We start from the raw sequence: 57671 nt of genomic DNA, 5'->3' as shown, positions 1-57671 counted from the left end.
CAAAATGATATACAGAAGATAAGCACGGAAGTTGATCCGTTCGGCTACCGCTCCTGAAACGATGGAAATAACGGCAATAGTGAAGGCCGCCTGGAACAACCAGAATGTCTCCAGAGATACCGGCACGTCCAGATGAGACAAATCCCCATTCAGGAAAAATCCTGTTACACCCATAAAACCACCAACGTCTGAACCATACATGAGTCCAAAACCGATAGCGTAAAATAACAACGTTCCAATCGTAATGTCTGCAAAAACCTTCATAATAATGTTCACACTATTTTTATAACGCACAAAGCCAGCCTCGAGCAGAGCGAATCCACCCTCCATCAATAAAATCATCGCTGCACTCAGTACGACCCAGACCGTATCAATCCCGGTGCTTAACGTCTCCAAAGTCATGCTTGTACATCCTCCGTTTCACTAAGCTGTCTGAGCTCACGGATTGTATCAGGCGCAAGCTCAATCTCGTCACGCTCAATGCTGTCCGGATGTTTAATTCGTTCTGCGATCTGATCCAATTCACGTATACGTCTGCGAATCTGTTCCATCTTGCGAAAACGTTCCTTCACCTGAACCATATATTCCACTGCCTGATGATGGGATGCAGGGCGTCCCGCAAACCATTTGCGTACGGTCGACAACGATTGATAAGCGATCTCTTCCGCTCGACGCTTTTGTTCGAACTGTTCGATCTTCTGTTTGAGCGTTTGAATCTCTTTTTCTTTTTTGACCTTCAGCCGTTCGATAAGGTACAATAAATCGGACGATGATATTTGCAATGCTGTATGGTGATACACCTCGTCGATTACTAACATATCATGTCAGGACTCCTTACATCTAAAGTTACTTGTTACCGATTATAGTTTGCCGGGGTCTGCCCGTCAATCTTTTTTTGGAGTTGGTACTTATTGAAATGAACCGTTCATCAAGAATGGCTTTTTTTATTTCATTTTGAATTCATCTAACAAAGTTAATTAGTGCTACATTTTACATTCACTTATTCCAATCTCTATGCTTATAGAGTAAGCATCCACATTTGGGGTAATGGACATACACAGCGAACATCATGATAGAAACCATCTATAGGGAGAGGATTTTACAATGTTTACTCGTAATGACGATATACGCAATCAAATTTGGGATACCATCTCCGGATTAGACGAAGAGCAATTGAACCAAAAACCTTCACCCGAGCAATGGAGTATTATGCAAGTACTACGACATCTGAATCTGATGGAAAATGTCATTGGAAAACAAGCCCGCCTGGCCCTCGAGAAGGAACAGACGGTGTCTGTGGACAAAAAACCATATGAATTATCGTTGGACTGTAGCCGCTCCATTGAGGCACCGCCCCACCTTCAGCCTCCAGCAGCGCCTGAGGCACTCGCACATGTACGCAATGATCTGGACGAATCCCACCAAGCGTTAAATAACTTTGCATTAGATCATGACCCTGACCTGCTGCGCAGCAAGTCCTTTCCTCATCCCGTATTCGGTGAGATGGATCTTATCCAATGGATTGACTTTGCAAGTTATCATGAGGAGCGTCACCTGGGACAGATTCAAGGGATTAAACATCAGCTTGGTGTATGAATAGCACCTCCATTTCTCATAGAGAGCACAATATTGGAACGACAAAAAAACCTCCAATCCTATTACTTTAGGTTGGAGGTTTTCCGTGTTCTTATTTCAGGAATAAGAACGACACTTATATTTTTTTGCCCAAAATCGCCAGATCTCTATTCATGCCATCCAGCACAGCCACTTCGGGATAATATCCCCACTGTTCAAAACCATGCTTGCGCAATAATCCCAGACTCGGTTCGTTATGCCCAAAGACAAATCCAAGAATGGTCGTAATGCCCAGTGCAGGACACGCCGCAAATACGGTTTCGAGCAAACGTCCGCCGGCCCCAATTCCGCGACATTGCTGATCCACGTATACACTAACTTCCACCGTTCCATTATACGCAGGTCGTCCATAGAACGAGCTGAGACTTGCCCAAGCCACCACATGACCTGCCTGCTTCATCACCCAAAGCGGACGATAATCCGGTGAATGCTCCTCGAACCACGGAACACGTTGCTCCACTGTCAACGGTTCCAAATCCGCTGTTGCCATACGGCCCTCAATGGTAGAATTATAAATTTCCACAATCCTTGGCAAGTCCTCCAGGCGCGCATATTCAATCTGCACATCTTCCAGTTTCATCGCTATTCCTCCATCATTTCAGATCGCTCTATTATCATAGAGGATATTATAACGGAGAAGAGAAGTTTTCGTCATCCCTAACATGCTGACAGAGAGTTACTCAATCATCACTCTGGGAGTCCCTGTATTGTGTTTCCACGCGTTAACTGCTGACTCTGGTCAGCCCAACGAATGTTAATTGAGCGAGATGTGAACAGATCCGGTCCGTCAGATACCTGGAAATGCAGATGAGCTTCACTGGAGTTACCCGAATTACCCAGCTCACCGATGAGGTCTCCCTGCTTGAGTTTATCTCCTTTTTGGACCGTAACACTGCCTTTCTTGATGTGTCCTGTGATGCTGTATTCCCCATTCCCATGGTCGATCACGACATAATTACCCGCTGGCTCCTCCGGATTCATAACACCCGGTACGTTGTCCGGAAGATCATTCTTGATTTCGACGACAGTACCATCGGCAGCTGCATAGAGCGGTTCACCAAAAGCATAGTAGTTTTCATTAACCGCCGCATCCCCGTGATAACTTGAATGATCCTTCATCCGAACAATATCCAGCGCATAGCGCTGTGTCTCATGCTCGTAATGATAGTTGGACAGTACATTATGACCTCCCCAGAATACATACCACTCCCCCTTCATCGGGAATTGAAACTCTGTTTTGGTGAATGTGTTATCCGTGGATTCGTGTGCTTCCAACGGTTGAATAGTTAGACCACCGATCTGATTATCTTCTGTAAAATAAACTCGAAGCCCCTTGGTACCTGTTTCGTCTTGCCATGCATGCTCCCTTAGATGATTCACTTCGGCGTCTACCACTTGCTCCCACGATTTAACGCCCTCAAAAAAATTATCGGCGGAAGTTTTGAACTGTTCAAGTGTTAACGCCTCCTTCAATTCCGGAGAAAACTGACTATAGATTGCATCTTTCGAACCATTCATCAACGTATCGATGAAATTGTCTGGTGTAATAGCCACGCTCGCCTCCGAACTTGAGTTCTGCTCCTGTTTCGAATTCTCGCTCGCTTCATTATTCGACGTCTGTTCGACTGACTGCTGCTCCGCCTGTTCGGATGTAATCTTGTTACTGTTGCCGCAAGCTGACAAAATCACGCAGGCTCCAAGGGCAATCGCAAGCACCTTCCAATTCTTTCTTTGCATCATTTTCAACATCCCTTCTGTTAATGCTAATCGTTATACTTTCCAGTTAAGTGTACAGAATGAGTCTTATCCTTCGTCTAACCCTAACTTACCAGTAGATAAACTCGTCTGGCCCTTTAACGATGCATAATTAAGATTCCGTTAAGATAGCTTGTACGCAATACTGCCCTCTTGGATGGTATGATTAGCAATAAACACGAAGCATCAGGAGGTCATTTTCAAACTATGGATAACGTCTCAATACTGCTTGTGGATGATGAGCAAGCTATCCTGCATATGCTCAAAACCGTTCTCCTCAAAGAACAGTTTCTCGATATTGATACCGTTACAACAGGCGAAGCTGCCATTGAGGCCTGCAACAACAAAACGTACCATTGTATCGTGCTCGACATCATGCTTCCCGGCAAAAGCGGACTGGAAATCTGTCCTTTTCTACGGCAGGTCACCGATGCGCCCATCCTGTTTCTGACGGCCAAAACAACTGACTATGACAAATTAACGGGATTCGCCGTTGGTGGCGACGATTATGTCTCTAAACCCTTTAACCCTCTGGAAGTCGTTGCTCGGATTAAATCCTTACTGAAGCGTTATTTACCTTCAAAAACAGCTGCGATCTCGGATCACATCCCATCCAGCGTAAATACGTCATCTTCCAGTATCCCGGAGGGTGTCTACGATTTTGGACGGTTTCAGGTATGGGAATGGGCTGGTGAACTTCGAGTCGAAGGACAAGCCGTAGCCTGTCCTGCACTTGTATTTCAACTGCTGCTCTTTTTCTGCAAGCATCCCAATCGTATTTTCACCAAATCAGATCTATATGAGCGGGTCTGGGGCTCAGAGGCCATCAGTGATGATAATACCGTGATGGTTCATATTCACCGCATTCGGGAGCGCATTGAAGCCGACCCTTCCAATCCTGTGTTTCTCGTTAACGTCCGAGGTCTGGGATACAAGCTCATTCAGCCGGAACATGTGTCACGCCCATGAGTATTCGTCGCAAATTAATGACCCGGTTTATCGGAATGCTTGCGGGAGCCGTCATTTTGATCATTCTGCTTGGGTCTGTAGCCACTTACTGGGTTGTGCAAAAGGTGAATGAAGTGAATTTGGTGGATGATTTTGCAGTTAACGGTCTGGACCAATTAATTAACACAGCAGAATTCATGCCAGATAATACCATTAAATATGACCCCGAATTGCTAAAGCAAGTGGATAAATATCAAGGCTGGCTCCAGGTGTTGGATGAACAAGGCAACGTAATTGATGATTATCACGCTCCCGCCGATGTTCCTACTCACTATAAGCCGGGGGAATTGATTGCATACTGGGAAAATCAAAAGCCTTTCCCTTATCAGATTGTCATGCTCATTCGGGAGAAGAACGGGAAGAACTTCACTTTGTTGTATGGCGAGAGTAACCCGGCCAAGTCGCTCATGGATAACATTCGTTCGAATCTCACTCTCACCAACGGGAAGTTTGATCTTCAACCGGGCCAACAAGAAGCTCTTCGTGCTGCTAATGCCTATCTTCAAGTATTGGATGAGTCGGGACGCGAGCTCTCCTCCTTTAACAAACCAGCTGTGGGTGTACCAAGCGAATACACCATTCAGGAATTGATTCTGCAGATTCGTTATCCAAGTCGATCAGGCAAATCCATTGCCACATGGTACGATGAGAAGAATGAAACTACCTGGTTGATTAGCATCCCCGGCGATCCAAATGTTACAGGGAATCAGAATCCCTACCGTTTTATTCTGGAGCCGGCATTGGTTGTATTGATTGTGTCCATCATCATTCTGCTCATCTTGCTTGCCTTCTGGTATGCCAACCGTTTCGGCTCGCCCATGCTGCATATGCTCCAATGGTTACAGCGTCTGGAACGAGGACATTACGAGGAACCTACCGGAGCCTTTGGAGTGCCTCGCAGTCAGCGTCGTAACGGTAAGTGGAAGCGAAAATACAACGTGTATGCGGAAGTGCTTCGCTCCATGCAGGCCCTGTCTCACACCTTGAAGCAAGATGAAGAACTCCGCAAACAGACCGATTCCCTACGGGAGGAATGGATCGCTGGCATAACACATGATCTGAAGACGCCTCTATCCTCCATCCAGGGTTATGCTCATATGCTTGAGGCGGATAAGTATAGCTGGAGCACGGAGGAAGTCAGGGAATTCGCTGGCATCATGCTCGATAAATCCATGTATATGGACAGGCTTGTCAACGATCTTGCCATGACCTACCGATTGCGTAGTGGCGGATATCAACCTGTGGTGGAAGAGACTGACGTAAATACGTTACTTCGTGATCTGATCCAGCGTGCTGAACGAAACCCGGCATATGGGAAAGGTCGCATCCTATTCCAACCTTCTGAAGTACCTGTATATGGACTCGTCCATATTCCATCGTTCGAACGAATTGTGGATAATCTGACTGCTAATGCCCTTCTTCATAACCCGCCCGAGTCCATCCTGGTTGTCAGTGTGCATTCTGGTAAACACGCAGATGCATTCAGCATTCAGTTCGCAGATAATGGACGAGGTATGGACGCCGAGACGGTATGGAAGTTATTCGAACGCTACTATCGCGGTACGGATACAGGTACATCGGACGTTGGATCAGGGCTGGGTATGGCCGTAACCAAAGGGTTGATTGAAGCGATGAAAGGGCATATCGAGGTACAGTCCACCCCTGGTGAAGGAACGATCATTCGCTTAATATGGGATGGGCCGTCCGAAACGAATTAAAATGTTCCGCTTGACCTTTCCATTTTCAGTCTATATAATCGACACTCAATAACACCTGTTCCAATATATTGATAATGAACACAACACATTTCAGGATCATCTGATGAGTTGATCTAACATATTTGGCGATGACCAGAGACATGATTTCGTTTGCGTGCTGCCCAGAGAGAGAGGGGATTGGTGAAACCTTCTTCAGCGAACGGACCGGAATTACCCCTCTGCAGCCGTGACCTCGAACCTCAGCATATCGGACCTCCTCGATGTTCGGCTTGTTGCCAGTAGAGTTCACCGCCTGATCCTCGATAGCGGATTCCAATGAGGGTTATGATGTTTTCAGTTCCGGCGGCTGGCCGAGAGCAGGGTGCACCATAACCAAATTAGGGTGGAACCACGAGCCAAGCGCACTCGTCCCTTTTCCGGGACGGGTGTTTTTTGCGCTTTCATTTGATGAAATGGAGAGTGGTTCACATGAGCAAACAAGAAAACAGTAACTCAGCAAGCAACAAATCAGGTAACGAAATAAACAACCAAGCAAATGATCTTCAACAATCCAGTCATTCCATTGAGGTCCGTCTGCAAGGTGGCGCGGTACGTTCTTACGAAGCAGGCATCACTGTAGGGGCGGTCGCCTCATCCATCAGCACAAGTCTTGGAAAACAGGCCATTGGCGGTATTGTAGATGGTCAGAATGTCGATCTTGATTGGGTGCTTGAGCAAAATTGCGAACTCGTCATCGTTACTTTGGATAGCGCGGAAGGTCTGTATCGTTATCGTCACAGCGCAGCACATGTGCTGGCACAGGCGCTCAAACGCATCTACGGTGCGGAACAAGTGAAACTGGGCATTGGACCCGTAATCGAAGACGGTTTTTATTACGATGTTGATCTGGAGCATGCCTTGTCCATCAGTGATTTGGCTGCCATCGAGCGGGAAATGAACAAGATCATTCAGGAGAATCATAAAATCAGTCGGCGGGTCGTTAGCCAGGAGGAAGCCCTCCGCATCTTTGGAGAAATCCAGGACCCGTACAAGCTTGAACTTATTCGGGATTTGCCAGAGGACGCCGAGCTTTCGATCTATGATCAAGGAGAGTTCTTCGATCTGTGTCGCGGTCCCCATCTTCCATCCACTGGTCGGATCAAAGCGTTTAAGCTGTTGAATGTGGCTGGTGCGTACTGGCGGGGTAACTCGGATAATAAGATGCTACAACGTATCTACGGCACTGCTTTCCCGAACAAAGCCCAGCTGGACGAACATCTGCACATGCTCGAAGAAGCGAAAAAACGGGATCACCGTAAACTCGGTAAAGAGCTTGAACTATTCATGTTCTCCGAAGAAGCGCCCGGCATGCCCTTCTATTTGCCTAAAGGCATGACTGTTCGTACTGAACTGGAACAATTCTCGCGTGAAATGCAATTACAGGAAGGTTATCAGGAAGTTCGGACTCCACTCATGATGAACAACCGGCTGTGGGAGCAATCCGGCCATTGGGAGCATTACAAGGACAACATGTATTTCTCGGAAGTAGACGATTCCACTTTCGCATTGAAACCAATGAACTGTCCCGGACATATGCTGATCTTCAAAAATACACTTCATTCCTATCGCGAATTGCCGATTCGCATGATGGAATTCGGTCAGGTGCACCGTCATGAATTCTCTGGTGCCCTGAACGGCATGATGCGCGTGCGGACATTCTGCCAGGATGATGCGCATCTCTACGTCATGCCAGAGCAGATCGAGGACGAGATTAATCAGGCGATCTCGCTGATCGGACGTATGTACGACATCTTTGGATTCGAATATAAGATTGAGTTGTCCACTCGACCGGAAGATTCCATGGGATCGGAAGAACTGTGGGATCAAGCGGAGCGTGCATTGCAAAATGTACTGGATCGCCGGGGCGTGGAGTATCGCATTAACGAAGGCGACGGTGCCTTTTATGGACCGAAAATTGACTTTCATATCCTCGATGCGCTGAAGCGCAGCTGGCAGTGCGGAACAATCCAGCTTGATTTTCAAATGCCGGAGAAGTTCGACCTCACTTACATTGGCGAGGATAGCCTGAAACACCGTCCGGTCGTGATTCATCGTGCCATCTACGGTTCCATTGATCGTTTCTTCGGCATTCTGACTGAGCACTATGCAGGAGCGTTCCCACTCTGGCTTGCACCTGTGCAAGTGAAGCTGCTGCCTGTATCCGATCATTACGCAGATTATGCGCTCCAAGTACAGAGCCAGCTCCGGGCTGCGGGCATTCGGGTCGAAACAGATCTGCGAAGTGAGAAACTTGGATACAAAATCCGTGAAGCCCAGATGGAAAAAGTGCCTTATTCACTCGTGCTTGGTGAGAATGAGAAAAATGCCTCATCCGCCTCTGTCCGTGCACACGGTCAGGGAGATCAAGGCATTCAACGTATTGAAGCTGTTATTGAAATGATCCAGCAAGCTGTAAAGGCAAAAGTATAAAAAGATGGAACGACTCTATTCATGGGTCACTCATCAGCATGTGCTGCATTACAACTTCTCGTCAGGTTTTAGCTCAACTTGTTCTTCGCTCCACGTCCAGAAACGCTCAGCTGAAGCATCATCAACAGCATGTGCCTTCAGCTGCTGCTCTTTCTGTTGATAGAAGTAACGGCCAGTGATGCCGACAACTTCAGGGCTTGTCGCCAGATAGATAGCCGTTCGCGCCCCTTCTTCAGGAGACAGAAAGAACGGCAGCTTGCCTGCAAACGCCATAATACGTGTGCCGAATCCGGTATTGCGATCTACGCCAATGCTCGTGCCCACCGCACCAGGGTGTAGACAGTTCACCGTGACAGATGTCCCTGACAATTTGTGGGCCAGTGCACGAGTGAACAACACGTTAGCCAATTTGGATTGGGCATAGCTTTTGATTGGGTTATAACCTTTGTGCAGATGTGGATCTTCAAAGTGGATTTTGCCGGCCTTATATGCACCTGACGAAACGTTCACAATCCGGCCCTGCTTCGCAGCTTTCAGAGGTTCGATCAAAAGTAAGGTCAGCAGGAAATGCCCCAGATGGTTAATCCCGATACTCTGTTCGAACCCATCTGAGGTTTCCTTTCGTTTGACCATCACCACCCCCGCATTATTAACCAGAACGTCAAGGCGATCATGACGCTCGCGGAATGTGCGGGCAAACTGGCGTATACTTTCGAGTGAACCGAGGTCACATAACATCAATTCAATCGCAGAAGATCCGGACTGACGCACCGCCTCCCGAAGAGCATCCTGTCCGCGCTTCTCACTGCGGCATGCCATAATTACGCGATATCCTTGCCTTGCAAGTTCAATGGTGGTTGCCAAACCCATCCCTGAGTTGGCCCCTGTTACAATTGCTGTCTGAATGGACATGAGGTACTTCCCTTCTGAACCAAAGGTTCCGAAATTAGAGGCGCGACGACGGACAATATGAGATAATGATAGGATCACATCTCGGTTTCCATGGGAGGACAAGTATGCTGACCAAAGAGGACTTTAAAAAAATTAAAAAACAAGCCAAACTTGAAATCGCACAACTCGAACAGGAATATCAGGAGATCTTGCAAAACGTTGATTCAACGCTGTATGAAAAATACGGTATTTTGGACAAAGAAGAAACGCGTGAGCTTACCCGAAAACGCAAAAACCGAAGATATGCTTCACTGGTCATCGAACTATGCGCCATCATTGAACAAATGTTACATCAACTGTACAAGCACGTATATCAGAAAAAGTTTAATTCGACCCAGCTGATGAAAACTCCTGCCTACCGTGCGCGCTCCAACATGGAGATAATCCAAGCCGAACTGAGTAAAGAGTTTATCGCTCTGAAATCCGAGAAAGAACACTTCGCTGAAGCCCTTAGCCTGGTGTTTCAGATGAGGAACAAACTTGTTCATGATAACTTCTCGTTTGTCTCCATCGTTAAGGATGGCAGTAATGAGGAAGAAACGTTCGAAGCATTACTCCATACGGTCAAAAAATATAGAAAACACTTACAATATAATCGCCCTGAATAACAACAATCATCGCTAAAAAAGAAAAGGAGGTGTACCGGACTACGGTCCGGATAACCATGAGCCAACCAACCACTTCGATTACTGTGCTAAATCTCCAGATTCCCACACCTTCCGGGAATAGCCCCATATTCCCCGTCATGCTTCGTGATGAAGATGGGGTTACCTTGGTGGATACCGGCATGATTGGACAATTTGCTGAACTTCAATCCGCATTGGAACAAGAGGGCGTACAGCTCTCGGACGTTAAACGGGTGATTATTACTCATCAGGACATCGATCATATCGGTAACTTGGGTGCTCTTTTGGATGCCATCCCTGATCTGGAAATCTGGGCACATGCCGATGAAATTCCGTATCTAACCGGTGAGAAGCCTTTGATCAAGTTCACGCCTGAACGTCGTGCTCTGCTGCCTGCGCCCGTTTTGGCACTGGCAGACCAACTGCTTATGCAGCTGCCGGAAGTGAACATCAGCAGAACTTTGGCAGACGGAGACCTTTTACCTCTGCAAGGAGGCACACAAGTCATTCATACACCAGGACATACCCCAGGTCATATCTGCTTGTATTTCGGAGAGCAGCAGTTCCTGCTCGCTGCCGATGAACTTCGTGTGGTTGATGATGAGCTGGTTGGCCCTGCACCACCCGCGACACCGGACATGCCTGAAGCACTCCGAAGCCTGAAGAAACTAACAGACCTTAAACTCGATAAGGTTCTCTGTTATCACGGCGGTGAGTATACGAATGATCCGGCCCAGCGTATTGCCACACTTGCGGAGAGCGCAGAATAAGTAAAGAACGCGGAGCTGTGAAAGTTTTAGTGACGATAACGGATCCTTTTAAATCTTGTAGATTGGTGTGACACAACTACGTTGTACCATCTTCAGGATTATGATGACACATCTATTACAATCAAGGAGCTGTCCCGTAAATCATGAATTTGACGGGACAGCTCCTTTTAATTAATTCACCGATCATCTACTATTGCACAGGTGCTAACCGTATGAGCAGCTCCTGTTGTGCACGGAATGTGTGCGGTGTCTTATATGGAACTACGGCATGTACACAGCACCCTGTAACGAATCTCAGACACGCTATACGCAGTATTTTGAGCATTGAGATTTTCTAACGAACTCCAGACACCTTATTTACTCATTTCGTTGGTTTTCAGCAGGTTTCGGGTGAATTTTGGCAATATAACGTGGCTGAGGTTCGTTACATTCTAAGAACGCCATTAAACCTCTATTTAAGGTGTGTCAGGTTCGTTAGAGTAAATTAACTCTCCGGAGTAAGTACAATCAGCTTGTCATCCCCATCACGTGGCGATCCTCGTCCATCCCGATTGTTCGTAAGCACGTACAACTTTCCATCCTCGCCAGCACTCACATTGCGAATCCGGCCCCATTCATCTTCAAAGATGGGTTCCACCTTCTCCACCTGTGTACCGTCTTCCGAAAGAGTAATCTTCAGCAACTGCTCTCCACGCAGATTCGCGGCAATCAGTGATCCGGCCCACGGTCCTTCCTCAACATAAGCTACACCGGACGGCGCCCATGTATCGTTTCCACTATGTGCGAGCGGAGCCTGATACGCCCCATTGTCATCGTCGTCTCCCTCCACCTCAGGCCAGCCATAATTCTCACCAGCTACAATCCGGTTAATCTCATCATGATTACGCTGACCATGCTCAGTGGCATAGAGATAACCGTTGTCCGGGTTCCATGCGAGCCCCTGTGCGTTGCGGTGTCCCATACTGTACACAGGCGAATTCGGCCATGGATTGTCTGCAGGGATCGACCCGTCAAGACCTATCCGCAATATTTTACCCCCAAGGCTATCTTCGTTCTGTGAAAGTTCCGGTTCATAGCGCTCACCTGTTGTTATATAGAGCAATTGGTCCGGGCCGATCTTGATCCGCCCACCGTTATGATTCGTTCCGCCAGGAATGTTACCAAGCAGTTCTTTGTCTATGACCGCTTTCCCGTCATTCACCTTGAGGCGTAACACTCGATTGGCAATGTCGTCATCTTCCAGATAGGAGTGATACGCATACAAGTAACCGTTCTCCTCAAAGTCCGGATCAGCTGCAAGACCCAACAGCCCTCCTTCACCTTCTTCATTAAACGGAGCTGAGAATTCAATCAGTGGTTCAGGCGCCAGTTTTCCATCCTCAATAATTCGAATTGCACCAGGGCGTTCCGTTACAAACATCCGACCATCAGGCACACTTACAATCTCCCATGGCGCATTCAATCCTTCAACCAGAACGGAAGCCTGATACGGAATAACCGCATCTCCCTGCGCTCCACTGTCGTTTTCATTTGCACCGATATTACCTCCGTTGGCAGTCTGTCCTTGACCCGTTCCCTGCCCTTGAGACGACTGCTCTGTTCCTCCCGTAGAGGGTTCGCCTGAAGAACATGACGCTGTTAACAGTGCCACACTTAATAATGAAGCATATAGAGGAACGGTTACCCGATTATTCATGATGACATCTCCCTTCGCATATCGTTCTTTGGTATATAATAACTAAGCCAAGCTTCAACGTAATTGTTAATGTGTTGTTCTCTGTAGTTGTGACGCTATCACATGTATAGCGGTTTCGCCCTGTATTACCCTTCAAACCAGCCACTCAAACCGAGAATGTAAGGGATTCCGAGGACATGAAATCACTGCAGTTTGGAATTCCATCATATTCTTTTATAATAGAAAGATAGTATGAATGGAAAGGTGGACAACTACACTTATGAATCAAAACCCTTTATCTCGTCTTGAAGCCGATCTGTCCGGGCAAGGATTGGACGCCATGCTGATCACAGATCCGAAACATATCTACTATTTAACTGGATTTGCGAGCAATCCGCATGAACGCTTCCTTGGTCTGGTTCTCGCACGCGGCGAAGAGCCCCTGCTGATTGTACCCGCACTGGACGCTGAAGCAGCCGCAGCCGCTTCCTCGGTCTCCAACATTGCGACTCACACGGATACGGATAATCCGTATGCTTTGTTTGATCGTTATCAAGGGCGCTTGGGCCGGGTCGGTCTCGAAAAAGAATACGTGACGGTCGCACGTTATGAGCAGCTTACTGCCGCTCTTGGTGCTGCTAGCTTTGAAGATGTAGGCCCGTTGCTTCGCACATTACGTGTGAAAAAAACTCCGGATGAGGTAGCCCGCATTCGCCACGCCATTCACCTGATCGAAGAAACATTGCGTCAAGGCCTCTCTCATGTTCGCACAGGCGTAACCGAGATTGAACTTGTTGCCGAGATGGAATATCAGATGAAAAAACTGGGTGCCGATGGCCCTTCCTTTGATACCATGGTACTCACCGGACCCAAAACAGGTCTGCCACACGGTACACCGGGTGAACGGAGCTTGCAACATGGTGACCTGTTGATGTTTGATATGGGTGTGTATGCTGGCGGATATGCCTCGGATATCACGCGTACATTCGCCTTTGGTGACATCTCACCTGAACTCAAAACCATCTATAACACGGTACTCGCAGCCAACGAAGCGGCTATCCAAATCGTAAAACCAGGCATCACCTGCGCTGAAGTGGATCGTGCAGCACGCCAAGTCACGGAAGAAGCCGGATACGGCGAACGTTTTATGCATAGAGTAGGTCATGGACTGGGTATTGACGTACATGAGTATCCTTCTCTCCATGGAGAGAATATGGACATCCTTAATGAAGGTACCGTATTCACGATTGAACCGGGCATCTATACCGCAGCAGGCGGCGTTCGTATCGAGGATGATGTCATCGTGACCGAGACAGGTGTCGAAGTTCTGACAACATATCCAAAAGAACTGCAAATCCTTACCGACTAGTCCAATTGTGAACTCAAAAATCCCGCAAATCCATGATATCATGGGTTGCGGGATTTTAATTCATACGAAGCATATCCTACGTGTCTTATTCCTGCTCACTCATGTACCATTAGCCAAACTCATGCGTGATATCCTGCCAGGATTCCAGCTGTGGTAGCTGTTGCTTCCCCCAATAATCCAGAAACCATTGAATAATCGCAGTCGGATCTGTTGTCTTGTAGCCGTAATGCCGGAAACCATCCTCACCTTCCTGCAAACGAATCTCCACCACCATGTGCCCTGGTTCCTCAAGCGCAGCAGCCTGCAAATACATACTTCCCTCCACCAGCTCCGAAGGTACAAGTACTACGTATTCCTGCAATTCCAGATTGGTAATCAAATCCACTAATAACGAGGCATTAATGCTATCATTCTCGTAGGTTGTGCCATTGCTTTCCAGTGTATAACGCAGTGTAGAGTACATATGCGATTCCCCTTTGGTTGAAATCATCGTGCTAATGATACATGCTCATAAACGACAGGTCGTTTATATTATAACTTTTTCATAATAATGTAAAAAGAGTTTTTCTTGTTTCGGGTAAATGTGTTTTCTATAAAAAAATCCCCTTGCAGAGTCCGAATTACAAGCGACTGCGCAAAGGGTGATTTTAAGTGATCCTCTTGAATATTATCTAAGCTTCATCCTTGAACTTAAAGCTGCGTGCAGCATACAGGAACGGTGTTCCAACCGCAGTTAATACAAATTTGATAATATACGTCGTCAGGAAGATTTCCAGCCAAACGTCCCAAGGATAGATGAACGCAAACGCAATCGTGCAGAACACCAGTGTATCCACGAATGAACTAATGATCGAACTGCCGTTGGTACGAATCCACAACTGATTGCGTCCTGGGGCCACCTTGCGCAGCCAGGAGTATAATCGTACATCCAGGAACTGACTGATGAAGTACGCTGTCAGACTTCCGAGAGCCAGACGTGGCAGCAGACCGAATAATGTTTTCATCGAATCCTGTGCAAAGTCCGTCGGTGCCGGCTCAAAGAACAACACCATCTGCATCAACACCGTCGTCATGATCAACGTAAAGAATCCGAACCATACGGCTTTGCGTGCCTCACCTGGTCCGTATTTCTCATTGAGCAGATCACTGGTCAGGTACATGCTGACATACATCGTGTTGCCTAACGTCAGTACGATTCCCATGATATCTATCGTTTTGGTCACCTGAATGTTGGCTATAACCGTAGCCACACCAATCCAGGCATAGAGACCTTTTTTACCGAACAAGCGGTAACACAACAGGAAAAATCCATAAGTTACGAGAACGAAAACCGCTCCCCACCCTAAGTTAAACATAAATACATACACTGCCTTCCTAGTTTTGATTACGCGGGATGGTTACGAACCGCGGTTTGGCTCAGGGCCAAAACATGAATACTCTATCACATTTCTCGTCCCATGAACAGAACTAAATAACTCCAAGCGCGCCTGAGTAACTACGATCCTCCTATATTCCTCCCGTATCCCTCTCGACCATACGACTGTTATTGGAGCTCCTTCCGTTGCACCGTGTATCGAAAAAGAAGACTGCTTCACCACTTGTGCACAGCATAGTTTGATTGCCGAAAAAAAACGCCCTCCGGATTCCTCCGAAGGACGACTTTTATCACCTGGATTGCAGACGGCTCTGACTATCTTAATACGAGTCCTCTATCTAATCCATTCTGTATTAAGCCTGAACAGCTGAATCCAGCTCACGACTCTGATCATTGAATGTGTCATGATCATTTTCTTTCAAAATTTTGCTGGTGACAAGTCCAGAAGTCATGGACCCGTTCACGTTAAGCGCTGTACGACCCATGTCGATCAGCGGCTCCACGGAAATGAGTAGTCCAACCAGGGCCACAGGCAGATTCATGGTGGACAATACGATCAGGGAAGCGAAGGTTGCCCCGCCGCCAACGCCAGCCACACCAAACGAACTGATCATGACTACAAGGATCAACGTCACAATGAAGTCCCAGCTCAGCGGGTCGATGCCGACCGTCGGAGCAATCATCACCGCCAGCATGGCCGGATAGATCCCGGCGCAGCCGTTTTGCCCAATTGTAGCACCAAAGCTTGCAGACAAGTTGGCAATACCGTCGGATACTCCCAGTTTCTTCGTCTGTGTCTCCACATTCAGCGGGATCGCTGCTGCACTTGAACGGGATGTAAAGGCAAATACCAGTGTTGGCAGAACCTTTTTCACATACGTAATCGGGTTAAACCCGGACAGTGAAATAATGATCAAGTGAATGATAAACATGATCGCCAGTGCGATATAAGAAGCAATTACGAATTTGATGAGCTTTAATATCTCTTCCGCATTGGTTGTCGCCGTTACCTTTGTAATCAGTGCTAGAATCCCGTAAGGCGTAAGCCTCAGCACCAGCGTAACAATTCGCATAACCACCGCATATACCGCATTAACCATACCGCGGAACGTCTCCGCCTGCTGTGGTTTTTTGCGATCCAGTCCAAGCACGGCTACACCGATGAACGCGGAGAAGATAACCACCGCCAGTGTGGATGTACGACGTTCTCCTGTCATATCTGCAAATGGATTCGAAGGAATAAATTCCAGCACTTGCTGCGGGATAGTCTGATCCTTCACATCAACAAGCCGTTCCTCCACCTTCTGGATCTGCGCATTCTCCCGGTCTCCTCCTTGAATCTCAATGGAAGTCAGGTTAAAGCCAAGGCTCGTTACAATGCTGACCCCTGCGGCAATCGCTGTGGTGATCAACAGAATGGCAATAATGGAAACACTCATCTTGCCGAGATTTTGCTTACCTTTCAGATTCATAATGGCTGAGATGATTGATACCATGATCAATGGAATCACGACCATTTGCAACAAACGAACATATCCTGAACCGACCAGATTGAACCAATCGACTGATTTCGTAACTACATCAGAACCTGATGTGTACACCAATTGAAGAATAACCCCGTACACAACCCCCAGTCCAAGACCCGCAAATACGCGTTTCGTAAAGGAGATATGCTTTTTCTGCATCCAGTAGAGGATGCCAAGTAAAGCAAGCATAACCACTACATTCAATATGGTTAGAAAAGTATCCATTTCTTTAAATCCTCCTCAGGCATGTGTGTAACCGGAACATATCCGATTTTCTCTTCTATTTCTTGCACTTCCAACAAGACATTTTACAATATAACATATATCAAACTATTCTGGTAGGTATTAATTGATATTATGTAATATGCATGTAACAGATTCATCTATTTCTGAAAAAAATACACCAAATCGTGAAAATTGTTCTATTCAACCTCCGGTTAATTTTGTAATATAGGTATATCCGCTTATTCCCAAGTTTTCTCAACCTATAATTTAGGTCTTTCTTCATTGGTAGATAGGTCTTATGAGTACGGAAAAGCGACAATGTTAATGAACTTGACGTGAAAGGATGATCATATGTTTCGTAATCGCACCGTTGCCGGTAAAATCAGAGGCACCTTGTTCCTCGTTCTGCTGGTTGCTTCCCTGTTGTTCAGTATTAGTTTCTATGCCGTGTCGATGAATATTATTCAAAGTTACGTGCTTCCGCAGTTTGACAAAGTCCTAAACACGTCCATTCAGGATATATACAAGAATACTTCTGCCTCCAAAATCCTGCAGGTACAGAGTGGCGGAGCCGGTTCTGAAGGTGCTGCCATGACCGTCGAATCGTATCTGGCAGATAAAGCAAAAGAACATAATCTGGATGCAGCTTACGTTGTCGCTATCCAAGACGGCTCAGCTCAAGTTGTGGTGGCCAACTCTTCCTCAGGAATGAAAGCCCAAGACGAGATTAGTGTAGAACCAACAATGAATGAAGCTATCGAGAGCAAAGAGATGGTAATCAGCGAAGTCTATTCCGATTCCTTCGGTGTACATAAGGCGGCATTCATTCCAATTGCAGGTAGTAATATGATTATGGCTGTAAGCATGGACGCCCAATTCATTCAGGATAAGATTACCCAGATTTTCTGGCTATGCCTTGGGATTACAGCCTTAGTCTTCGTGCTCGGCTGGCTTATCTCCACTAGTATGATCAAAAGAGTAACCAAACCGATCATCAAGCTTGTCCAACATAGTAAACAAATATCCCAAGGTGACCTGACCGCTGAACTCCAGATCAAAGGCAAAGATGAAATTGCCCAGCTTGCCGCAAGCTTCCAGACGATGACGCATAACCTGAAAGAAATGATCAGCCGTGCCTTGTCCACGTCCAATGAAGTGGTGTCAGGCTCTAATGACTTGCTTCAGCGAGTTGAATCCATGTCCGGTATGGTTCGAAACTCCAGCCGCTCCGCAGAAGATGCAGAAAAAGGAAGCATCAGCATTGCGTCAAGCGCCTCCGAGAACGCCAGAGCTATGGAAGAAATTACACAGGGCATCATGCATATTGCTTCCTCTTCTGCCGAAGTATCCGAGCAGATTGGTGATGCAGCCAACGAAGCAGTTAACGGTAACCGACTGGCTCAGAACGCCGTTGAACAGATGGAACGTGTAGGCCAGACAGCAAGTGAATCGCTGCGCTATGTGGAGACCATGAATGAACGTTCGGTAGCCATCGGCACCATTGTTGCTTCCATTTTCGAAATCACCAAACAGATTAACATGCTGTCACTTAACGCTTCCATCGAAGCAGCACGTGCCGGAGAACATGGCCGCGGATTCGCTGTCGTTGCCGGAGAAGTTCGCAAACTTGCCGAGCAATCCAAGACAGCCACAGAGGAGATCTCGGATTATCTGGGCACCATTCGTGAAGATGCTGAACGTTCCGTTGATGCCATGAACCGTGTAACCCAAGAGATTGGTTCAGGTACAACTGTTGTTCAACAAGCCGGCTCAGCCTTCAAGCAACTGAATGAATTGATCCAGAACGTCAACCTGACCATTCAGACCGTCTCTGCTTCGACACAACAAGTATCCGCTGGTGCAGAAGAAGTGAGTGCGTCCGTGGAAGAAACGGCACAGATCACATCCAAATCCCGTGAGAGCATGTTACAGATTGCTTCAACAGCAGATCTTCAGCTTAGCGAGATGGATTCACATTCGAATACGGTTCGTCATCTGCATGAACAAGCTGTAGAGCTGCAATCTGCTATGAAGAAATTCAAAATAAACTAACAGGTAAACCATTAACCCATCATCAACGAGTTTAAACCTCATTTAATCATAGGATATACAATACCCCCATGTCGCTAACATTCCGTTTCTAGAAGAACGGTTTGTCGGACATGGGGGTGTTTTGTGTAACAGATGTTAATCATCGCTTGAGCTATACTAATCATGTTCAATTACGGATATACCTGATGTTTTCACGCTTATATCCGGGTGTGCCTCTGTTCTCTTGCTCACTCCGGTGCCCGAACACCCATAATCTCGTATACACGCCGCATATCCAATGCCGAACGCAAGGATTCGGCTACCCGATCGAACTCCATCTCTTTACGTTCATGCGCACTGTATGTCTCCTGAAGCGGAGCAAGTCCTTTTCCTTTACGCAAACCATTCAGCCACGAGCGTCGGAATTGATCACTTTCAAATAACCCATGCAGATAGGTTCCCCACACGCTACCATCCGCTGAGCCCCAGCCCTCTAGGAAAGGTTGACCACCTGGATGTGAGATTTCAAACAACGCGGTGACACGTTCAGGCTCGTGGCACTCCGTAACACCCATATGAATCTCATAACCGTTAACAGGTAATGAAGCGTCAGCTACATCTTGCTCACTATACAGACGAACAGGGTGATTAGGTTGCACCCGTCCGGAAGCTCTGACGGTCTGCTTGTTCTGAAGAAACGTTGTCGATAGCGGGAGCCAGCCAAGTCCCTTCGCTTCCTGGATTTGATTCGCCTCCACAGCAAACGGGTCCTTCAGATGACGTCCCAGCATCTGGTATCCGCCACATATGCCTACGAGCTGAACATGCTCACGCTCGGTCTGGCTGGCAATCGCTTGCTCCAACCCTGACTCTCGCAGAAACGCCAGATCACCTATCGTATCCTTCGTACCCGGCAGAAGAATGGCATCCGGATTACCCAATTCCTCTGGCGAGGTCACGTAACGCACATTCACATCCGGTTCACGGGAAAGTGCATCAAAGTCTGTAAAGTTGGAAATTCGCGGGTATCGGATCACCACCAGATCCAGCTCGGTTTTGCCGGATTTACCATGACGCATGGAGTCCAGCACCACCGAATCCTCTGCTTCAATCTGAATATCTATTATGTAAGGCAATACACCTAATACTGGTATACCTGTCCGTTCTTCAAGCCAGTCGAGTCCCGGCTGCAACAGGGACAGATCGCCGCGGAACTTGTTGATAATGAAGCCTTTGACACGCGCCACCTCATGGGGTTCCAGCAACTCCAGCGTACCTACAATGGAAGCGAACACCCCGCCCCGATCAATATCAGAGATCAGAATTACCGGTGCATCGGCCCAGCCTGCCAGATTCATATTGACGATATCCCGATCCTTCAGATTGATCTCCGCAGGACTACCCGCTCCTTCCATCAGCACAATATCATAGGTATCCCGTAGCCGGTTCAACGCATCCATAACCGTCTGTTTTGCTTCAGGCAGGAAATGCTGACGGTAGTCCGAAGCACTCATCTGGGCAAAAGGTACACCGTGTACCACGATCTGCGAATGCATGTCCCGCACCGGCTTGATCAGGATCGGGTTCATGTCGGTTGTCGCCTCAATACCGCAGGCTTCGGCCTGTGCCCCCTGGGCCCGACCAATCTCCTTGCCATCTTCCGTCACATAGGAATTTAGTGCCATATTCTGTGACTTGAACGGAGCAGGCATGAAGCCATCCTGTTTAAAAATTCGGCACAATGCCGTTGTAATCACACTTTTACCTACATCAGAAGCCGTTCCTTGCAGCATGAGTACTGCCGCTGTTTGCTGTACAAGCTTACCCTCCACGATCTCTCCCCCTGTCTGCGTGTTATATCCAGTTCACCTTGCTCCCTATCTCATGCGTAACGCTCACCATACTGCTTCACACTTCAAAAGTTAAAGCCAGAACAGTCCTTGTAGCACGCTCAGCACAGTCAACAAAGCCGCCTCCAGCAGCTCATTCATGGCACCATACGTATCCCCGGTTAAACCGCCGAGCCGCTCACTGATTCGGGCAGCCACGAAACGGCCGATGTAATAACACGCCACAGGCAGAATAATAACGGCCGTCAACGGGTATAGCCACCATGGCAGTGTTCCCAGACCACTCAGCATCGCATCTGCAATTCCCATATCCGACTTGAAAAGCCACACCGCGGCAAACGTAACTGCCCCTGCGATCAAGGTCAGCCCCACAGCTGAGCTGCGTGCTCGCTGGACTTCCTTCCGCTCACCGAGATCTTTGAACAATACCGCAAGTCCATCATCTCCGCGCGCATTCGGCCAGGCCGACATCGCATACACCATGAACCAGCGACTCCAGATCATGGGCAGGATCAGCAGTGCACCGTACACCCAGTGGCCCCGGGCAATAAAGTCGGCGATCAGCGCAGCCTTCATCATAAGTAGCAGCACACAGGCAATGACTCCCATGGCGCCCACACGACTGTCTTTCATAATCTCCAGCATCCGTTCACGGGTACGGTAACTGAGCAAGCCATCTGCCGTATCCATCCATCCGTCAAGATGAAGGCCACCAGTGAGCCATACCCATAACGTCAAGGTCAGGACAGCAGCGGGAAAGGCGGGAAGCACTGCACCGCTTAAGGCTCCGGCGAGCCAGACACACAGACCGATTGCAGCACCGACCAGCGGATAAAAGACCACACTTTCCCGCAGCAGCGGCGGGACAAAATCGATTTGCATTTTGACAGGGAAACGGGACAAAAATTGAAAAGCGGCTGCCGCCGCATGTTTGCGTTGAGGAGCAGGCGTGCCATCCTTCATAAGCGATACTCCTTGCTTTTCAGTTCAGTCGCAATGCCTACGGTCACCAGAAACACTTCACCACATATCGCCGCAATGCGCTGATTCAGTACACCGGCCAGATCCCGATATTTTCTGCCAAGGGCATACTCCGGTACGATCCCGTCCCCCACTTCATTCGTAACCAGAACAAGTAAACCTGGATAGTCCCGAATCGCTTCAACCAGCGCGTCCAAATGTCCCTGTAACACATGCTTCTCGTCATGCTCATGTGCTAACAAAACATTCGTCAGCCACAGTGTCAGGCAATCCACCAGAATGGTGGGTGCAGAAGTCCCTGTATGCCCTTCACCCATGCGGCTTATCAAAGCAGGCAGATGTATCGGCTCTTCCATCGTATGCCACAGATACCCTGATGCCTCGCGCTGATGCTGATGCATGGCGATACGCTCACGCATTTCATCATCGTACGCCTGGGCTGTCGCCACATACCAAGCCTCCGAGGAACGCTGCATGCAGAGACGTTCGGCAAAGGAGCTCTTGCCACTGCGTGCCCCGCCCGTCACCAGTACACTCATCGGGAACCCTCTCTTTGCACGGCTGAGTCATCCGACGCAGCGGAGTCCGAAGCAGGGCTTGTCCCGTCTGAGACACCCGCGCTTGCAAAGGTCGCCATCTCGTTCAGAATAAGACATGCTGCGTCAATCAGATGAAGACTGAGCACACCACCTGTGCCTTCACCCAGACGCATGTCCAGATCCAGCATCGATTTCAGGTCCAGTTCACGCAGCAGCGCTCCATGTCCATTTTCATGTGAAGTATGGGAAGCGATCATATAAGCTGTGCTCAGCGGTGCAAGTTGTCTTGCAACCAGCGCTGCTGCGGTAGAGATGAACCCGTCTACAACAACCGGGCAATGATGAGCAGCTGCTGCGAGGATAACCCCCGTGAGTCCGGCAATCTCCAGTCCGCCCACCTTGCACAGAACATCCAGTGCATCTTCCGGGTTCGGAGTGTTCACGCTAAGCGCCCGGCTGACTACAGCAGCCTTGCGCTGCAAGCCTGCATCATCAATACCGGTACCTCTCCCCACGGCGGCGGCAGGGGCAACTCCGGTTAGTGCGCTCATTACCGCAGCACTTGCGGTGGTGTTGCCAATTCCCATTTCTCCGGTGACAAACAACTGTGTTCCCTTCGCCACCTCTGCCGATACCACTTCGGCTCCTGCAAGGATCGCCCGAACCGCCTCATCCCGGGTCATCGCTGCCCCTCGGGCCATGTTGGCCGTGCCTTTGCGAATTTTACGGGAGAGTAGGCCCGGATGTTCAAGATCGGCATTCACCCCGATATCCACACAGATCACATCAGCACCTGCGTGACGTGCAAGCACATTCACGGCTGCGCCCCCAGCGAGGAAATTCAGGACCATCTGCGGAGTCACTTCAGCAGGAAAAGCACTGATGCCTTCTTCCACTACGCCGTGATCTGCGGCCATGACAATGACCGCCCTGTGATCAAAACGCGGACGTACATTGCCCGTCATGCCTGCCAGGCGAATTACCAGCTCTTCCAATTTGCCCAGACTCCCCGGCGGCTTCGTCAACGAATCCACGTGAGCAGAGGTTTCTGCCGCCACTTCCTGGTCAGGAGCAGTAATTTTACTTATTAAATGCTCCAACACCTGTTCATTATTCATACAACCAGCACTTCCTTCATCAAAATATGGGTTGCCCCGCTTCCTTTAATCGTTGTCCCGCCGCAGCAGCAGTTGAGGTATGGCATGGTCGGGATGAGAGACAATCGCGGGTTTGACGCGAAATATATCCTGAATATTCTCATCGTTGATCAACGTATGAGGCGTGCCCTTTCCAACCGCCATCCCCTCACGCAGCGCCAGAATGTGATCGCAAAATAATGCGGCCAGATTCAGATCATGCAGCACAGCTACAATCGTAATGTTCGTTCTCTGTCGCCATGCCGATAACAATTCCATGAATTGCAATTGATATTTAATATCCAGAAACGTAGTCGGCTCGTCCAGCAACAGCAACCTTGGTTCCTGAGCCATGACTTTGGCTAGTGCGACCCGCTGTCGTTGTCCACCGCTGAGTGCATCCAGCGGTCTGTCCGCGAGCTCTGTTAATCCCAGGTCTTCAAGCACCCTGTCCACCACAAGTGCCCCATCACCCGCTTCCCGCCCCAGCCAGTTCTGGTACGGATATCGCCCCATCTCCACCACGTCTCGTACAGGATAAGAGATGGGTGGCAAGCCGTCCTGCTGCAATACAGCGATCATGCGTGACAAGTCCTTACGGCTATATGAGCCGATGTCTCGACCATCGATACGGATCTGACCTTCGCTTAACTGTTCTGTTCCGGCAATAAGCTGGATCAGAGTGGACTTGCCGCTGCCGTTTGGACCGACAACTCCCCACCAGTCACCCTCGCCAACATGCCAGTCTACACTACGCAATGCCTGGTGATTACCATATAACTTTCCTGCTCCCTTGATGGAGATAAGAGAAGTCGAAGTCGAGTTGGAACGGGTACTGGAATTCATGGCATCATCCCCCTCTGCAACTTTTTGTTCCGGTGCAGCAGGTAAGCAAAGAACGGCGCACCAACAAAGGCGGTGACCACCCCGAGCGGAATTTCAGTGGGCGCCAGCAACGACCTGGCGATGGTATCGGCCCACACCATAAAGATCGCTCCACCAATGGCAGATAAAGGTACCAACAGTCGGTAATCCGGCCCCACCAGCAGCCGCAACATATGCGGAATCACCAATCCAACGAATCCGATGACACCCGATACCGAGACAGCCCCAGCGGTCAGCAGTGTGCCGACTGCCAGCACGGACAGCTTAAGCCTGTCCACTCCGATCCCAATATGTGCCGCTTGACGTTCTCCCAGTGCAAGCACATTCAACGACCGTGCGCGGCTCCAGAGAAAGATTAAACCCAGCAGAAAATACGGGAAAAGGATGGCCGTATACGACCACCCGCGTAATGCCAGACTTCCCATCGTCCAGTATATAATTTCATTAATCGTCTGTTTCGACATGGTCGACAGGAAGGAAACCACTGCGCCCAGGAAACTTTGCATGACCACACCAGCCAGAATAAGGCTGTGTGTTGGTATTTTACGCCCTTCACGAGCCAGTGCCATCACAAACCATAACGTGATTACACCCGTCAAAAACGCAATCAAAGGTAACGTCCAGATTCCGATCAGTGCATACTGCAATCCGAAGAAAATCAGGAAAGCAGCCCCCACCGACGCACCGGATGATACACCAAGTGTAAACGGATCGGCCAGTGGATTACGCAGCACACCCTGGAAGCCCGCACCCGCAATGGCCAGTGAAGCACCCACGAGCACAGCAAGCAGTACGCGCGGAAAACGGACTTTCCAGATAATCTGTTCGGCTGCCTTATTCCAATCCGGTGTAATCCAGTCGCCCACCCAGGGAATTTTGTGAATCAGGATACCTGCAATATCCCGGATCGGCAAAGCTACTGAACCAATGCCCGTGCAGATGAGCACGGTGAGCACCAGCAGCACCATGCCCGTCGTTCCGAACAGGATCAGCTTTTTACTCATTGGAACAAGTCAGGGTAGATCGCTTTGGCTACTTCTTTCAACCCTTGAGTTACCCGTGGACCCGGACGGCTCAGCAGGTTGGCATCCAGGCCAATAACCGCGTCATTTTTCACAGCCGTAATTTGATCCCAGCCGCTACGCGCCTTGATGATTTGATCCAGTGTTTTGGAGTTCTCATCAATCACATCGTTGGCGTACAAGATTACATCGGGGTTAGAGGCAATCACGTTTTCTTCATTAATTTCATACCAACCCTCTTTGTCCGAAGCAATATTGCTACCACCGGCTACAGTAATAAGTTCATCCATGAATTCGCCTTTACCTACAGTCCAGCCTGGGGAGAATTCAACGTATACGTTTTTCTTCTCTTCTGGTTTAACGGCCTTCACCGCTTCGGTTACATCCGTCACGTCCTGTTTCATCTGAGTGATGATTTCTTGTGCTTTTTCCTGATGATCGGTGATTTTACCGAAGGTTTCGATATTGTTCATCACATCGTCGATAGATTTAGGATCCGTTTTGAAAATGGTAATACCCAGTTCGCGCAGCTTCTTCACCGCATCCTCGCTCATCGAGATACCTGTGAAGACAATATCGGCTTCAGCGGCAATGATGGACTCTTCATTCGGCTTGGTGATGCCGCCCATTTTAGCTTTGGTTGCTGCTGCTTCCGGATAGTCGTCATAGTCGGATACACCAACAATTTGATCGTCCAATCCAAGAGCAAACAGGGATTCCGTCTCAGCCGGAGACACGGATACAATTTTGGCTGGCGCCTTTTCAAAAGTAAACGATTCACCCGTCGCATCCGTAACGGTCAGTGGATATTGTGTTTTGAGGTCCGTCTGCGCCTGGCCTTGGGACTGCTCCTGTGCTGGTTGCTGTGAAGTACCTGTGCCCTCGTTCGTTGTTGCATTGCCACATCCGGCCAAAGCCAGTGCGAGTGCCGCTGCACTAAGCAGGGATGCTACGCTTTTCCAATTTTTGAAATTCATTCTGTTATTCTCCCCTTCTCTATCTGTACTATTTTCTTGCATTGTGCCAAACTTTTACTTCCATGCCTTGGTGTTCCTGTACAAGTTAAACCCATCAATTTTACACAAATCCACTCCGATTGCAGTACCATCTTCCGATCGCTGTTATCCCCAGATTTTTTTGATTCCCTTTTCGAAAGGGAAACTCCGGGGATAAGCGTATGCTTCCGATGTAGCTTTCTTGTAGAAAGCTTTAAGCGAACACTCCGTTTCTTCAGATCGGTTCTGCACTCTTCGTTAACGTGTATAAGTTCGGTTTTTTTACATGAACAATAAAAAAATCCCCAATCCATACGTCCAGGATCAGGGATGACGTCTCGCATATGGCAATCTGTACATGTTCAACCAAGGGTTGTCCATGCGCATAGAATAGCCCGAAACGCTGTCCTTTCCTCGAAGGAACACCGGTTTGTACGTCCAGGGCAGGTAACCTGACTTACAGGAATCATCCTGTTTTACAGTGGCGGGACCGTGCCGGATTTGCACCGGCTTCCCCATTTCACCCTTGTGTGTTTCACGACTCGTACTAATAATCTGCCATGAACACAGCCTTCACACGCGGGACCCTTGGTCGCTGATATGGTAAATCATTGCGGTGTAATTTCTGCATGTTGCATACTCGTTCAGGCTTCACTGCCTGCAGCGTATCTGTATCCATGCTGACGTCACACTTCTGTTGTGATTATAGGGTATATTGTACATCCTTACAACCCGATCGGCGGAAAAGTCACTATGCTGCCAAACCATTGATTCCCCTGTCGATCAAGCTGAACCTGAATCGCCTGTCCCGGTACGACATGTGTATCCCAGAACCCAAGCCCGGCAATCAGACGGGACAAGGCATACCGGATGACACCACCATGCGTAACCACAACTATGGTTGGCACTTGCCCCTCATAAAAATGAATCGCAGGCCGCCTCTCCAACAACACCTCTTGGAGAAATGAATCCAACCGTCCGGTAAACTCCTGCCACGATTCACCCTCGGGCGGAGTGACCTTCTGCGGCGCATCAATCCAGCTTCGGTACACAGGGTTATCCTTGAGCTGATCATACGTCAGCCCTTCCCACTCTCCAAAATCATTCTCGCGCAGACGCGAGTCGAACTTCACCTGTCCGATGGCATCAGGAAGAATCTGTTCCAGCGTCTGCCGACAGCGAAGAAGATCACTGCAATATACCTCGTTCCACGAAACATCATTCAATTGTTCATGAAGCGGAGCCAGTTCTTCTTTGGCATTTGGCAGCAGACCAATGTCGGTATGCCCCAGGTACCTTTTTTCCGCATTCCACAGCGTTGTCCCGTGACGGACCCACAGAATGTTTCGTTTCATCGAGGCCGATTGATCCGTATGTACTTTATTGCCTGCATTTCCTTCATTTACGGCCATAACAGCGTCCCTCCTGTCAGCCACACACCCAGCGTTATGAACACGCACAGTACAACAAAAGCCCCTGCCGACCAGAACATCAGGCGTGATGTTCGCACAATATCCTCGGCTTCCATCGGCCGTGTCGCCTCGCCCATGTAGGCGCGAAACGAAGCGACTCCATGATACACGTTATGTCCGCCAAGCCGGATGCGCAGTGCTCCCGCCACCGCTGATTCGGGAAAACCGCTATTCGGACTTGGATGCAGTCTTGCATCCCGTGCGACCATGCGTGCTGCTCCTTTGGCGTCCAGCTTCATGACCCAGGCACCCACAATTAACAGCATCGCGGTCAGCCGGGCAGGTATCCAGTTCGCCACATCATCCAGACGGGCCGAGGCCCAGCCAAGATGCAGATACTTGTCATTTTTATAACCGACCATGGAATCCAGCGTGTTGACGGCACGATAAGCCATAGCTAGCGGAGCGCCTCCAATAAGCGCATAGAATAACGGGGATACAATGGCATCCACGATATTTTCGGCAACCGTCTCTACCGTTCCCCGCACAACCTCCGGTTCATCCAGATGCGCTGTATCACGTCCAACAATCATGCCCAGTGAACGTCTGGCCGCCGGCCAATCCTGCTGCTTCAGATGACGATACACTTCCATACCTGCATCCTTCAGCCCTTTTGAAGCAATGGTCGTTGCAATGAGCACCACTTCAGCTACCGCTGCAATGACAGGATGAATCAGCCCAAGCACATATACGAGTCCCCACGTGATGGCAAAAGAACCCCCCGCAATCACAATCGGGAACAACAGCCCTGCTCTCTTCAGCCCCGAATCTGTGTTCACACGTGAACGAATGACACGCTCCAACGCCGAGATGCCTTTTCCCATGCCAATCACCGGGTGGGGAATCCAGCGCGGATCTCCGATACATCGGTCCAACAGGTACGCCAGTATAATAATCCAGGCTCCCGCCATGCCTGTCCAGAGTGGCCAAGTCCATAGATGCTCTACCTCAAAAGTCATTTGTGCCTGATCCTCTCTTTCCATAACTGTCCGGCCTGAAGGCTCTCCGTCACCGTGTCGTATACCAGTCTGCCAATCGCCGCCCCTGCTGTGGTGGCTGTCCCCGCATAAGCGATCATCGGTTGTGGTTCTTCCACTGCCTGACGTACTGCAAACACAATGGCATCGGTTGTGGTGCCCGTGGCGGGCAACCCGTTCTCCGAATCCAGAACCCCCGCATCCGCCAGCGCTGCCGCTTTGGCTTCCACTGCCGTCTGTACCGCATTCAGCATCGCCCCGGTGGTCATGCGTCCATTCAACCAGAGCATAATGTTAATTGTACCCGGGACATAGGGCTGCATCGTTAGATCCCGTGCTGAAGGAGCAGAACGCTTCATGGCAGAAGACATCTTCTTATTTCCCGCTGCATCAAATACCGTTCTCTCCGACCCCGCGCGTGCTGCATTCGATACACCCGCAGTCGTGCAGCACAGAAGACCAAATTCATCAGTAGTATATTCCTGAATGGAGGTATGCTCCAGCCTTACGGCTGTCAGTAATCCCGCACATTGATCCCGCGGCTCACGCCATTCGTTTAGCGCTTGTTCGATATCACGCGGCGGATCATCACAACGGTAATGCCTGTCCACATAGATATTAAATATGCGATCCAGTTCAAGCATCCCGCCGCCGTAAACCGCACTCGACAACGCTTGGGCAGCCATTGGGCTCTGTGCTTTGATATGTCGTTCATGTGCAGATATGTTCAGTCCTGGCCAGGAAGAGGCCGCATATTCATTCTCGTCTGTTTTTCCATTCGCAAAATAATTATAAAACGGGAGTGTCACTACCGCATCCCTCCCTGTTCCTGTTCCGAATCTTTCGTCTGCTCCTGCTGACTTGATTCATGAATGGAGGTCTGATCGACATTCGGATATCCCTTGGTTTCCAGCACGCTGCCCAGCACTTCGAGTAATGTGGCATTGGCGTCTGCATCCTTGACCGCGAAACGTACATGCCCTTCGTCAAGCCCCGGATACATGGCACAGCTGCGAATCAGGATACCCCTTCGGCCCAGCGCCTCCTGTATTGATGCTGCTGTCCAAGGGGCTGGCACACGTGCCAAAATAAAGTTCGCCTCTCCCGGTGTCACCACACATCCACGCGCCTGCAGTCCTGCGATGAGATGATCCCGTTCCCGCGAGATCTGTGATATGGTCTCCTGTTCGTACCGTTCTCCACTGCACAGACAGGCTTCACCTGCCATGAGCGCCAGACCGTTAACACTCCACGTCACCTGTTTCTTCGTCATCGCCTGGATGTGTTCCGCACGACCCAAAGCATAGCCGAGACGCAAACCCGGAATGGCATAAAACTTCGTCATCGAACGAATGATGATCACATTGGGATAGTCATTCAGATGTGCTGCCAGGGACTGGCGCCGGGCTGCCGGAATAAAGTCCATAAATGCCTCATCAATGACGAGCACGGTTCCCGTTTTTTCCGCATTACGGGCAAGGCTTTGCAATACCTCAAGCGGATATTGTACACCGTTCGGATTGTTCGGCTGGCCGAGGAAGAGCAGGTCTACCTTTTCCATGAGTTGCTCGATGTCCTCGGGTTTCGCTCGCCACGCCAGCTCTTCTCTCCCCACTGTATGCACAACCTCGGCGCCGAATTGTTGTGCCAACGCTCGATACTCCGAGAATCCCGGTTCCACCGTACCCACCTTGCGCGGGGCAAGACCCAGCAGAATGAGCGCCATACTTTCGGCTGCACCATTGCCCACGGAAATCTGCTCCTGCATCACACCAAGACGCTCGCTCAGCAGTGCCTTGAATCCCCGATGCGCCGGATCGGGATACCGAATCACCGACTGCAATCCTTGCTGCATAGCCTCCAGCACCCCTCTGGGCGGACCGAGCGGATTAATGTTGGCACTGAAATCCAGAAAGTCAACGGCTTCCCTTCCAAATCGTGACGCAGCCGTCTCCACATCCCCGCCATGTCCGAACACTTCGATATAACCGGTCATTCTTCCGTCATCCTTTCTGTATGTCCTTTTTATTATGGATGGCACGGGAGGTGTGGGTCAATCCTGTTTTCTTTGTGTCCCAACCATAATTCGTTTACAATAGAAGAGGAATTTCGGTTCCTTTTGATATACAAGGTTCACTACATAAGGGACTAGCAATCCCTCACATACATTAATGGAGGAATGACCATGCTGTTTGTAGACAACCAGGGCATTACAGATCCTTCTGTAAACCTTGCGATCGAGGAGTACATTCTGAAACATCTTCCGATGGAGGATGACAGCTATCTGCTGTTCTACATTAACCGTCCGTCGATCATCATCGGAAAGCATCAAAATACGATTGAAGAAATTAATATCGAGTACGTTCAGGACAACGGTGTGCAGGTGGTTCGTCGTCTTTCGGGAGGCGGAGCGGTATATCACGATCTGGGCAACCTGAATTTCAGTTTTATTACAGCGGATGACGGTCAATCCTTCCACAATTTCCGCAAGTTCACCCAACCTGTGGTTGAAGCTTTGCACGAGCTTGGTGTAAATGCCGAGTTGACCGGGCGTAATGATCTGCAAGTGGGCGAAAAGAAAATCTCGGGCAATGCCCAGTTTTCCACACGTGGGCGCATGTTCAGTCATGGCACATTGATGTTTGATCTGAATCTGGAGCATGTTCAAGCTTCCCTGAACGTCAATCCCGAGAAGTTCAAATCCAAGAGCACCAAATCCGTGCGCAGCCGGGTCGCCAACATACGGGATCTGATCGACACCAACTTGACGATTGAGCAGTTCCGTGATGAGCTGTTACGTCACATTTTCGGAATGGAGCCTAAGGACGTTCCACAGTACACGCTCACTGACAAGGACTGGGACAAAATCAAGGAAATCTCCGCTGAGCGTTATAACAATTGGGACTGGAACTATGGCTTGTCTCCGGAAAGCAATGTGAAGCACACTCGCAAATTCCCTGTCGGCATCATCGATCTGCGCATGAACATCAAGGATGGACGCATCGAAGATATTAAAATCTTTGGCGACTTCTTCGGTGTAGGCGATGTGGCGGATATCGAAAATATGCTACGCGGCAAGCGTTATGAGGAATCCGATGTGCGTACTGCACTTGAGGGCCTGGATGTAAAACATTACTTCGGCAACCTTGAGCTGGAGGACTTTATCGGCCTTGTATTCTTGGAAGAGTAGGATTTAGATGTAAGGATAGTTTCAGAACGAAGTCTAAGATTACACGTTAACGGAGAAGACAGAATTCATCGGGAGAAGCGAAGCGTTCGCCTAAGGCTTTTTGTAAAAAAGCTACATCGGAAGCATATGCTTATCAACGGATTTCCCCTTAGGGGAATAGAATCAAAAATCCGGGGATAACAGCGATCGAAAGATGAATCTGTATTCGGAGTGGCCTCGTGTAAAACTTATTTTTTCGTTCGTTAGTATAGATACAGATAAAAAAGGAGAGAAACACAGATGACCTACAAATTGATCGCAATCGACATTGATGACACACTGATCAACGATAACAAGGAAGTAACCCCTGCGACACAAACTGCACTGGAACAAGCAGTTGCCCATGGTGTAACTGTAACGCTGGCGACTGGACGTGCTTATGCTTCCGCACAAGCGCTTGCTCGTCAAACCGGACTTAACGTGCCGATCATTACGTATCAAGGCGCATTGGTGAAAAACCTGCTGGACGAAAAAGTACTTTATGAGCGCTACGTTCCACAGGAAGCTTCCCGTAAATTGTATGATTACTGCCTGGAGAACAATCTCCACCTTCAAACATACATTGACGACAAGTTGTATGCTCGTGAGGAAAACGACAAGTTGCGTGATTATGCCAAATTAAACGGCACCCAATATTATATCGAATCTGATTTCATCAAAGTCATCGAACAAAAAACACCAAAGCTGCTTATTATCGATGAGCCGGATTACTTGGATAAGGTTGCCGTTGACCTGCGCGAATTGCTCGGACCACAAGTGCATATCACCAAATCCAAACCTTACTTCCTCGAGATTATGCACAATGAAGGAACTAAAGGCCACGCCCTTACGTTCCTGGCAGACCACTTTGGTCACCAGCTCAGCGAGTGTATTGCCATCGGCGACTCCTGGAACGACCATGAGATGCTCGAAGTTGCTGGTCTTGGTGTAGCGATGGGCAATGCCATCCCTGCGTTGAAAGAGCTGGCGGACTACATTACGGCGAGCAATAACGAAGATGGCGTAAAAGAGGTTATTGAGAAGTTTGTATTGAACGCAGAGTAAATAAGAGCAACGAACAGCCCAGTCCGGCGAATTTCGCCGTGCAGGGCTGTTTTTTTGATTTTAAAAATATGATCATTATCCTGTTTAAACGATTATATTAGGTATATTTCTCTGTTATTTTTTATGTTTTGAGAGCAACAATGCGGTAATCAAAGATAATTGTAGTGAAATCGTAATCGCCATAGCTAAGAGGACACGATCTGTATCTGGAACATCGTCAAAAAACAAAACAATAAAAAATACAATGAATGAGACTACAATGCTAGCTATGAAATTTGCAATAATTCCTTTCATGCTTTGCCTCCTCCCCGAACCTTCAGTCACCACTATTTAGTGTCTTACTTGCTCAAGGCAGCATGCTGAAAAGACTCAAGCAGTTTCTTGATTTGCCCATCAAATTCCAGTTGAAATGACGGAATGATCTCATCTATTCTTTGCTGGAACAACTCCGGATCCTGGACACCAAGCTCTGCTCTTAACTCCATTTCTTCTTCGGAACCATTGTCGTTCAGGATCATGTTCAGGATTTCACCTTTAAAGTATTCACTCGGAGGAAGGATTAGAGCATTCATCAGGAACTGGGTAAAAAAGAGATGTCTATTATTTTCCTGACTCGCCTTTTTCATCGCCTGCTTAGTAAACAAGTTTATATACTTCTGAGCAAACGCAACCCCTTTCATTCGGGAAGTACCGACATGTTCGACCCCTTTCCAACGCAGATCAGCTACAGAACTAAGCCACCAGGCCGGTTCAATGGCCTGCTGCATACGAAGCAGCACTTGGCGCTCAAACTGCGGCTCGGGATGCATTCGCTGCTCATCCAGACATTTCCCTATGGTCTCGGCTTCAATTGCAGCGACCGTCATGCCTTGGCCATGGATCGGATCGAAGCTGCAAAATGCATCGCCAAGGACGAGTAATCCGGAGGGCCAATTCTCCATGAGTTCAAAATGTTGACGGACAGACTCGGAAATACGATATCCTCGTGGCCCTTGAAAAGGCTCCAACTGGTTTTCCAACGCTACGATTTCATCCGAAGCAAACAAATGCTTGATTTGCTCTTGGAACTCATCCGGATGGGTTGAAGGATATTCATCTCCTCCTGCGTTAAACAGTAATAGTCCAGCGATATCATTTTCAATGCGCCACAACATGCCCGCACGAATTCCTTGCGCAGGATCGGACTCTGTTATCAACGTTCCCCAGTTATTTTGAATAGAGGGTGGTATCTTATAATAGCGGGTGCTGTAACCAAGAGACACCTTCAACACTTCCGGCTCAGGCACGGACAACCCTATCTGTTCAAGCCATCTGATCAATTTGGAAGAACGTCCCGCGGCATCAATAACCATATCTGCTGCAAGTATTTCTTCCCGGTTATCCCGACTTCTTTCTTTGGTATACACGCCTGTAATCGAACGCTGATCTTCTGATGCCATTAACCCGGTAACTTCCGTGCTCGTTAAGAAGCTTATATGATCTATGTTCTGGACTCGCTGACGCAGTACCCATTCCAGCAGAGCTCTGCTGCTTGATGCAATTTTGAATGAGGAAGCGGCATTCGCCTTATTGACTAATGTACCGTAGCGATTGGCAATCATAAACTTCTCTTCATGTGAAGGAATGGCACCAAGCGCGACCAATTCGTCATTGTATCCGGGAAAGTACTGTTCCAGAATGAGTCCGCCGCGCGGCAATACACGATGTGGATGAAAGGACTGAGGAACACCCTGCCGATTCGCCGGCTCAGAAGGCAATTCATCTCGCTCAATGATACATACCTCATCATAATAATCAGATAACATCCTTGCAGTGATTAATCCTGCAATACCTGCCCCAATTACCACAGCTTTTTTCATGTCGGACATCGCCACTTCACCCTCTCTAATCCATCATATTTTATCTACACTTGTATCTCTATCAAAAAATTACTTATAATACCAATATACACTTGAAATCTCGTATCATGTAAGAATCAATGTGTTGATACTATATAGCTAAACTACAATAAGGAACTGATGGAGAGATATTCAGAAGTGATTTTCTGGAATTGAAGAGAAGAGGTAAACAATTTTCACTTCCCATAGAACTGCTAGCCGAGTTTCACTCGGGGGTGATTCGTTTACTTGTGACGTGGTGGATACAACATTTCGAAGAGAATGTTACGGCAAAACAGATGGATGAATATTATTACCTACCGGTTAATGAGAACATCATGTTGGAATAACAAACAGCTCAACCTAAAATCAATGGCTGATTTTGAGATTGAGCTGCATACCTTCAAACTTCACCTATTTTAAAACAGACTCGGAAGCCTGCACTGTCATCCTCGCACGACTTCTTTTCTTCAACCAGCCGCTCACCTTCTCATTCATCGCCAGCAGACCTGAGACGACCAGCACCACACCGATCCACGTAATCCAGCTGACATGTTCCCCGTAGACCACAGCGCCAAGCCCTACGGCAATGGGCGGTGAGATATACAGCCAGGTTGCCGGGAACAACGGATTCGTGCGAGACATGATCCAATAGAACAGACTGTGCCCAACCATCGAGCCAATAACAGTCAAATATATCACGGACGAGACAGCAGGCACCCAATCCAAAGCTGACATGTTCCAGGATTCTGTCACCGCTGAGAGCAAGCTTAACAACAGTCCCCCATACATCATCTGTACTGCGTTGATCGCCACGGGGTTCGTTTCTTTGAACTGATTAATAACCTTTTTGGAGTACAATGCACCTGCTGAATAACAGACTTCCCCTACCAGTACCGCGATACAGCCCCACATAAACAGAGAACCTGCACCAAGTGATACACCAGGCAGCACAACCAGAACCACACCGGTGAACCCGATCAGGCAGCCTGTAATCATACGGGCAGATGTTTTTTGCCGTAACAGCGCCGTCTGCATCAACATAATCATCAGTGGCCCTGTCGCTGACAGAATGGCACCCACACCCGAGCTCACATGCTGTTCAGCCCAATATAATGTGGCAAAGGTGCCGAAGGTCAGCCCCGCTCCCGTCAGCAGCATCTCCTTACGGAACAGGAGTGACCAGCTCACTTTGCCCTTCATTCTCATCCATGCAAACATCAGCGCCCCCGCGATTACAAATCGCAATCCGGCTGACAGAAAAGGCGGCATACCTGCCTCCACTCCAATTTTAATAGCCAAAAACGTTGTACCGAAAATAAGACACATAACCGTAAATGCAATCCCCACCATGATAACCACTCCTTTATCTGTTCTTCATCATATCTCATGGTCCATAGAACAGAATGAACAAAACAGAACAGTTATCGCCTATTAGCTGTTACAATAGAGTTCAAAAGGAGTGTGAGCCGGATGGGCAAAACCTTGATGATGACAGATAACAGCCTGAAATTATATGAGCAAGTCATCCATTATCTCGTTGTGCGTATAGAAGCGGGAGAGTGGGCCGAACATGAAAAACTGCCATCTGTACGAAGCCTGTCCGAGCTACTCGGCGTACATCGTCTGACCGTTTTCAAAGCCTATCAGGAGTTAAAGGAACGTGGGAATGTTTATGTGAAGGACAAGTCCGGCTATTATGTCAGTCCAGCAACTCCATTCTCTGTAACGGATCAGGCAGATGATCCCGCCGTGGCTGCCTGGTTGCATTGGGACTCCCTCGCACATGTACAATCGCTTGAAGCCGAATTCCAGTTTTCCAAATCATTGATTGATCCCGCCCTGCTTCCCAATCGGTATTGGGGAGAACTGATGCGCGATCTGCTGGATCAATATCCACGTCTGCTCGGAACGTACTCCACGATTCAGGGAGATTTGGAATTGCGTAGTGCCCTGGCAAGCCATCTGACAACCAAGGAACGCTTCTACCTATCCGCAGACGAGGTGTTAATTACATCAGGTGCCCAGCAAGCGATCGACGTCATCTCGCGGACGCTCGTCAAGCCCGGAGATCGGGTCTTGATGGAACGGCCTACGTATGGGCCGGCCATGGAGATTTTCCGCAAACAAGGTGCCCGGCTCGTCTTCACCGACATTCATCCCGAGGGTTATGATCTGGAGCAGATCGAACATCTGATGAAGAGTGAGAAGCCGCGCCTCTTTTATATGACACCGACCTTTCAGAATCCAACCGGCATGAATGTTCCAGTAGAACAGCGCAAGCAGTTACCCGAACTTGCAGAACAGTATGGTTGTTTTCTGCTTGAAGACGACAGCACCTATGATATCTATTTTAAGGAGAAACCTCCTGCACCCATTTTCACCTACGACACCACTGGGCACACCCTATACATTCGCAGTTATAGCAAGTATGTTGCACCCGGGCTTCGGATTGCTGCCATCATATGCCGTCAGCGTTTCATGCCAGGACTACAGGCTGTAAAATCACTGACAGATAACGGATCGCCCCTCCTGAACCAGAAGCTTTTTCTCCGTTATTTTCAGTCAGAACGTATGCATCAGCATCTGTCCAAGCTGCGGACCGCCATCCAGCTAAGGATGGAAGTGATGGAACAATCTCTGCTGGAAACGGACTGGACGTGGACCCGGCCGGAGGGCGGACTCAACTTTTGGGTAGAGCTTCCTAAGGGCGTGGATACAGGAAGACTGCTTCACCAGTGCATGGAACAATCGGTTGCCTTTGTACCCGGAACCGTATTTGATTCTTCGGATCATTCAGCCAGTCGCAAGCTGCGCCTGTCCTTCTCTTATGCACATGAGCAGCAGATTCGTGAAGGCATGAGCAGGCTTATTACGCTGGCCAACGAAATGTAAGGTATGAATTATAAATCAAAAAGCCCGAAAGGTCACATGACCTTCCGGGCTTTTGTTATGAATTGGATATGACCTTATCCACCAATCCATATTCGACTGCTTCAGCAGCGGTCAGGAAATAGTCTCGATCCGAGTCCTTCTCAATCCGCTCAATCGACTGTCCTGTATGGTCAGCGAGCAGTTGGTTGAGGCGATGGCGGTGCTCAATGATGCGGTTAGCATGAATCAACATATCCGCTGCCTGCCCACGAGTACCACCGAGCGGTTGATGGATCATGATCTCACTGTTCGGCAGTGCCATGCGTTTCCCTTTGGCACCACCCACCAGCAATATTGCACCAAAGCTTGCTGCCATACCCGTACAGATCGTCGAATCATCCGGTTTCACGAACTGCATGGTGTCATAGATGGAGAAACCTGCTGTCACCGATCCGCCGGGACAATTGATGTACATCTGAATATCCTTCTCCGGGTCCTCTGCAGTCAAAAATAATAACTGTGCCACAATGGCATTCGCCATCTGATCCTCAATCTCCCCTGATACCATAATGATCCGGTCCTTGAGCAAACGTGAATAAATATCATAACTCCGCTCTCCGCGGGCTGTCTGTTCTACTACATACGGCACTGCATTCATATGTGTCGCCTCCTTGGTTTAAGCAACCATGGTGACCGTGTACCCACCTCCATACGACATCGAGTTCATACCAGAAGTGGAGTACCCGTACATCATTGGCTGCATGGATGGAGACGGCAAAGTCTGCTGCAAAATCGTCCCCGCCACAGCCAGCGGATCCTCGGTCCGGTTCAGGCACAGATCAATGATTTGGGCAGTATCTCCAGTACGAAATGCCAGCAAATAACTGCGCAATTCCTCCCGATGATTTTCCACTGCGCCTTCCTCATACTGTGATTCTGTGTCCGATTGTTCCAACCCGTGCCTCACTTCAGCTATGGAAGAGCGGGCTCGACTTAACGCTGCTTTCACAGCGCCTTCTGTCGTATCCAACATTTCTGCAGTCTCTGCCGCCTTGTAACCCATTAATTCACGTAATACATATATCACTCGCTGCCACGGTGGTAGCTTATCTATTAGGAGTTGAACGGCAGACTCCAATTCCTCGAATCGGCTTTCTTCCTCCATTTCGTGCAGGAGCGGCTTCACTCTATCCAGTTTACAGGCCAATCTCTCACGCTGACGTAAGATATCAATCCAGCTGTTGCGTGCAATACGGATCAGATAAGCTTCCCAATTCATGTCTTTATTCATCCCGGAAGATCCAACCTCACTCGACGACAATACTTTGAGACAGGTCTCCTGAACCAGATCCTCCGTCTCTTGAACTGATTTCGTCAGCGATAAACAATACGCATACAACGAACCCATCAGATCGGGTAATCGCGCATGAATGCTTTGGTTCAATTGGTTTGTTCCAGCGGTACTACCGGATTCAATATGGGATTTATCTGGTTTACCATCATCATGTGGTCTGTTGATCCTGCAATCCACGGACTTCACAAAGGCCATCTTGGGGGCCCCCCTTTGCTGGTTCCTGATTGATTTTGACTTACACTATGTAAACGAAGAACCTCCTCCAAAGGATACGCTCTTCTCCATTTATTTTTATTACGATGCCTCAAGTCGAGTTACGCATTCGTTTCAAACTATAAGGTTCCAAGCGGCACCTTCATCCCGGTAAGGGCAATCGTAATGCCTTGATCCAGATTATGATTCTTCCTTACATCAACGTCATGAGACATATGTGTAAAATAGGTATGACCCGGTTTCAGTTCCCGCAGCAGCTCCTGCGCCTCGCGCATATCATACACGGAACGTGTTGAGAATTCCGCAAGTTCATGCACAAAGCTTGTTCCGAGCACTAACAGATCCAATCCATGTAACGGCTCTTTCTCGGATGTTTTCAGGTCAATGGCATCTGAACAATACGCCCAACGATAGCCTTCCCGATCCAATCGATATGCGTACGAATACCCGTTATGTCCATGACATACTTTCCAGGAACGCACCTTCCACCCACTAAGTTCAATACCATCATCCGTTTCAAGAAAGTCCATATGACGCCCCAACCATGGAAACTGTCCCTGAATGGTAGCAATCACTTCGCGTGGTGCATAACAACGTCCCTTTACACCCAGCCAGCGGCATGCATCCGCCCATTCCGGTAATCCGCCAATATGGTCAAAATGGGCATGCGTGATGAGCAGCGTATGCACCATACGCAATCCCTGATCCTCCATCTGTGATCTCCAGTCCGGTCCGCAGTCAATCATGAACTGTTCACTCGCACCATCCGCACCACCGTCAATCAGAACAGAAGAGCGTTTCCGTTTATTCTCTCCCGTAAGCCTTGCCTCTGTACATACTTCGCAATCACAATACACACGTGGAACGCCCATCGCATCGCCAGTGCCCAGAAATGTTAGCTGATTCAATCCGCATTCCCCCTGAATTAATGATATGTAGATTGTAATCGTCCACCCCTGTTTTTGCAAAAAAAAAGACCATCCCGCTGCAGTTCTCCACTGCAATTCGGGACAGTCTGTGGTCTGACCGTTCACCGTCAGACTTTAATTCCATGCTTCGCTCCATTCGGGAGCGTACGCTTCGTCAGCATGTGGTGCAACCTTATAAGCCGGTCATCCGCATGAAGATCAGGCCTTACCTTTTAATCAGGCCACGACCGATTAATTCGAGTCATACTCGGCGCTGGAACTACACCAGTGCCCGCAGCTTTAGTGTCAATTCCTTACCCGCAGGTACATCCTTTGAACACGTAATCACCCAGTTCGACGCAAGCCGCTTCGCCAGTACTTCTGCCTGCTCCGGTTTCAACTGTAATCCGGTGACGATTCCTTCACCCACTGTGAAGTCTCTCTCTGGCTGTACCTTAAAGGCCTTTTCCAACCAGATTCCGAGTCCACCACGCGTGTTAAAGGTAATCCGGTACCCATCTTTTACTGCTGCCTCCAGATTTTCACCATGCTCATCCGCATACGAGAAAAATTCGTTATATCGGTATTCCTCTTCAGACACGGCGTCAAAAGCGGAAACGTCTTTGGCTTGAATGGCTTTTAATATTTCTTCCTCAGGCATCCCCTTACCTCGGGCCTGCTCCAGTCGAATTGCTGTACTTTGGGATAATTTGATCTCTGCACTCATTCAACTCACACCTTCCTGCTAGTACTATGTAACAATCATGATTCAGTATACCTCTATTATAACCTTTTGGCAGTAAAAAGCCTCCATCTCTACTTCCATTGAAATGAAGGGTGAGCTTCAGATCTCAAGTTTCATTTCATTGATTTGAAAAAGTGAATATCATATTTTAATAGAACAAAATAAAAATATTTACAAAATATACAAATTAATCTAATATATAGTTGTCCGGACTTAGTTCAAATAATCACATTGTTAAGGGAGGTTTTTTCATGAAATTAGGAAAAATTTTAAAAAGCACTACTTTCACTCTGATTTTCACTGGGTTGCTAGCATCGAGTGCTTTAGCAGCTGGTACCGGTGATGATCCGACACCTACGAAAGACATTCCAACGGTAAAACAACAACTAGTATTTTCAAAAAAGTTAAAAGAATTACAGATTCATAAGGACAGAGTCGAAAGCAAATACAACATCATGGCTCTTGGTGACTTAAGAACGGTGGGTGTTACCCCATTCAAACAAGAAACGACCTATTGGTGCGGGCCTGCTACAACGAAGCAAGTATTAAATTACTTAAATGGCAGTTCAGAATCACAATCCTACTACGCCCAAAAACTAGGGACTACGAGAGATGGCACTGACTTTACAGTGGTTGACAATGTTCTAAATAATCTACAATCCAATTATACTTATTCTTACTCTACGTCACTCCCTATTGAAACATGGAAGTATGCCATCATGTATTCATCCGATAACTACCATCCAGCTGTATTAGATTTAAAAATTACTGGAAATGAATTAGAAAATTATACAGGAACTGTAAGCGGTCATATAATAAATGTCTCAGGTTATGACTTTAGAACAAATGATGCTAAAGTAAGACTCACAGACCCTTACGACCAAGGAAATAGAGGGAAAACGCATGGTAATAAGTGGTACAGTCTTGAAAAAGTATGGCAGGCTAATCAAAACCACTTTAGACAAGCAATAATATGGTAAGATAAAAGATTGACTAGAAGCAGGGAAGGTTACTTCCCTGCTTCACTACTCTACAGGTCTACAGGGGGCTCAAACATGAATATGAAATATGGACGTAAATCTATTCATATCACATTAATGCTTACATTATTGCTCACAGCATGTACCAATTCAACTCCAGCCAATCCAACTACAGATCAGCACATACCTAAAAAGCCATCTACTACATTGGAAACTGCACCTGAAACCAATTTACTAGACTCATCTCATGATCAAACTGCACCAGAACTGCCAGAGGTTAAACCCGACGTTGCATTCAAACTCCCCTTCAGAATGGATTCAGTGACCATCAAAAATGATGTTTTAGATCGTAATACCGTCGTGGCTAGCTACAAAGATGACAACGACAGTGTCATTTTTAGCAGAGATTTTTCTACAACTGAATTAACCGAGATGGAGATCATCCAGTTTGACACGAAAAAGAATACGTATACTTCTCGCTACCGCGCTGCGAAAGGCATCATTATTAATACTCTAGTGTCTGTTGGAGACGACTTATTTTGGATAGAGAACACAGCTAACCCAACGGATAATAATACACCATGGCAAATTCTACGGATGAAGCGAGATGATCTTAAGGCATCGCCTGTCGTTTTTGCCGAAGGCATTAGCGAAGATCAAATGGCCGTCCCTGTATTAAGAACCTATCAAGATGAAATTAGCTGGATAGAGAAGAAGATCACCAATCACATCGTTAAAAATGAAGCATTTATTTATAATGTAAAAAGCAGTATCAAGACCAAGGTAACCACACAATTGCTAAATGAACAAGATAAAAAGAACAGAGATGGTGTTTTCCTTGATGTACAAAGGCCTATTGATGAGGGATTATTGATACAACAAACGTTTTTTGAAAATAAAGGTGCAAACAATGTAAAACGCTTTGACATTCTTTTGTATCCTAAAGATCATTCCGAACCTGAAGTTATTGTTAAAGATCGTGAAGACATTTATGATTTCACAGCAAATGAACAATGGATTGTATTAACAGCGGAGAGTAATACTGAAATCTTAGATCGAAAAACAAAAAAACTGATTTACTCCATTACTCACGACAGCTCCCTACTCGGTGGATACTCGCCTTTTTTATTTGAAAATCAGCTTATCTACAAACAATCCCCCTATATTATGGCTGTAGATTTAGCCACAGGCAATAAGCAACGAGTAATTAAAAAAGAAGGAAGCTATACACCTATTTATAATTTCGGAGATAATCTCACCTTTACTCGCATGGAATATGACAAGGATAGTATTCAAGCTGAATTGTATTTTATGGACTTCAATCCAGAATAGCAATAATAGTACTGTAAGAATAAATCCAGAGCATTTTTGCTTTAACTCCCGTTCACATAAATGGCCTCCCCATGGTTAGACATGATCTAACCATGGGGAGGCCATTTCAATGCTGTACGATTCCACTACAGCCCCGCGAGCACCTGATACCACACGCCGCGTTTGGAGTACAACGTACTGCGTACCTCTTCCCATCCCCCTAGATAGTTAATATCAAATAGCCCTTCTGGCGTTGGGAATGTGGACTCCGTCTGTGCAAATACATCCGGATCTACTGAACGAAAACCATGCTTGGCAAAAATACGCTGCGCTTCTGGTGTACGCAGATATGCGACAAAGGCTTCTGCCAGTTCGCGATTCCCATGTTTGTCGGCATATTTATTCACTACAACTGCCGGGTTCTCAATCAGGATCGTATTTTTCGGAATGACAATGTCATAATCTACACCTTTCGCGATCCGGGCAAGCAATTCATTTTCATACGTGACGATTACATCACCGACACCATATTCGAATGCCGCCATCGAAGAACGACCACTCTTGTCCAATGATTCAACGTTACGATGTACCTGTTCGAGAAAAGCCTTGGCTGCGGCAGGATCTTTCTTCCCCTCTTGCTCCTCCGACAGTTTCAATCCAGCACCGTAAATGGCATTAATGTCCCATTGTGCGCCCCCGGATGTCTTTGGATTGGGGTACAATACCTTCACACCAGGCTTCGTTAAATCCTGAAAATCACGAATCCCCAGCGGGTTGCCTGCTCTTGTTCCCAGAACAACAATCGAACGAGTAATCATGCCTTCATTAGGGGTCTGTTTCCAATCGTGGCTAACCAGATCGGCCTTGACCAGCTTGTCGATATCACTCTCCATCGCGAGCAAGGCCACATCCGCCTCGAATCCACCAACGATGGCTCTTGCCTGTGTACCCGATGCTTCATAGGACTCCTGGAAGTTAATTGTCTGTCCGGTCTTCGCCTTCCACTCCTCCTGGAACTTGGGTAGCAACTCGCCTACAGCATCTTTCGCTACACTGTAAGCACCAATCACCAGCGTATTGGATGAATCGTTACCAGAGGGCTCGTTCTGTTCGCTTGCCCCCTCCTGCTTGCTGCACCCAGCGGTCATGCAGACGAGCAGAAGCATGAGGGCAACATTTAAGAGTATGGCTTTCTTCTTCCTCGTCTGCATGGGCAGCCCCTTTCTTCCACTTGATCTAAATCATCACCGGCATCGGATCTTCCTTCAGTCGGTTCTCAACCACCCAACTGTTGGAGTCATTGAACAGGTATGCACGGTGTACAAGAACGCGAATTTGTTGACCGATCTCCAAGGTCGTTTTCTCCAGGGAACGATAAGTGATTAACTTGTGCCCCTGTACGTCCACCTCTACCATCCATTGACTGCCGCGGAAATGAAGATGTTTGACTGTCCCTTTTTCTGTTGCAGACAGCATCGTGAATTCGTTCTTTAAGCCGATCTCAATATACTCTGGTCGAATAAGCGCTTTGGTGTGTTCACCCTCAACGGCATGTTCGAATCCTTTCAACTGGGAAGCATCCTCCACAACCGTAGATTCCCCGATAAATGTAGCAACAAATGGTGTCTGCGGGTTTTTGTAGATATCCCAAGGTGTCCCCTTCTGTTCCAGACGACCCTGGCTGATAATCATAATCTCATCCGCCACTTCAATCGCTTCATCCTGGTCATGCGTCACAAAGATCGAAGTGATTCCCACTCGCTCGATGAGCTCCCGCAACCATGAACGCAGTTCCTGACGGATCTTGGCATCAATAGCCGCGAACGGTTCATCCAGCAATAACAGTTGCGGCTCCGGGGCGAGTGCTCTGGCAAATGCCACACGCTGACGCTGCCCACCAGACAACTGATGTGGATAGCGCTGTTCGAAACCTTTTAACCCGGTCAGTTCAACCAATTCCATAACCCGATCACGTATCTGGGCTTTTGGCGTCTTCTTGACCTTGAGTCCAAAAGCAATATTCTCAAATACCGTCATATGTTTGAACAGAGCATAGTTCTGGAATACAAATCCGATCCCACGCTCCTGTGGAGGCAAGTGATTCACCACTTTTCCGTGAAAGCGAATCTCTCCGGAACCCGGATTCTCCAGTCCCGCAAGCATCCGCAGAATGGACGTCTTCCCACCTCCGCTGGGTCCAAGCAGACCGATTAGATGGCCTTTGGCAATATCGAATGAGACATCTTTTACCGCATGAAAATCACCGAAATGTTTGTTCAGATCACGGACTTCTACATGCATATTAATGCACTTCCTTTCGCTTCTTGGCCCATTCCATCATGAGCAGCAGCCCGACGGAGAAGGTGACCAGCACCAATGCCACACCATTTGCAGCAGCAACATTAAAATTCTCAACATCCTGATACACCAGCGTTGTTGCTGTCTGCGTTTTGTTCATGATATTACCGGATACAACCAGCACTGCACCGAATTCCCCAAGCGAGCGCGCAACTGTCAAGACCAGACCATACACCACTGCCCAGCGGATCGAAGGCCATGTCACACTCCAGAATGTTCTCCAGCCGTAGGCACCCAGTGTCGATGCGGCCTCCTCTTGCTGTGAACCGAGTTCCTGCAGGACAGGCATAACCTCTCTGACCATCAGTGGAAAAGTAACAAATAACGTTGCGATCACCATACCCGGGAAGGCATAGACCACATTGAATCCAATCCCTTCAAAGAACGCGCCCATAATGCTGTTAGGCCCCAACATCAATACAATCATCAAACCGCCAATGACAGGAGATACGGCATAAGGCAGGTCTACAATGCTGTTCAGCAGTCCTTTTATCCGTTCACTCAGCCATCCGGCACGAACTAGATACAGAGCCATCATGATGCCAAACAATGTATTTAACAGGGTGACTACCAGGACCACCAGTCCAGTCATCATCAAAGCGTGTAACGCCTCAGGACGCATCAGCCCTTTCAGGAATCCACCTGCCCCGTCTTCAAATGCGCCAATAAAAATGCGGCCAAGCGGGATGATCAACAGTACAATAAATACCGCAAACGTCAATCCGATTAAGAGTCGTCTCATCGTCTTCTCCCCCGCATCTGCACCAGATTGATCAGCCAGAGGATCAGGAAGGAGAGCGTCAGGAGCAACACGGATACAGCAGCGGCTCCCGTTGGATTATCACTTTCAATCTCCCCATAGATAAATACGGAAGCAGTCAGTGTTCTTCCCGGAATGTTACCAGCCACCAACACGACTGCCCCGAATTCAGCCAGTCCTCTGGAGAAAGCCAACATTCCCCCACTGATCATGCCAGGTGCCATGGACGGCAGAATAACCTGCATGAACGTGCGAGCCTTGGATGCCCCCATCGTGTACGAGGCCTCTTCCTCGGAAGGATCGATTTCTTCCAGCAAAGGCTGCACTGCACGGATCACAAACGGAAACGTGACAAAGGTCATCGCGATAACAATGGCGGGCTGATGAAATACAATCTCAAATCCCATGGATTCTGCCAGTTTCCCGATGGCACTGACCGGACCCAAAAGCAGCATAATCATCAAACCGCCCACCGCTGTCGGCAGCGCAAACGGGAGATCAACCAGACTGTTAAGAAACGATCTGCCCGCGAATCGATACCTTGTCAACACCCAGGCGATCATCGTGCCCAGCACCACATTAATAAGCGTGGCAATTACGGCCAGCCGAATCGTCAGCAGCACGGCTTTCCACGCGATGGGGTCCATAATGCTCTGAACAAAGTTGCTCCATCCTTCGGAGAAGGAATTGACGTACACACCGATGATTGGAAGTACAATAAGTACGATAAAATATAACAATACGGTACTGCGAAATCCCCAAGTCCATCCCTTATGACGAAGAACGGTATTCATTGCTGCGTTCCCTCCCAGCCTCCGGCTTTAGCTCCGGTCGGCAGTCTTCCTGGCTTCAATACTACATTTTCCTAAGTTGGATGATATTACTTTAATATTATTCCCATTAGTCTACTTGGTTTTGCTTTTCTGATACTTTACCAGTTTGCAGTGCTAATCGTCAATGCTTTTATTGAATTAATTGGGCCACACATGAGATCAATCAATTAAAATCGCACCTGTACACTGCGAGGCCAGAACAACCTTTCGATCACTGTTATCCCCAGATTTCTTTAATCCCCTTTATTAAAGGGGAAATCCTGTGATAAAGGTGAACTCTTTCGCTTCTTCAGGATATTTCTGTCCTCTCCGTTATCATGCATTTTCTATGATCAGAGTCATATGTGGTTTGTTTGGTATGTAGTGGTTAAGGTACAATCGAGGGTAAGAACAGAGATGATAAGGAGTGATTGAACATGTTATATACGAAGAATATATCCACTTCCACACGAGATGAAATGAAGGATATCACACGGGACGTGAAGCAGGTTGTCCAGAGTAGCGGGGTCCAGAATGGGACGGTTCTCATCTACTGTCCACATACGACAGCGGGTATTGCCATCAACGAAAATGCAGACCCCGATGTGAAACACGATGTCTTGTTGCGTCTGGACGAAGTGTACCCTTGGGAGCATCCCGAGTATCGACATGCCGAAGGCAACACAGCCTCTCACCTCAAATCGATTACAACAGGGCCATCACAGACGGTGATTATTCACGAGGGCAGGCTGCTGCTTGGCCGCTGGCAAGGCATTTACTTTTGCGAATTTGACGGACCTCGTGAACGGGAATACTTTCTCAAAATCATGGAAGGCTAGCGTCAGTCCCACTAGAGGCCGACCTACTCATTCAAGTTTTGCAAACACAAACAGGCGGTCCACCCTCATTTCGGGTCGGAGCCGCCTGACTTGGTCTTTGGCGCGTACTAACTTTCGCGAGATAACGTTATAAAGAATTAAAGTTATGACAAATCACCGCCCTGAAGTGTAGGGGTGCAACAATAGCGCCATTATTGGACGCCAGGCTGCTGGCCCAGATTGCGGCACAGCACTTTGACATGAGACAACGCAGATGATTCAATCTCCACAAACGTTAAACGGTCCTGAATGTAATAAGAAATGAATCCGTGCATAGCCAAAAATAGCGTACGCGGTACCCTTTGAATATCCTCTTCCGTACAATTCTCTTCATTCATGTACTGCCTTATAATGGATGCAAACAATTCAAAACAACGTCCCTGTTCGGTACGACAATAAGACAACAGTTCTTCGTCCCTGATCATAAACATAATTTCGTATTGATATGGATTCTCCAGACCAAAGCGAATAAACTCCATCATAATGTGCTCTACCTTGCTCACATCATCACGAACCGGCCTGACCATGGCTTGCAGCAGCAAATGCCCCAGATGATTGAAATCTTCAACCACGATGGCATAGAACAGCTCTGCCTTTTCCTTAAAGTGATAATACAGCGACCCATGACTATAGCCCAGATGCTGGCCGATGCTTCGCATCGAAATGGCGCGGTATCCTTTGGTAATAAAAAGGTGCCTCGCCGCCTCCAGTATCCGCTCCCTCGACAACTCCTGTTCGACTGCTCTTCTAGCCATATATTTTATTCCCCTTCAATAAAATAAAGCCGCTGTCCCTCCGTGATCCGGGATTGCCCTTGCGTCAAATCCGTGATCCAGGCTATAAAAGCCTCGGTTTCACTATCCGGCGGAAGACAAGTCAACGTAACCTTATCGGTGAATCCAGTTTCACCTGTACGGACTTCCCGGCTTCTTAACTCATTTTCCACTTTACCCAGCCACGTATAATCCAGTTCAACAAACACTTCACGATGCAGCACGTTGGTAATGGCTTCTCCGGCTTCAATGGCTGCTACAGCTCCATCCGTATAAGCACGAATTAACCCACCGGCTCCAAGCATAATTCCCCCGAAGTATCGCGTAACCACAATTGCCACATTTTTTAATTTCTGATTTTTGATTACTTCAAGAATGGGTTTCCCTGCTGTTCCGCTGGGTTCCCCGTCATCGGATTGCTTCTGGATCTCGTCCCGCTCCCCAATCATGTACGCAGAGCAGTTATGAGTTGCATTCCAATGTTTTTTCTTGATTTCATCGATGAAGGCAACAGCCTCTTCCTCTGTCGTGACCGGCATAATATGACCGATAAATCGCGACTTCTTGATTACAATTTCCAGGTTGCCCGGTCCTCGAACCGTGCGATAACGTTCAATCATCCTGAATCCAACTTTCTGATCTTTTCCTGAGTCCATTTTACAAGAAAGCAGTTCACCGCGCGAACGCGGACGAACTGCCCTGGTTATCTACATCCGGTAGCCCTGCATCTTACATGAACAGGATTCCCGGATCGATTAACATTACCTTATTCAACTATATGAGCAGACCGATGAATTATTCGGAAAGTCTCGCTTCGAGCGCTGCTTTCTCTTCTTCAAAGCCTGGTTTGCCCAGCAATGCGAACATATTTTTCTTGTAAGCTTCCACGCCTGGTTGGTCAAATGGATTGACGCCTAGCAAGTAGCCACTGATACCGCATGCTTTTTCAAAGAAGTATACCAGATATCCGAAAGAATATGGAGTCATATCTGGAATGTTCACAATCAGATTTGGTACTTGACCATCTGTATGTGCAAGCAGTGTTCCTTGGAACGCTTTTTTGTTAACAAAGTCCATCGTTTTACCTTCAAGGAAGTTCAATCCATCCAGATCATCCGGATCGGATTTAATTGAGATATGCTCTGCAACTTCAGTAACCTGAATAACCGTTTCGAAGATATTCCGACTACCTTCCTGAATGAATTGACCCATGGAGTGCAAGTCTGTAGAGAAATCAACGGATGCAGGATAGATCCCTTTGTAGTCTTTACCTTCACTCTCTCCGAACAGTTGTTTCCACCACTCGGATACGAAGTGCAGGGATGGCTCATAGTTTACAAGAATCTCCGTGCCTTTACCTTTACGATACAATGCGTTACGAACAGCTGCATATTGATATGCTTCGTTCTCAGCTACGTTCGGGTTGCTGTATTCCTTCGATGCGTCAGCCGCACCTTGCATCATTTCTTCGATGCTGATACCAGCTGCTGCGATTGGCAGCAAACCTACAGCTGTCAGAACAGAGTAACGTCCACCAACATCATCCGGAATAATGAAAGATTCATATCCTTCAGCATTCGCGAGTTCTTTCAGTGCACCGCGCGCTTTGTCTGTTGTCGCATAAATGCGTTTGCGTGCTTCTTCCTTACCGTACTTCTCTTCCAATGCTGCACGGAAGATACGGAAAGCGATTGCCGGCTCTGTTGTTGTACCGGATTTGGAGATGACATTTACGGAGAAATCTTTGCCTTCAACCAGATCCAGCAAATGAGTTACATATGTGGAACTGATATTGTTTCCTGCAAAATAGATTTCAGGCGTTTTGCGTTTGTCTTTTGGCAGATTGTTATAGAACGAGTGAGTCAGCATTTCAATCGCTGCACGTGCACCCAGGTATGATCCACCGATACCGATAACGATCAGTACTTCGGAGTCGCTTTGGATTTTGGCAGCTGCTTTTTGAATGCGTGCGAACTCTTCTTTGTCATAAGCCGTCGGCAGGTCAATCCAGCCCAGATAATCGGAGCCTGTTCCTGTTCCGTTGTGAAGCTGCTCGTGAGCCAGGCGAATCGGTTCTGCGAAGTAATCCACTTCGTGCTGATTTACAAATTGCAATGCCGTGCTATAGTCAAATGTCACTTTTTTTGCCATGATCTCAAAAACCTCCTGATTTCGATTATAGTGCGTGTTCAAACTTTGTAATCAAAAGCGGACTTTTTGAACAACCTCGTATATTATGTCCGTATTCCATTCTAAACAACTTGCCTTAAGGATACTTCAAATCCACGGGGCTGACAAGCTTGCCGCCCGAACTTTGTCGTTCGTATTCAAGAAGCAAAAAGGGTAAACCGAATCCGCAGGTTGCGGTTCTGCTTACCCTTCTTATGTTATTCCGCCGGGTACGAGCAGACGTAGTCAGTAACGCTGCGTATCTCCAGTTTAAATTTGGATTCGGCAGGCACGTGGAACGTAGCTTGACCTTGAATCTCTTGCCACTCTTCTTCTCCGGGAAGCAATACTTTCAGATCTCCGGACAGAATCTCCATAATTTCACGAGAATCCGTACCGAACTCATAACTGCCTGGAAGCATGATGCCCAGAGTCACTTTGCTGCCATCCCCCAAAATAACCGTTCTGCTGGTTACCTGACCATCATAATAAATGTTGGCCTCTTTCACTACACTGACTTGATCGAATTGTGACATGCGTACCCGCTCCCCTGAAGTTAATGAAAACAAAAGGCAAAACAGATCAGGGCGATAACGAGTCGCCGCCCATCTCTGCGGAAATAACTTACTGCCATGGATCAGGACAGCATGATGCCCTCCCAACCATAGCAGCGCTTGTGAAGCTATTACAGCAATGCTTTTACGCGGCTAACCACGTTGTCCACTGTAAAGCCATATTCCTGGATAACACGGTCGCCAGGCGCGGATGCACCAAATGTGCTGATTCCGAGAATGTCACCTTGATCTCCAACATATTTCTCCCAGCCCATTGGATAAGCCATTTCAATCGCAAGACGAGCTTTAACATCCGGAAGAAGAACGGACTCTCTGTAAGCTTTGTCTTGTTTCTCGAACAGATCCCAGCTTGGCATGCTGATTACGCGAACTTGGATGCCTTGTTCAGCAAGTGCTGCTTGAGCTTTAACAGCCAATTGCACTTCAGAACCTGTAGCGATGATTTGTGCTACCGCTTTGCCATCTTTTGCATCAGAGACAACATAAGCACCACGTTTCACGTTCTCACGTGAACCTTCAACCGTACCTTCCAGAATCGGCAGGTTTTGACGAGTGAGTACGAGTGCAACCGGGTTGCTCTTGTTCTCAAGCGCGTAAGCCCAAGCAGCCGAAGTTTCATTACCGTCAGCCGGACGAATAACCGTCAGGTTAGGAATGATACGCAGGGATGCCAATTGCTCGATCGGTTCGTGCGTAGGACCGTCTTCACCAACAGCGATACTGTCGTGAGTCAGAACATACGTTACAGGCAATCCCATCAGGGCAGCCAGACGTACAGCCGGACGCAGGTAATCGGTAAATACGAAGAACGTACCTCCGAATACTTTCACACCGCTGTGCAGTGCCATACCGTTCATTGCTCCAGCCATACCGAATTCACGGATACCGAAGTAGATGTTACGGCCGGAGTAATCTTCAGGTGTGAAGTTCTCCAGATTGTTCAAGTGAGTCATTGTGGAGCTTTCCAAGTCAGCAGATCCACCTGTCAGTTGTGGCACGTTGTGCGCCAGACCGTTCAGAGCGTTACCGGACGCTACACGAGTAGAGAGCGCTTTGTCTGTTGCTGCATATTTAGGAAGATCACGGTCCCAACCTTCTGGAAGGTCGCCGTTAATTGCTGTTTCGAATTGAGCTGCCAGCTCAGGGTATGCTTTTTTGTACTCGGCAAATTTCTCGTCCCAAGCTTTGTTAGCAGAGATACCACGATCTTTCACTTGTGCGAAGTGATCGCGAACTTCAGCTGGTACGTGGAAGTTTTCTTCGTAAACCCATTTGTAATACTCTTTAGTCAATTTGGCTTCGTCTGCACCCAGTGGAGATCCGTGAGTACCGCCGTGGCCGCCTTTACCTTGTTTGTTCGGGCTACCATAACCGATAACCGTTTTAACTTCGATCAGTGTAGGACGCAGTGTATCTGCTTGACCTTCCTGAATTGCTTTTTCGATTGCAGGCAGATCGTTACCATCTTCAACACGCAGCACTTGCCAGCCATAAGCTTCAAAACGCTTCGCGATGCTTTCGGAAGAAGACAGATCCAATTTACCATCAAGTGTGATGTCATTGGAGTCGAACAACATGATCAATTTGCCCAGGTGCAAACGTCCAGCCAGGGAAGCTGATTCATGCGATACGCCTTCCATCAAGTCACCATCACCACAGATTGCGTAAGTGTAGTGGTCAACAACGTTGAACTTGTCTTTATTGTAAGTTGCGCCCAGTTGAGCTTCAGCCATCGCCATACCTACAGCCATTGCAATACCTTGACCCAGTGGGCCGGTAGTTGCATCAACACCTGCAGTATGTCCGAATTCCGGGTGACCCGGTGTTTTGCTTCCCCATTGACGGAACTGTTTCAGTTCTTCCATTGGAAGATCATATCCGCTCAGGTGCAACAAGCTGTACAGCAACATGGAGCCATGTCCTGCAGACAGGACAAAACGGTCCCGGTTAACCCAAGTTGGGTGGTCCGGGTTATGAGTCATCGTTTTTGCAAAAAGTTGGTACCCCATTGGAGCGGAGCCCATAGGCATACCCGGATGTCCGGAATTTGCCTTCTCAATTGCATCAATCGCCAAAGTACGTACGGTAGTAATCGACAGGTTGTCAATTGTAGTGTTCTCGTCCTTTTGAATCGCTTCGTTCTTGTCAGTCATGGTTTGTCCTCCTCATGTCTTTAGATAAGTCGGGTGCGCAAGCGAATCCCTCTCATCAATACAAGCAAACCGAATTTCACTATAAGTGAATCCGCTTGAGTGTTTCATTTTGACTTATTCACTTTTGTATTGTATCACTTGGCGTGAAGCTTTTCCATAACCTTCTTTGAGAAGTTCATGAAAAATCGGTCGTTTGTGATGAATAATCCTTGGCATATCAAGCAAAAATCGTATCAGGACAAGGCATTAAATTCCATAAACAGACCTATTAAGCCTCGCAAATCCATCGCATGAAGTATAACCTTTAACACGAAAACCATACACTTTTTAGATATCCAAGTTAAATTCACATAACATATCCTGAATATGGATTCGAAAGCGGGAGTGTGGTTTACTTTTCAAAGTAAGCATCAATGATAGGAGGTTGTTATCATGTCTGTACCCGCTGCTCCCCCTACCAGGTACTCAAATCGTTCATTACCCTGGTTCCCGGGCATTTTAACAGGTATGGTTTCGGGCGTTGTCCTTGGTTTCTTTCTCAAAACAATTCAGTTTTACACTGGTGAAAAGGTATATACCCTGCTTTTGAATATTGATTTTGTACCTGGACTTCCGCCAACCCTTCCCGAATGGATTGAATTCTCTCTGCATCTCGTCGTTTCCGTGTTCATTGGCATCTTCTATCTATGGTGGGTAGGGCATTCAGGTCACTCGATGTTCAACGGAATCTTGCTCGGTGCTGGATCGTCCCTGCTCTACATCCCGCTCTCTCAACTATCTTCACGTGTACCCAACCTTTACGATATAACAGCCATTATCTACTGGATAATCGGACATCTGTTATTCGGTATTGTACTCGGCTTGTGCGCAATGTATATAAGTGCGAAAAAAGCGACTCACCGTTCGTAAACGAATGGGGTCGCTTTTTTCTCAATCTGCTATGTGGTTCCGAATCAACCTTGCGCAGTATTAAAGCGTGAGCTTAAAATACAACGGTTTTATTCTCATGAACGAGAACACGGTCTTCGACATGCCATTTCACGGCACGTGCAAGCACAACACGCTCAATGGTACGTCCAATACGCTTCAGCTCGGTTACATCGTCCCCATGACTTACACGCTGCACATCCTGTTCAATAATCGGGCCGCCATCCAGTTCTTCCGTAACATAGTGCGCTGTTGCACCGATGATTTTGACACCACGGTTATACGCTTGTGCATACGGTTTACCACCCACAAAGGCCGGCAGGAATGAATGATGGATATTAATGATTCGATTGCGATAGTGCTCAATGAACATTGGAGAGATGATCTGCATGTAACGAGCCAGAATGATCACATCCACATCGTTGCCGATGACGTCCAGTTGACGCTGTTCCGCTTCTTTTTTGGTATCTGCTGTAACCGGAATATGATGATATGGAATGCCAAATGATTCTACATAGTCCTTCATGTCTAAGTGGTTGCTGACCACAAGCGCAATATCTGCATCCAGGTCGCCTGCCTGCCATTGCCACAACAATTCAACCAGACAATGATCTTCTTTGGATACAAAGATGGCTAATTTCTTCTTGCGGCTAACCGCAGATAACGTCCATTCCATCTGGAAACGGTTTGCCACTTCTGCAAAGTCTGCTTCCAGTTTCGGCAGGTTGTGGAGCAACTGCGGAAGATCAAACTCAATCCGCATAAAGAACATGCCGCCAGCAGGGTCCATGGTGTATTGGTCTGACTGAACAATGTTTGCACCATGCTGGTGCAGGAAATGAGATACGGCAGCAACAATTCCCGGACCATCCGGACAGGAAATGAGCATGCGCGCACGATCGGCGCGGTTTTTAGCATCAGGACGTACTTGTTTAGCGTGGATCTCCATCGGGTTATTCTTCCTCCTTCAATTAAGCCATGACCTGCGGGATTAACCCGCAAGCCATGCAATCAAGCGATGATTCAGTTGTTCTTCATTCAAATGCGGAAATAAAGCCGCTTCTGTCACCATGTCATAGAGGCGCTCCAGCGGTTCGCGCGGATCTGCCTTTTTGGCTTTGGCATCATTTTTGAGCAATGTCCACACATCCAGAATATATGAACGGGATTCAATCTCTTTACCTTTGAAAAAGTGTTGCAACTGTTCTACTTCTGTCAGGAACTCCTGGCCAAATCGACCAGCAACATCCCCACGAAGCAGCGCAATCTCCACCTCATACATTGGACGCTGTGTCTTGGCCTCTTTGCCAATCCAAGGTGTCTCCAGAATAAATGGACGTCCTTGAAGCTTCTCATGGTTAACGATGCGGTTAATCGCATCAAACCCGATCCAGCCAGAGCCAATTGGTGTATGACGGTCCTTATGCGCACCCACAGCATTCTTACTATCATTAATATGCATTACGGCAATGCGGTCAAGTCCCACCGTACGATCGAATTGTTCCAGTACACCGTCAAAATCATTAACGATATCATATCCGGCATCATGAATGTGGCATGTATCCATACACACAGTCAGGCGCTCGTTATACGTTACTTTCTCAATAATCTGGGCGATTTCTTCGAAACTGCGCCCCATCTCCGTACCTTTGCCAGCCATGGTCTCCAGAGCGATGTTCACATCTGTCTCTTTCACACCCTCCAGCACTTCATTCAACCCCTCTGCGATCCGTCCGATCCCATAGTGGGCATCTTTGTCTGTAAATGCGCCGGGATGTAATACGATGTTTTTGACACCAATCGCATGTGTACGACGGATCTCTTCCTGAAGAAAATCTACAGCGAGTCTATACGTGTTGTCTTTGTATGAGCCCAGATTGATAATGTACGGTGCATGGACAACGATATCTTCCATTCCACCCTCTTGCATGGCAAGCTTGCCTTCTTCAATATACATGGATTCAATTGGCTTACGACGTGTATTCTGTGGTGCACCCGTATATATCATAAACGAACTGGAACCGTACGAGGACGCTTCCTTCGTTGCACTCAATAATCCCTTGTCCGAAAAGGACACGTGGGAGCCGATTTTCAGCATTATTGATCCCCCTTAATCTGAATTATCCCTTATTCTAACGCGATTATCGAAATAAATCTAGAAATGCGCTATAATTCGGGATAGAGACTATTTTTGGCAGCTAATATGTGGAACATGGGTAGGCGGAATCCGTCTTTCCGTGAAAATCAATGAACCGAGGTGACTCCGCAATGATTTTCGACTCCTACGCGATGATACTAACCAGCAGTTCTCCCAGCAATTGGTTTATGAATACGATCGCATTCTGGACTTTTTTATTGCTTGGCAGCATGTGTATCGGTGGTTTTTTTATGATGCGCAAGTTTTTGAAAGTTCTGCCCAAAGCAGACGGTAAGTCCAAACTGGATTGGCAGAATTATTGGGTTGAAGCCAGCCGTCACTTATGGACGGATGAAGCCAAAGCTTTTTTGGATCAACTTGTGGAGCCTGTACCTGGGCCATTTCGTGATATCGCCAAACATTCCATTGCTGCAGAGATCGGTAAAATTGCAGTTGAAGACAACGCCACGGAAGTATCGAGAGATCATTGCATCAAAGGATACATTATTGCCACACCGAAGCGAGATAATAAGTTTTTGGTAAAATTCTTGGAGAAAAACAAAATCGATTACTCCCCTTATCAACATTTGATTAAATAAAATAC

54 protein-coding genes and 1 riboswitch (1 of these 55 only partly in view) are annotated in these 57671 nt (G+C 47.8%); of the genes, 16 read left to right on the top strand and 38 right to left on the bottom strand.

The features are described from left to right. A protein-coding gene (locus MHH93_RS07070) for an ammonium transporter (protein WP_500053448.1) crosses the window boundary here: on the bottom strand, positions 1 to 402 show its beginning. The gene continues 888 nt to the left of window position 1, outside the view; 402 of the gene's 1290 nt are visible here — the first part of the coding sequence; it begins with the start codon at positions 400 to 402; the stop codon falls past the left edge of the window. Beyond that, complete coding sequence (locus MHH93_RS07065; RefSeq protein WP_100527923.1) at positions 399 to 818, bottom strand: hypothetical protein; 420 nt, start codon at positions 816 to 818, stop codon at positions 399 to 401. Before MHH93_RS07065 ends, MHH93_RS07070 begins: the two co-directional genes overlap by 4 nt. Positions 819 to 1104: 286 nt before the next feature. On the opposite strand from MHH93_RS07065, the gene MHH93_RS07060 reads away from it, so the two are divergent. Beyond that, a complete protein-coding gene (locus MHH93_RS07060; protein WP_500053447.1) occupies positions 1105 to 1596 on the top strand; it encodes a DinB family protein in 492 nt (163 codons plus the stop codon). A gap of 115 nt (positions 1597 to 1711) precedes the next feature. Here the strand turns inward: MHH93_RS07060 and MHH93_RS07055 are convergent, their stop codons facing one another. Beyond that, entirely contained in the window at positions 1712 to 2215 is a 504-nt protein-coding gene (locus tag MHH93_RS07055) for a GNAT family N-acetyltransferase (RefSeq protein WP_500053446.1), read from the bottom strand. 107 nt (positions 2216 to 2322) lie between these two features. Then, entirely contained in the window at positions 2323 to 3375 is a 1053-nt protein-coding gene (locus MHH93_RS07050; protein ID WP_500053445.1) for a peptidoglycan DD-metalloendopeptidase family protein, read from the bottom strand. A gap of 222 nt (positions 3376 to 3597) precedes the next feature. Here MHH93_RS07050 and MHH93_RS07045 point away from each other — a divergent pair, with 222 nt between their 5' ends. The 3 genes from MHH93_RS07045 (at position 3598) to thrS (ending at position 8585) form a co-directional block, all read left to right on the top strand. After that, positions 3598 to 4359, top strand: coding sequence for a response regulator transcription factor (locus MHH93_RS07045; protein ID WP_500053444.1), 762 nt, complete (start codon positions 3598 to 3600; stop codon positions 4357 to 4359). Next, a complete protein-coding gene (locus tag MHH93_RS07040; RefSeq protein WP_500053443.1) occupies positions 4356 to 6116 on the top strand; it encodes a sensor histidine kinase in 1761 nt (586 codons plus the stop codon). Before MHH93_RS07045 ends, MHH93_RS07040 begins: the two co-directional genes overlap by 4 nt. 468 nt (positions 6117 to 6584) lie before the next feature. Beyond that, complete coding sequence (thrS, locus tag MHH93_RS07035; protein ID WP_500053442.1) at positions 6585 to 8585, top strand: threonine--tRNA ligase; 2001 nt, start codon at positions 6585 to 6587, stop codon at positions 8583 to 8585. Between the two features lie 48 nt (positions 8586 to 8633). On the opposite strand, the gene MHH93_RS07030 is transcribed toward thrS, so the two are convergent. Beyond that, positions 8634 to 9497: an SDR family oxidoreductase gene (locus MHH93_RS07030; RefSeq protein WP_500053441.1), complete on the bottom strand. Its 864-nt coding sequence runs from the start codon at positions 9495 to 9497 to the stop codon at positions 8634 to 8636. Between the two features lie 104 nt (positions 9498 to 9601). Here MHH93_RS07030 and MHH93_RS07025 point away from each other — a divergent pair, with 104 nt between their 5' ends. Continuing rightward, positions 9602 to 10144, top strand: a complete 543-nt coding sequence (locus MHH93_RS07025; RefSeq protein WP_500053440.1) for a hypothetical protein — start codon at positions 9602 to 9604, stop codon at positions 10142 to 10144. 56 nt (positions 10145 to 10200) lie between these two features. Beyond that, complete coding sequence (locus MHH93_RS07020) at positions 10201 to 10932, top strand: MBL fold metallo-hydrolase (protein ID WP_500053439.1); 732 nt, start codon at positions 10201 to 10203, stop codon at positions 10930 to 10932. 484 nt (positions 10933 to 11416) lie between these two features. Here the strand turns inward: MHH93_RS07020 and MHH93_RS07015 are convergent, their stop codons facing one another. After that, positions 11417 to 12628, bottom strand: coding sequence for a PQQ-dependent sugar dehydrogenase (locus MHH93_RS07015; protein ID WP_500053438.1), 1212 nt, complete (start codon positions 12626 to 12628; stop codon positions 11417 to 11419). Positions 12629 to 12887: 259 nt separating this feature from the next. On the opposite strand from MHH93_RS07015, the gene MHH93_RS07010 reads away from it, so the two are divergent. Continuing rightward, entirely contained in the window at positions 12888 to 13976 is a 1089-nt protein-coding gene (locus MHH93_RS07010) for a M24 family metallopeptidase (protein WP_500053437.1), read from the top strand. Positions 13977 to 14085: 109 nt separating this feature from the next. Here the strand turns inward: MHH93_RS07010 and MHH93_RS07005 are convergent, their stop codons facing one another. From MHH93_RS07005 to MHH93_RS06995, 3 genes are all read right to left on the bottom strand, one after another. Further along, the gene (locus MHH93_RS07005; RefSeq protein ID WP_500053436.1) at positions 14086 to 14439 is read right to left on the bottom strand and encodes a hypothetical protein; all 354 of its coding nucleotides are present in this window, start codon (positions 14437 to 14439) and stop codon (positions 14086 to 14088) included. A 208-nt stretch (positions 14440 to 14647) separates the two neighbouring features. Continuing rightward, positions 14648 to 15331 (bottom strand): queuosine precursor transporter, encoded by a 684-nt coding sequence (locus tag MHH93_RS07000; protein WP_062833172.1) that lies wholly within the window; start codon positions 15329 to 15331, stop codon positions 14648 to 14650. 373 nt (positions 15332 to 15704) lie between these two features. After that, positions 15705 to 17102: an L-cystine transporter gene (locus MHH93_RS06995; RefSeq protein WP_500053435.1), complete on the bottom strand. Its 1398-nt coding sequence runs from the start codon at positions 17100 to 17102 to the stop codon at positions 15705 to 15707. Between the two features lie 351 nt (positions 17103 to 17453). On the opposite strand from MHH93_RS06995, the gene MHH93_RS06990 reads away from it, so the two are divergent. Then, a complete protein-coding gene (locus tag MHH93_RS06990) occupies positions 17454 to 19154 on the top strand; it encodes a methyl-accepting chemotaxis protein (protein WP_500053434.1) in 1701 nt (566 codons plus the stop codon). A gap of 227 nt (positions 19155 to 19381) precedes the next feature. Here the strand turns inward: MHH93_RS06990 and MHH93_RS06985 are convergent, their stop codons facing one another. The 11 genes from MHH93_RS06985 to cobD form a co-directional block, all read right to left on the bottom strand. Beyond that, positions 19382 to 20926: a cobyric acid synthase gene (locus MHH93_RS06985; RefSeq protein ID WP_500053760.1), complete on the bottom strand. Its 1545-nt coding sequence runs from the start codon at positions 20924 to 20926 to the stop codon at positions 19382 to 19384. A 129-nt stretch (positions 20927 to 21055) separates the two neighbouring features. Then, positions 21056 to 21946, bottom strand: coding sequence for an adenosylcobinamide-GDP ribazoletransferase (locus MHH93_RS06980; protein ID WP_500053433.1), 891 nt, complete (start codon positions 21944 to 21946; stop codon positions 21056 to 21058). Next, a complete protein-coding gene (gene cobU, locus MHH93_RS06975; RefSeq protein ID WP_500053432.1) occupies positions 21943 to 22503 on the bottom strand; it encodes a bifunctional adenosylcobinamide kinase/adenosylcobinamide-phosphate guanylyltransferase in 561 nt (186 codons plus the stop codon). Before cobU ends, MHH93_RS06980 begins: the two co-directional genes overlap by 4 nt. Beyond that, positions 22500 to 23621, bottom strand: coding sequence for a nicotinate-nucleotide--dimethylbenzimidazole phosphoribosyltransferase (gene cobT / locus MHH93_RS06970; RefSeq protein WP_500053431.1), 1122 nt, complete (start codon positions 23619 to 23621; stop codon positions 22500 to 22502). The genes cobU and cobT overlap by 4 nt, the downstream gene beginning before the upstream one ends. 45 nt (positions 23622 to 23666) lie before the next feature. Further along, positions 23667 to 24485: an ABC transporter ATP-binding protein gene (locus MHH93_RS06965; protein WP_500053430.1), complete on the bottom strand. Its 819-nt coding sequence runs from the start codon at positions 24483 to 24485 to the stop codon at positions 23667 to 23669. Beyond that, a complete protein-coding gene (locus tag MHH93_RS06960; RefSeq protein ID WP_339303523.1) occupies positions 24482 to 25528 on the bottom strand; it encodes a FecCD family ABC transporter permease in 1047 nt (348 codons plus the stop codon). Before MHH93_RS06960 ends, MHH93_RS06965 begins: the two co-directional genes overlap by 4 nt. Further along, positions 25525 to 26523 (bottom strand): ABC transporter substrate-binding protein, encoded by a 999-nt coding sequence (locus MHH93_RS06955; RefSeq protein WP_500053429.1) that lies wholly within the window; start codon positions 26521 to 26523, stop codon positions 25525 to 25527. Before MHH93_RS06955 ends, MHH93_RS06960 begins: the two co-directional genes overlap by 4 nt. Positions 26524 to 26966: 443 nt before the next feature. Next, positions 26967 to 27097, bottom strand: a riboswitch (cobalamin riboswitch). A 169-nt stretch (positions 27098 to 27266) separates the two neighbouring features. After that, the gene (locus MHH93_RS06950) at positions 27267 to 27953 is read right to left on the bottom strand and encodes a histidine phosphatase family protein (protein ID WP_500053428.1); all 687 of its coding nucleotides are present in this window, start codon (positions 27951 to 27953) and stop codon (positions 27267 to 27269) included. After that, positions 27944 to 28924 (bottom strand): adenosylcobinamide-phosphate synthase CbiB, encoded by a 981-nt coding sequence (cbiB, locus tag MHH93_RS06945; protein ID WP_500053759.1) that lies wholly within the window; start codon positions 28922 to 28924, stop codon positions 27944 to 27946. The genes MHH93_RS06950 and cbiB overlap by 10 nt, the downstream gene beginning before the upstream one ends. Positions 28925 to 28968: 44 nt before the next feature. Then, the gene (locus MHH93_RS06940) at positions 28969 to 29799 is read right to left on the bottom strand and encodes an adenosylcobinamide amidohydrolase (protein WP_500053427.1); all 831 of its coding nucleotides are present in this window, start codon (positions 29797 to 29799) and stop codon (positions 28969 to 28971) included. Next, positions 29799 to 30986 (bottom strand): threonine-phosphate decarboxylase CobD, encoded by a 1188-nt coding sequence (cobD, locus tag MHH93_RS06935; protein WP_500053426.1) that lies wholly within the window; start codon positions 30984 to 30986, stop codon positions 29799 to 29801. Before cobD ends, MHH93_RS06940 begins: the two co-directional genes overlap by 1 nt. A 189-nt stretch (positions 30987 to 31175) precedes the next feature. Between cobD and lplA the strand changes: the two genes are divergently transcribed. Together lplA and MHH93_RS06925 are read left to right on the top strand one after the other, a co-directional pair. After that, a complete protein-coding gene (gene lplA / locus MHH93_RS06930; protein ID WP_500053425.1) occupies positions 31176 to 32180 on the top strand; it encodes a lipoate--protein ligase in 1005 nt (334 codons plus the stop codon). A 279-nt stretch (positions 32181 to 32459) separates the two neighbouring features. Beyond that, positions 32460 to 33263, top strand: a complete 804-nt coding sequence (locus MHH93_RS06925; protein WP_062833159.1) for a Cof-type HAD-IIB family hydrolase — start codon at positions 32460 to 32462, stop codon at positions 33261 to 33263. 114 nt (positions 33264 to 33377) lie between these two features. Here MHH93_RS06925 and MHH93_RS06920 read toward each other — a convergent pair whose 3' ends face one another. From MHH93_RS06920 to MHH93_RS06910, 3 genes are all read right to left on the bottom strand, one after another. Beyond that, positions 33378 to 33557 carry a hypothetical protein gene (locus tag MHH93_RS06920; protein WP_411735947.1) on the bottom strand — a complete coding sequence of 60 codons (180 nt, stop codon included), beginning with the start codon at positions 33555 to 33557 and terminating at the stop codon, positions 33378 to 33380. Between the two features lie 44 nt (positions 33558 to 33601). Then, positions 33602 to 35131 carry an NAD(P)/FAD-dependent oxidoreductase gene (locus MHH93_RS06915; protein ID WP_500053424.1) on the bottom strand — a complete coding sequence of 510 codons (1530 nt, stop codon included), beginning with the start codon at positions 35129 to 35131 and terminating at the stop codon, positions 33602 to 33604. A gap of 423 nt (positions 35132 to 35554) precedes the next feature. Next, positions 35555 to 36493, bottom strand: a complete 939-nt coding sequence (locus MHH93_RS06910) for a DMT family transporter (RefSeq protein WP_500053423.1) — start codon at positions 36491 to 36493, stop codon at positions 35555 to 35557. A gap of 120 nt (positions 36494 to 36613) precedes the next feature. Between MHH93_RS06910 and MHH93_RS06905 the strand changes: the two genes are divergently transcribed. Continuing rightward, on the top strand, positions 36614 to 38035 hold the full coding sequence (locus MHH93_RS06905) for an aminotransferase-like domain-containing protein (RefSeq protein ID WP_500053422.1): 1422 nt from the start codon (positions 36614 to 36616) through the stop codon (positions 38033 to 38035). A gap of 55 nt (positions 38036 to 38090) precedes the next feature. Here MHH93_RS06905 and clpP read toward each other — a convergent pair whose 3' ends face one another. The 4 genes from clpP to MHH93_RS06885 form a co-directional block, all read right to left on the bottom strand. Beyond that, positions 38091 to 38672 carry an ATP-dependent Clp endopeptidase proteolytic subunit ClpP gene (clpP, locus tag MHH93_RS06900; RefSeq protein WP_500053421.1) on the bottom strand — a complete coding sequence of 194 codons (582 nt, stop codon included), beginning with the start codon at positions 38670 to 38672 and terminating at the stop codon, positions 38091 to 38093. 18 nt (positions 38673 to 38690) lie between these two features. Further along, positions 38691 to 39563, bottom strand: coding sequence for an RNA polymerase sigma factor (locus MHH93_RS06895; RefSeq protein WP_500053420.1), 873 nt, complete (start codon positions 39561 to 39563; stop codon positions 38691 to 38693). Between the two features lie 137 nt (positions 39564 to 39700). Next, entirely contained in the window at positions 39701 to 40489 is a 789-nt protein-coding gene (locus MHH93_RS06890; RefSeq protein WP_500053419.1) for an MBL fold metallo-hydrolase, read from the bottom strand. Positions 40490 to 40769: 280 nt separating this feature from the next. Beyond that, positions 40770 to 41216: a hypothetical protein gene (locus MHH93_RS06885; RefSeq protein WP_500053418.1), complete on the bottom strand. Its 447-nt coding sequence runs from the start codon at positions 41214 to 41216 to the stop codon at positions 40770 to 40772. A gap of 269 nt (positions 41217 to 41485) precedes the next feature. Here MHH93_RS06885 and MHH93_RS06880 point away from each other — a divergent pair, with 269 nt between their 5' ends. Continuing rightward, a complete protein-coding gene (locus MHH93_RS06880) occupies positions 41486 to 42214 on the top strand; it encodes a C39 family peptidase (protein WP_500053417.1) in 729 nt (242 codons plus the stop codon). A 75-nt stretch (positions 42215 to 42289) separates the two neighbouring features. Beyond that, positions 42290 to 43546 carry a hypothetical protein gene (locus MHH93_RS06875; protein WP_500053416.1) on the top strand — a complete coding sequence of 419 codons (1257 nt, stop codon included), beginning with the start codon at positions 42290 to 42292 and terminating at the stop codon, positions 43544 to 43546. Positions 43547 to 43671: 125 nt separating this feature from the next. On the opposite strand, the gene MHH93_RS06870 is transcribed toward MHH93_RS06875, so the two are convergent. From MHH93_RS06870 to cysT, 4 genes are read right to left on the bottom strand one after another with little or no spacing between them, the layout of a single operon-like run. Continuing rightward, positions 43672 to 44736, bottom strand: coding sequence for a sulfate ABC transporter substrate-binding protein (locus MHH93_RS06870; protein WP_500053415.1), 1065 nt, complete (start codon positions 44734 to 44736; stop codon positions 43672 to 43674). A gap of 25 nt (positions 44737 to 44761) precedes the next feature. After that, on the bottom strand, positions 44762 to 45826 hold the full coding sequence (locus MHH93_RS06865; RefSeq protein WP_091015266.1) for a sulfate/molybdate ABC transporter ATP-binding protein: 1065 nt from the start codon (positions 45824 to 45826) through the stop codon (positions 44762 to 44764). A 1-nt stretch (position 45827) separates the two neighbouring features. Further along, the gene (locus tag MHH93_RS06860) at positions 45828 to 46625 is read right to left on the bottom strand and encodes a sulfate ABC transporter permease subunit (protein WP_017689977.1); all 798 of its coding nucleotides are present in this window, start codon (positions 46623 to 46625) and stop codon (positions 45828 to 45830) included. Beyond that, a complete protein-coding gene (cysT, locus tag MHH93_RS06855) occupies positions 46622 to 47437 on the bottom strand; it encodes a sulfate ABC transporter permease subunit CysT (protein ID WP_500053414.1) in 816 nt (271 codons plus the stop codon). The genes MHH93_RS06860 and cysT overlap by 4 nt, the downstream gene beginning before the upstream one ends. 455 nt (positions 47438 to 47892) lie before the next feature. Between cysT and MHH93_RS06850 the strand changes: the two genes are divergently transcribed. Next, positions 47893 to 48294 carry a secondary thiamine-phosphate synthase enzyme YjbQ gene (locus MHH93_RS06850; RefSeq protein ID WP_145320375.1) on the top strand — a complete coding sequence of 134 codons (402 nt, stop codon included), beginning with the start codon at positions 47893 to 47895 and terminating at the stop codon, positions 48292 to 48294. 191 nt (positions 48295 to 48485) lie between these two features. Here MHH93_RS06850 and MHH93_RS06845 read toward each other — a convergent pair whose 3' ends face one another. From MHH93_RS06845 to tkt, 5 genes are all read right to left on the bottom strand, one after another. Beyond that, the gene (locus MHH93_RS06845) at positions 48486 to 49088 is read right to left on the bottom strand and encodes a TetR/AcrR family transcriptional regulator (RefSeq protein ID WP_017689980.1); all 603 of its coding nucleotides are present in this window, start codon (positions 49086 to 49088) and stop codon (positions 48486 to 48488) included. A 5-nt stretch (positions 49089 to 49093) separates the two neighbouring features. Further along, entirely contained in the window at positions 49094 to 49726 is a 633-nt protein-coding gene (locus MHH93_RS06840) for a YigZ family protein (protein WP_036669098.1), read from the bottom strand. Between the two features lie 175 nt (positions 49727 to 49901). Beyond that, on the bottom strand, positions 49902 to 51257 hold the full coding sequence (locus tag MHH93_RS06835) for a glucose-6-phosphate isomerase (RefSeq protein WP_017689982.1): 1356 nt from the start codon (positions 51255 to 51257) through the stop codon (positions 49902 to 49904). A 236-nt stretch (positions 51258 to 51493) separates the two neighbouring features. Continuing rightward, a complete protein-coding gene (ppnP, locus tag MHH93_RS06830; RefSeq protein ID WP_017689983.1) occupies positions 51494 to 51811 on the bottom strand; it encodes a pyrimidine/purine nucleoside phosphorylase in 318 nt (105 codons plus the stop codon). 149 nt (positions 51812 to 51960) lie between these two features. Then, positions 51961 to 54003, bottom strand: a complete 2043-nt coding sequence (gene tkt / locus MHH93_RS06825; RefSeq protein ID WP_133386785.1) for a transketolase — start codon at positions 54001 to 54003, stop codon at positions 51961 to 51963. Positions 54004 to 54435: 432 nt separating this feature from the next. Here tkt and MHH93_RS06820 point away from each other — a divergent pair, with 432 nt between their 5' ends. After that, complete coding sequence (locus MHH93_RS06820; protein ID WP_500053413.1) at positions 54436 to 54912, top strand: hypothetical protein; 477 nt, start codon at positions 54436 to 54438, stop codon at positions 54910 to 54912. A 73-nt stretch (positions 54913 to 54985) separates the two neighbouring features. Here MHH93_RS06820 and purU read toward each other — a convergent pair whose 3' ends face one another. Further along, complete coding sequence (gene purU / locus MHH93_RS06815; RefSeq protein WP_500053412.1) at positions 54986 to 55879, bottom strand: formyltetrahydrofolate deformylase; 894 nt, start codon at positions 55877 to 55879, stop codon at positions 54986 to 54988. A gap of 42 nt (positions 55880 to 55921) precedes the next feature. After that, complete coding sequence (locus MHH93_RS06810) at positions 55922 to 57028, bottom strand: deoxyribonuclease IV (protein ID WP_500053411.1); 1107 nt, start codon at positions 57026 to 57028, stop codon at positions 55922 to 55924. Between the two features lie 170 nt (positions 57029 to 57198). Here MHH93_RS06810 and MHH93_RS06805 point away from each other — a divergent pair, with 170 nt between their 5' ends. Further along, a complete protein-coding gene (locus tag MHH93_RS06805; protein WP_176872741.1) occupies positions 57199 to 57666 on the top strand; it encodes a DUF2621 domain-containing protein in 468 nt (155 codons plus the stop codon). The last annotated feature ends 5 nt before the right edge of the window (positions 57667 to 57671 follow it).

It is taken from the genome of Priestia sp. FSL H7-0729 (assembly GCF_038005685.1).
Lineage (GTDB): Bacteria > Bacillota > Bacilli > Paenibacillales > Paenibacillaceae > Paenibacillus.
Note: the sequence above shows the minus strand (reverse complement) of the source record. Positions and strands in the feature narration are given on the sequence as shown.

Bases quoted from the DNA above. Each gene is read 5' to 3' on its own strand.
- MHH93_RS07065 (WP_100527923.1), bottom strand. From the start codon at position 818: ATGTTAGTAATCGACGAGGTGTATCACCATACAGCATTGCAAATATCA.
- MHH93_RS07060 (WP_500053447.1), top strand. From the start codon at position 1,105: ATGTTTACTCGTAATGACGATATACGCAATCAAATTTGGGATACCATC.
- MHH93_RS07055 (WP_500053446.1), bottom strand. From the start codon at position 2,215: ATGAAACTGGAAGATGTGCAGATTGAATATGCGCGCCTGGAGGACTTG.
- MHH93_RS07050 (WP_500053445.1), bottom strand. From the start codon at position 3,375: ATGATGCAAAGAAAGAATTGGAAGGTGCTTGCGATTGCCCTTGGAGCC.
- MHH93_RS07045 (WP_500053444.1), top strand. From the start codon at position 3,598: ATGGATAACGTCTCAATACTGCTTGTGGATGATGAGCAAGCTATCCTG.
- MHH93_RS07040 (WP_500053443.1), top strand. From the start codon at position 4,356: ATGAGTATTCGTCGCAAATTAATGACCCGGTTTATCGGAATGCTTGCG.
- thrS (WP_500053442.1), top strand. From the start codon at position 6,585: ATGAGCAAACAAGAAAACAGTAACTCAGCAAGCAACAAATCAGGTAAC.
- MHH93_RS07030 (WP_500053441.1), bottom strand. From the start codon at position 9,497: ATGTCCATTCAGACAGCAATTGTAACAGGGGCCAACTCAGGGATGGGT.
- MHH93_RS07025 (WP_500053440.1), top strand. From the start codon at position 9,602: ATGCTGACCAAAGAGGACTTTAAAAAAATTAAAAAACAAGCCAAACTT.
- MHH93_RS07020 (WP_500053439.1), top strand. From the start codon at position 10,201: ATGAGCCAACCAACCACTTCGATTACTGTGCTAAATCTCCAGATTCCC.
- MHH93_RS07015 (WP_500053438.1), bottom strand. From the start codon at position 12,628: ATGAATAATCGGGTAACCGTTCCTCTATATGCTTCATTATTAAGTGTG.
- MHH93_RS07010 (WP_500053437.1), top strand. From the start codon at position 12,888: ATGAATCAAAACCCTTTATCTCGTCTTGAAGCCGATCTGTCCGGGCAA.
- MHH93_RS07005 (WP_500053436.1), bottom strand. From the start codon at position 14,439: ATGTACTCTACACTGCGTTATACACTGGAAAGCAATGGCACAACCTAC.
- MHH93_RS07000 (WP_062833172.1), bottom strand. From the start codon at position 15,331: ATGTTTAACTTAGGGTGGGGAGCGGTTTTCGTTCTCGTAACTTATGGA.
- MHH93_RS06995 (WP_500053435.1), bottom strand. From the start codon at position 17,102: ATGGATACTTTTCTAACCATATTGAATGTAGTGGTTATGCTTGCTTTA.
- MHH93_RS06990 (WP_500053434.1), top strand. From the start codon at position 17,454: ATGTTTCGTAATCGCACCGTTGCCGGTAAAATCAGAGGCACCTTGTTC.
- MHH93_RS06985 (WP_500053760.1), bottom strand. From the start codon at position 20,926: ATGCTGCAAGGAACGGCTTCTGATGTAGGTAAAAGTGTGATTACAACG.
- MHH93_RS06980 (WP_500053433.1), bottom strand. From the start codon at position 21,946: ATGAAGGATGGCACGCCTGCTCCTCAACGCAAACATGCGGCGGCAGCC.
- cobU (WP_500053432.1), bottom strand. From the start codon at position 22,503: ATGAGTGTACTGGTGACGGGCGGGGCACGCAGTGGCAAGAGCTCCTTT.
- cobT (WP_500053431.1), bottom strand. From the start codon at position 23,621: ATGAATAATGAACAGGTGTTGGAGCATTTAATAAGTAAAATTACTGCT.
- MHH93_RS06965 (WP_500053430.1), bottom strand. From the start codon at position 24,485: ATGAATTCCAGTACCCGTTCCAACTCGACTTCGACTTCTCTTATCTCC.
- MHH93_RS06960 (WP_339303523.1), bottom strand. From the start codon at position 25,528: ATGAGTAAAAAGCTGATCCTGTTCGGAACGACGGGCATGGTGCTGCTG.
- MHH93_RS06955 (WP_500053429.1), bottom strand. From the start codon at position 26,523: ATGAATTTCAAAAATTGGAAAAGCGTAGCATCCCTGCTTAGTGCAGCG.
- MHH93_RS06950 (WP_500053428.1), bottom strand. From the start codon at position 27,953: ATGGCCGTAAATGAAGGAAATGCAGGCAATAAAGTACATACGGATCAA.
- cbiB (WP_500053759.1), bottom strand. From the start codon at position 28,924: ATGGCGGGAGCCTGGATTATTATACTGGCGTACCTGTTGGACCGATGT.
- cobD (WP_500053426.1), bottom strand. From the start codon at position 30,986: ATGACCGGTTATATCGAAGTGTTCGGACATGGCGGGGATGTGGAGACG.
- lplA (WP_500053425.1), top strand. From the start codon at position 31,176: ATGCTGTTTGTAGACAACCAGGGCATTACAGATCCTTCTGTAAACCTT.
- MHH93_RS06925 (WP_062833159.1), top strand. From the start codon at position 32,460: ATGACCTACAAATTGATCGCAATCGACATTGATGACACACTGATCAAC.
- MHH93_RS06920 (WP_411735947.1), bottom strand. From the start codon at position 33,557: ATGAAAGGAATTATTGCAAATTTCATAGCTAGCATTGTAGTCTCATTC.
- MHH93_RS06915 (WP_500053424.1), bottom strand. From the start codon at position 35,131: ATGTCCGACATGAAAAAAGCTGTGGTAATTGGGGCAGGTATTGCAGGA.
- MHH93_RS06910 (WP_500053423.1), bottom strand. From the start codon at position 36,493: ATGGTGGGGATTGCATTTACGGTTATGTGTCTTATTTTCGGTACAACG.
- MHH93_RS06905 (WP_500053422.1), top strand. From the start codon at position 36,614: ATGGGCAAAACCTTGATGATGACAGATAACAGCCTGAAATTATATGAG.
- clpP (WP_500053421.1), bottom strand. From the start codon at position 38,672: ATGAATGCAGTGCCGTATGTAGTAGAACAGACAGCCCGCGGAGAGCGG.
- MHH93_RS06895 (WP_500053420.1), bottom strand. From the start codon at position 39,563: ATGGCCTTTGTGAAGTCCGTGGATTGCAGGATCAACAGACCACATGAT.
- MHH93_RS06885 (WP_500053418.1), bottom strand. From the start codon at position 41,216: ATGAGTGCAGAGATCAAATTATCCCAAAGTACAGCAATTCGACTGGAG.
- MHH93_RS06880 (WP_500053417.1), top strand. From the start codon at position 41,486: ATGAAATTAGGAAAAATTTTAAAAAGCACTACTTTCACTCTGATTTTC.
- MHH93_RS06875 (WP_500053416.1), top strand. From the start codon at position 42,290: ATGAATATGAAATATGGACGTAAATCTATTCATATCACATTAATGCTT.
- MHH93_RS06870 (WP_500053415.1), bottom strand. From the start codon at position 44,736: ATGCAGACGAGGAAGAAGAAAGCCATACTCTTAAATGTTGCCCTCATG.
- MHH93_RS06865 (WP_091015266.1), bottom strand. From the start codon at position 45,826: ATGCATGTAGAAGTCCGTGATCTGAACAAACATTTCGGTGATTTTCAT.
- MHH93_RS06860 (WP_017689977.1), bottom strand. From the start codon at position 46,625: ATGAGACGACTCTTAATCGGATTGACGTTTGCGGTATTTATTGTACTG.
- cysT (WP_500053414.1), bottom strand. From the start codon at position 47,437: ATGAATACCGTTCTTCGTCATAAGGGATGGACTTGGGGATTTCGCAGT.
- MHH93_RS06850 (WP_145320375.1), top strand. From the start codon at position 47,893: ATGTTATATACGAAGAATATATCCACTTCCACACGAGATGAAATGAAG.
- MHH93_RS06845 (WP_017689980.1), bottom strand. From the start codon at position 49,088: ATGGCTAGAAGAGCAGTCGAACAGGAGTTGTCGAGGGAGCGGATACTG.
- MHH93_RS06840 (WP_036669098.1), bottom strand. From the start codon at position 49,726: ATGATTGAACGTTATCGCACGGTTCGAGGACCGGGCAACCTGGAAATT.
- MHH93_RS06835 (WP_017689982.1), bottom strand. From the start codon at position 51,257: ATGGCAAAAAAAGTGACATTTGACTATAGCACGGCATTGCAATTTGTA.
- ppnP (WP_017689983.1), bottom strand. From the start codon at position 51,811: ATGTCACAATTCGATCAAGTCAGTGTAGTGAAAGAGGCCAACATTTAT.
- tkt (WP_133386785.1), bottom strand. From the start codon at position 54,003: ATGACTGACAAGAACGAAGCGATTCAAAAGGACGAGAACACTACAATT.
- MHH93_RS06820 (WP_500053413.1), top strand. From the start codon at position 54,436: ATGTCTGTACCCGCTGCTCCCCCTACCAGGTACTCAAATCGTTCATTA.
- purU (WP_500053412.1), bottom strand. From the start codon at position 55,879: ATGGAGATCCACGCTAAACAAGTACGTCCTGATGCTAAAAACCGCGCC.
- MHH93_RS06810 (WP_500053411.1), bottom strand. From the start codon at position 57,028: ATGCTGAAAATCGGCTCCCACGTGTCCTTTTCGGACAAGGGATTATTG.
- MHH93_RS06805 (WP_176872741.1), top strand. From the start codon at position 57,199: ATGATTTTCGACTCCTACGCGATGATACTAACCAGCAGTTCTCCCAGC.